We start from the raw sequence: 57,671 nt of genomic DNA on the forward strand, positions 1-57,671 counted from the left end.
AGTGCGCGAGGATCTGCGCGAGGAAGTGTTGCGTACGCGCGTGACGAGGCCGGTCGAACGTCTCCTCCGTCGGCCCCTCCTCGATGATCTGGCCCGCGTCCATGAACACCACCCGGTCGGCCGAGCGCCGCGCGAAGCCCATCTCGTGTGTCACCACCACGATCGTCATGCCCTCGGCGGCCAGCGCCCGCATCACTTCGAGAACCTCCCTGGTGAACTCCGGGTCCAGTGCGCTCGTGGGTTCGTCGAACAACATCACCGCCGGTCGCATCGCCAACGCTCGCGCGATCGCCACCCGCTGCTGCTGGCCACCGGAGAGCTCGAACGGGTAGTGGTCAACCTTCTCGGCCAGGCCGACCTTCACGAGTAGGTCACGCGCCTCGGCCTCGGCCTGTGCGGCGGGGATACCGCGTACCCGTCTGGGTGCGAGCGTGACGTTCTCCAGCGCCGTCATGTGGGGGAAGAGGTTGAACTGCTGGAACACCATGCCGATCTCGCCGCGCAGAGGTTTGGGCTGCTCCCCCGCGGCAGCGAACCGCGTGCCACGGAAGGAGATCTCACCCGTCTGCACCGGCTCCAGGCCGGCGAGACAGCGCAGCATCGTGGACTTCCCCGCACCCGAGGGCCCAAGGATCACCACGGACTCACCCTCGCGGATGCCAAGCGTCACGTCCTTGACCACGGCCGCTCCGTGGTAGCTGCGGGTGATCCCGTCAGCCCGCAGCAGCGTTGGCGAGGTGGTCATCGTCATCAGTTGCCTCCCGTCGTCGCGGGCATCACGGGCGGTGTCAAGGGCCCCTTGCGGCGAGCCGAGGCACGTCTCGTCACATCAAGTCGGCGTTCGACCGCGTTGACAGCAAGGGTGAACAGCGTGGTGAGTACGAGATAGTGGATCGCCGCGGCGACCAACGTGTTGACATAGTCGAAGTTCGCCGCGGCGATCCGCTGGGCCGACAGCAGTAGGTCCTGGACCGCCACCACGGAGGCCAGCGCCGAGGTCTTGAGCATGCCGATGAACTGGTTACCGGTCGGCGGCAGGATCACCCGCGCCGCCTGCGGCAGCACCACCCAGCGCAGGATCTGGCGTTCGGACAAACCCAACATGTGCGCGGCGGTGCGCTGTCCGCGGTCGACCGACAGCAAGCCCGCCCGGATGATCTCCGCCATGTAGGCCGCTTCGTTCATGCTCAACGCGATCACCGCACAGGTGAACGGCGAGAACCGCAGGCCCCAACCCGGTAACACGTTGAAGACGAAGATCAGCTGGAGCAGGACCGGCGTTCCTCGAAACAGCCAGATGTAACCGTTGGCCAGCCATCGTGCCGGCGCGACCGAACTGGTCTTGACCAGTCCGAGCAGCAGGCCGCCGACGATACCCAGAACCATGGAGACCACGGTCAGGGCAAGGGTGATTCCCGCTGACTGGAAGAAGGTCGCGGAGAACACGTAGTCGAGGAACGACACAGAAGACTCCCGTCGTCAGACGCGTGACGTGCTCGGCTCCACTGTGGAGCGGTCAGCCCTTCTTGAAGTAGTTGACCTCGGGCGGCAGGTGATACTTCTCCAGCAACTTGCCGTACTCCCCGCTCGCGACGAACTTGTCGAGCGCCGCCTTGACCGCCTTGGCCGTCTCGGTGTCGCCTTTTCGCACCGCGATGCCGATCTTGGTGCCGAGGTCGAACGTCGCCGCGACCTCAAGCGAACCCTTCTCCTGGGTGATGGTGTACGCCGCTCCCGGCGTCGAGGTGTCGAACGTGTCAGCCCGGCCCGACTTGACCGCCAGCAGCGCGTCCTGGTTCGTCGGCAGCGCCAGGATGTTCATCGCCGGCTTGCCGGCCGCCTTGAGCTGCTTGTTGAACTCGTTCATGTACTGCTCGCCGATGGCGCCGCGGGTCACGGCCACCGTCTTGCCGGACAGGTCATCGGGCACCTTCGCGATCTTCTTCGGGTTGCCCTTGGGAACCAGCAGCGACTCACCGATCACCATGTAGGGAACGAAGTCGACGACCTTCTCCCGCTCGGGCTTGATGTACATCGCCGAGTTGATGACGTCGATGCGCCTACCCTGCAGGGCGGGGATGAGGCCGTCGAAGTCGATGTCGAGCGGCTTGGAGTTCAACCCCATGGACGCACCGAGTTTCTGGATCATCTCGATGTCGAAACCGTCGGGCTGGCCGGAGCTGCCCTTGAACTCGAATGGCGGGAAGGATGCGGCCGTGCCGTAGGTCAGGGTGCCGCTCTCGACCAGCTGCGTGGGTGGCGCGACCTCTGCCTTGGAGGTGGATCCACCAGTTGCCCCGTCCGCACCTCCGCAGGCGGCGAGCGCGCCGATGACGGTGAGCGTTCCGAGCGCCGCGATCGTGCGCCTCAACCTTCGAGTTACAACCATGTTTCCTCGTTTTCGCAGGTCAGAGCGTTCTGGATCCCCGCATCCCGTAATCCAGGAATCATGAAGGGTCAGCTGATCGCGGGTCAAGAGTTGAGCCGAAAGTTCACCGGACGGGAGGTGCCGGATCACAACGAGTCAGAGGCCGGTCGGCGTCACGACCGACCGGCCTCCACACCGCTCACCGCGAGGACTGCCGCATAAGAAGGGGAGCGGGCTTACCGAGTTGGAAAGTGAAAAACGAAGTCCCGCGGCTTCTCAGCCGGCATACACAGAATCCAGGCCGGTGGATCCGTCGGCCAGCTTCCTGGCATCGACCGGGCGGCCGGATCGGATGAGTGCCTGGACGTCGTCCTGGACGTCCCACACGTTGACGTTCATGCCCGCGACAACGCGGCCTTGACGAAGCCAGAACGCCACGAACTCCCGCGCCTTCGCCTCTCCGCGAACCACCACGTCGTCATACCCCGACCCCAGGTCCCCGCCGAACTCCATGCCCAGGTCGTACTGATCGGTGAAGAAGAACGGCACCGCGTCATAGGCACCGCCTCCACCCAGCAGGGAACGCCCGGCGGCCGTACCACCGTCCTGCGCGTTCGCCCAGTGCTCCACCCGGATCTGGCGGCCGTACAGCGGCGACTGCCACCGGGCCACGTCACCGGCGGCGAACACGTCGGGGTTGGAGGTCTGGAGGGAGGAGTCTGTCAAGACGCCGTTGTCAACCGCGAGCCCGGCGGCCTCCGCGAGCTCGGTGTTGGGCTGGATCCCGATCCCGACGACCACGACGTCCGCGGGGAGCTCAGTGCCGTCCTCGGTCACGACGGCGCGCACCGATCCTTCAGCACCACGGAATTCCGCGACGCCCTGGCCGAACCGGAACTCCACGCCGTGGTCACGGTGCAGGTCCGCGAAGACGTTGCCCATCTCCGGCCCGAGCACGGCATGCAGCGGCGTCGGGTGCGGCTCGACCACCACCACGTCGGCGCCGTGCGTGCGGGCAGCGGCCGCCGCCTCCAGGCCGATCCACCCGGCGCCCACCACGACCACCCGGGCGCCCGCCGCAAAAGACTCCTTCAGGCGAAGCGAATCCGCCATCGTCCGCAGATACAGCACACCATCGAGGTCGCCACCAGGAACGCGGAGCCGGCGTACGGACGAACCCGTTGTCAAGAGCAGCTTGTCGTAAGGGAGCACGTCGCCGTCGGCCAGCTCCACCTCGTGCCCGCCCGCATCGAGCCGCTGCGCACGCACACCGAGCCGCAGCTCGACCGCATGCTCGGCGTACCACTCCTGGGGATGGACGTACGCCACGGACGGCTCGTCGTTGCCGAGCAGCACCCCCTTGGACAGCGGCGGACGTTCGTACGGCCGTTCGCTCTCCTCACCGACCAACACGATCCGGCCGTCGAATCCCTCGGCACGCAGGGCTTCGGCGGCTCGGGCCCCGGCAAGACTGGCGCCAACGATCACGAACGTGGGAGCGGTGGGCACTGCACACCTCCAGATGATCGGTTTCTGGGCAACCTACCCCGTGAGCGAACCATGCAACGCGACAGCCGAGGCGTCGGTGAGCGACGCCACCTGGTCGACGATCACACGTAGCCGCGCCGCGTCGTCGCCCGCCACCGCGAAGTCGGCGCGGAATGCCGGATCCAGGCCGCGCGGCGCGCACAGGCGGAGGGTCGCGACCAGCCCCTGGATGATCTCCCGCTGCCGCTCGAGGAGGGCGAGGCGTTCGGTGGACCGCATGACGTACCTCGCCGCGATTCCCTTGAGGACAGCGATCTCCAGCCTGGTCTCCCGCGGGACCACGAGGTCGGCGCGGTAACGGGTCAACCTTCCACCGCCGTACGCGGCGTGCGTCGCCTGCTCCGCCGCCGTACAGAACCGGCCGATGAGCTGGCTCGTCAGGTCCTTCAGCACGGCAAGGGAACGCCGATGGCCGTCGTAGTCAGACTCCGGCCAGTACCCGAAGTTCCGCAACCGGTCATAGGCCGCGTCCAGTTCGGCATCCTCGCTGCCCGGGACATACCAGTCGCGGACGACCTCCCAGACGGTCCGGCGTTCGGCCGCGTCGGCGAGGCGGACCAGCGGGAGGCGGCCCGACACCACGCCGTCCTCGACATCATGGACGGAGTACGCCACGTCGTCGGCGAAGTCCATGACCTGCGCCTCCACGCACCGGCGGTCGGGTGCGACCCCCGCGCGGAGCCAGGCGAACACCTCCTGGTCGTCGTCGTACACGCCGAACTTCTGCCCCGCCTCGGCCGGCCGGTCGGCGCGCCGCCAGGGATACTTCGTCGCCGCGTCCAGAGTGGCGCGGGTCAGGTTGAGACCGGCGCTACGACCAGGCTCGCGGGCACCGAGGTCCGCGGCCGCCGTGGGCACGAAGCTCTTGGCCTCCAGCCGGGTGAGCAGCCGCAGGGTCTGGGCATTCCCCTCGAACCCGCCGATCTGCCTCGACACCTCATCGAGTGCGGCCTCGCCGTTGTGACCGAACGGCGGATGCCCGAGGTCGTGCGCGAGACAGGCCGTGTCGACGACGTCGGGATCACAGCCGAGGGCCTGACCGAGTTCGCGACCGACCTGCGCCACCTCGAGGGTGTGGGTGAGGCGGGTACGGACGAAGTCGTCGGTGCCGGGCCCGATGACCTGCGTCTTCGCCGCGAGCCGCCGCAGTGCCGCTGAATGCAGGACCCGCGCGCGGTCGCGGGCGAACGGCGTGCGACCGGCACTCTTCGGGGGCTCGGCGACCCAGCGCTCGACGTCGGGCGGGGTGTAGCCGGTGTCCTCCCGATGGGTATTTCCACGTACCGTCATCGCCGATGACCTTAGCCGCGCTGGCCCGGCCCGTCACGTACGGCCGTCTCCGCGAGACGGCCGGCGCGCCGCCTCCTCCGGAGTACAGTGAGGCCGGGGTTAGATAGGCAAGCCTAACCAAATGATCTCCCCCTCGCCGGGCCGTCCGGGAGGAGGCGGAGCGCGGTGCTCGCGACGTTCGTCATCGGCCTCCGCGAGGCACTGGAAGCGGCGCTGATCGTCGGGATCGTCGCGGCATTCCTACGCCAGCGCGGGCGCGGCGACGCATTGCGGTACGTCTGGCTCGGCGTGTTCGTCGCCGTACTGGCGTGCACCGCGATCGCCAGCGGCCTCGTGATCCTCTCGGCCGAACTCGACAAGCCGGCCCAGGACGGCCTGGAGGCGATCATCAGCCTGGTCGCCGTCGGCATGGTGACCTACATGGTCATCTGGATGCGCCGGCACGCGCGCGACCTCAGGCGGGATCTGGAGGGAGTGGCGTCCGGAGCGCTGGCCAAGGGCTCCGCCTTCGCCCTGGTCGCGATGGCGGTCCTCGCCGTCCTTCGCGAAGGCGTCGAGACCGTGGTCTTCCTGCTCGCGGTGTTCCGGCAGGCCCAGGACCCCGCGCTGGCGGGCGTGGGTGCGATCCTTGGTCTGCTCGTCGCCCTCGCTCTGGGCTACGGCATCTACCGCGGCGGGGTACACCTCAACCTCTCGAGGTTCTTCCGTGCCACCGGCCTGGTACTGGTGCTGGTGGCAGCCGGACTCCTGATGAGCGCCGCTCATGCCGCCCACGAGGCGGGCTGGCTCGACTTCGGCCAGGCTCGCGTGCTCGACCTCAGCTGGCTCGTACGCCCCGGCTCTGTCCGCGAGTCGCTGCTGACCGGCGTACTCGGCCTGCGGGCCAAGCCCGTGCTCATTGAGGTCGTGGTCTGGCTCCTCTACTTCGTACCGCTCGCGCTCTATGTGGCCTGGCCCGCATCGGGCGGGCGCGCCCGTCCCACCACCTCGGACGTTGCCGCGACCTCGGCTCGGGCAGGGCGGCGCCCCTAACCAAGCAAGAGACGAATCAGCTTATCCACAAGGGCTTCTGGGGCCCTGCGGGGTGATCATTTGAGTGATAGGCTCGCACACATGTTCGATCACGGGGTTGTTGATGTGTCGGCGTTGGCTGAGGCCGCGCCCGGTCCTGAGCTTGCCGCCACGCTGGCGGCGATCGATTTGAACGCTGTGAATGGCTATGCGCGGGTCGTGGTGATGCGGGCGTGGCAGCGTCAGGTGTCGTGGGCGTCATGCCGCATGTATGAGGCGATGTCCTACGTGGCGCGGTCACCGATGGGTGGTGAGGACGCGCCGCCGGAGCTTCTTGATACCTGTAGCGAGTTCGCTTCGGTTGAGGTCGGGGCGGCGTTGACGTTGGCGCCGGGTTCGGCTGATCGTGAGCTGTGTTTGGCGCTTGACCTGACCGCCCGGTTGCCTGGTACGCGGGCGGCGTTGGAGGCGGGTCTGATTGATGTGAACAAGGCGCGGGAGATCGCTTCCGAAACCAGCTGCCTGTCAGGCGAGCTTGCCCGTCAGGCCGAGGAGTGGCTCCTGTCGAAAGCGCCGGGGTTAACTCGTCAGCAGATTGAGCGCCGCCTGAAGGCGAAGGTGGTGGCGCTGGATCCGGTGGGTGCCGAGGAACGCCGGAAGGCAGCCAAACGCGAACGCCGCATCAAGTTCAGCGCCGGCGTGAACGGGGTCGCCAGCATCTTCGGCCACGACCTACCGCTGGAGAAAGTCGCCCAAGCGAAGGCATTCATCAAGGAGATNAGTGAGCATCTCAAGGCCGGCGGGGATGACCGCTACCTCGACGAAATCGAAGTCGACGTCTTCCTCGACCTGCTATGTGGTCGGCATCTGGACACCAATGGCATGGCCGTCAAGGTCGAACTCGTCGCCCCACTCGACACCTGGCTCAAAGCCGCCGCGCAGGCCGGCCAGACGGATGAGGGCACTGCCGGCGGTCAGGCTGACGAGGATGCTGGCGATGCCGGGTACGAGCCCGGTGACCTGAAGGACTTCGGACCCGTCTCACCCGAAGTGATTGCCGACATCATCAAAGCCGCCGAAGCAGGCTTCGAGTACTGCTGGACCGTCACCGCCGACGGGGAGGTCGTCTACCACAACCGCAGCGCCTACCGCCCTACAAAGAAGCAGCGGGAATTTGTGCAGGCGAGGGACCGCACCTGCCGCCACCCCGGCTGCGAGCGCGTGGCGGAGAAGTGCGAGGCGGACCACACGTTCGAGCACCGGAACGGCGGAACCACCTGCGCCTGCAACCTGACGATGCTGTGCAAGCGCCACCACCGCGCCAAACACGAAGGCGGCTGGTGGTGGACCCGCCAAGAGCCAGGAACCATGCGAGCACAAAGCCCACTCGGACACACCTACGACGTGGACCCCGAACCCCTACCAGGCGGCCGAATCCCACAACAAGCAAGCCCCGACCAACAGGGACCCGGTCGCCGCACCGTCGCCGACCACCTCACCAACCGGACGGGCCAATGGAACGCAGGCCTCACGAGAGAAGAAGCCGGCACGCCCTTCTAACGACTCGTGCCGAGCCTGCGCCACCTGGGTGCCACCACATGCTAGGCAGAGCACATGAGACGTTTCGTACTCCTCCTAGCACTCTGCGCAACCACCCTGGCCTTCGCGCCAGCCCCGGCGCGACCGGCCGTCAACCCCGACCTGCTCGGATGGCCCGTCCTCGCCAGCGGCGCGTTCCAACCGGCGGATTCTGGAGCCGACGCGTTGACGTACGACAGCACGCTCGCACCCGTCGGCGCCCGCGCCGCGGTCGTCGCCGTGGTGACACCGCTCGGAACGACCACGATCCTGGCCGTCAAGGGGCTTGCGCCCAACCGCGAGTACGGCGCGCACGTGCACGTGAACGCGTGCGGTGCCGACCCGGCGGCGGCTGGTCCGCACGTGCAGTGGCGCGAAGACCCGGTCCAGCCGTCAACGGACCCGAAGTACGCCAACCCGAGCAACGAAATCTGGCTCGACCTCACCACCGACGGGCAGGGCACGGACGTCGCCGCGAGTTCGGTTCGCTGGCCCATCAGCAAGAAGACCGCGGGCTCGGTGGTCATCCACGAGCACCACACCAGTAGGGAACACGGCGAGGCAGGCACAGCAGGCCCTCGACTGGCCTGCATCAACGTTCCCTTCGACCAGGACGGCCGCCACAAGTAGACGTCCAACTCATCCGGTCGTACGACACAAGATCAACCGCTGGGACGACAAGAACGGCGACATCCTCCCCTAGCCTCGAAACCTGACGGGGAAGCGTGTGCGGGCGGCACCGACCTGGTGCCGCCCGCACTCGTCCCACGCCGGAGTCATTCGGAAGGGAACTTGATGCGACGCAAGGTCATTACCGGTGCGGCGGTCTGCGCCGCCATGCTGCTGATCCCAACAACAGCGGCTGTCGGTGCGGAGCGCACCGACCCGCGGCCCGCCGAGCAGCGCAGAGCCGCCGAACTCGGGCTCCAAACCGCTCCCGCCGCCAAGCCGGGCGAGCAACCGCGGAGCGCGAATCCGTATCTGGCGATGCTGCCTGACCCGTCCAAGGCCGACTACATCGGTTGGCGTCGTATCCTCCAGGCCGAAAGTGGCAAGCGGGCCGACCTCATGGAACGCCAACGCAAGGCCGCCAACGCCCGTCAACCGATCCTTGTCGAGGACGACGAACCCACGGACACCCGTGGCGGCAACGACACCTTGACGACGGCGCAGCAGGTCGACGGGTTCGGGACGGGCCGGCGCGACAACCCGCGTGCCCGGATCCTCGGCACACTCTCGCCGGAACACGTGGAGACCACGAGCATCCCGCCAAGTGCTGAGGATGATGGCGCGATCCCGCTGGCGCGGGTGACCGGGATTTCCGCTGACCTTCCGAGTGTGCGCACCAGCGGCACGATCGGCGACGGCCCACACGGCTCCGCCGGAGACAAGAGCGGCGACTTCGACTTCTACCGCGTAGACGCGGTCGCCGGAAAGACACTCACCATCGACGTTGATCCCTCGGGCAGTGCGCTGCTCCCCGCGGTGGGCCTCTACGACGAACGCGGCACGCTCATCACCGCCGCGCAGGACATGATCGGTACGGGCGGCCCGGCGCATCTGTCGTACCCCGTTGACAAGACCGGGACCTACTACCTCTCCGTGGGCAGCATGACGCCGTGGCCCTACTCGCTCGATCCGTTCGATTCCGGAAGCGGTGTGGGAGTGGGCACCGAAGGCGGTTACGACATCACGATCACGGTTCAGAAGGCCGACCTCGACATCTACGCGGTCGACCTGGCGCCGGGTGACGTCCTCGGCGGCACCGTGACCGGTGCTGCCCGGCAACTCAGCGTCTTCGACCCGGACGGCGTACTGGTCCAGGGTTCGACCCTCGACGTGAGCGCCCTCTTCCCGGCAAGTTCGCCACTTCCCGGCGGCGGCAATGCGACGGTGGACCATGTGGCGGCGGTCGCCGGCACCCACTACGTCGCGGTGGGCGACGGCGCGGGCCGCTACGACGCCACCGTCGAGGTGTATCGGCCCGGTGGCGAACGAACGGCCAGGTCCCAAACCATCTTCCTTGACTTCGACGGCGCACGGTTCAACAACAACATCTTCGCCGGCGCCGCCACCAAGCCCGGCGTCCGCACCCTCAGCCCGCTCCGGGCGTTCCTCGGCAACTGGGGGCTCAGCCGCGCCGACGAACCCGCGGTGATCGACGCGATCACTGAAACCGTACGTAAGAACCTCGTGGACGACATTGCCGAGCGGAGCTCGAACCCGCGGGTCGACGTCCGGATCACCAACTCCAAGGACGACCCTGACACGTTCGGGCAGCCGGGCACCAGCAGGGTCATCGTCGGCGGCACCACCGAAGAAGCGGGAATCATCCCTGTCGTCGGCATCGCGCAGTCCATCGACCCCGGTAACTTCAATCGGGAAGAGACCGCACTCGCTCTCCTCGACAACCTCAGCGCACCGGCCGACAACCCCGTGTCACTCAACGCGTACATGACTGACAAGAGCGACCGGATCGCGTTCATCGGTCAGGCGATCGGCAACATCGTGTCCCACGAGGCCGGGCACTACCTCGGTAACTGGCACACCAGTGACCTGAGCGGCGTCACCAACCTGATGGACACCGGGCATATCTACGACCTGTTCGGCCTTGGACCCGACCGGATCGGCGGCACCGAGGACGACATCGACAACTCCTTCACCCATGACGTCTTCGAACCAACTCAGGGATTCTCCGGCCTGGAGAACACCATCGACCGGACCGGATTCGCATTGACCCGCGGCCGCGGGCTCACCGTTCCCCGGCCCTGACGCCGATCCTCCTGACACCGAATCTGCCCTGATCTGAGGCTGTTCACCACGGCGGCCGGACCCCAGTGGTCCGGCCGCCGCTTTTTCGTCAATTCACACCAGACGACTATTCACCCGGCGTATAGTCCTCGCCATGTCGATCTCCCGTACCTTGCTCGGGTTGCTCGAGAACGAGCCGTCGTACGGCTACACGCTCAAACACCGCTACGACGAACTGTTCGCCCGCACCAAGACGCTGGCCTTCGGCCAGGTCTACGCCACCCTCGGTCGGCTCGAACGCGACGGATACGCGGAGGTGGTCGGCGTCGAGACCGGCGAAGGCCCCGAACGCCGCCGCTACGCGATCACCACCGAGGGCGTGGCAGAACTCGACACCTGGATCCGCACACCGGAGCCGGCCACGGCGTTCGCCCAGAGCACGCTCTTCGTCAAGACCACCTTGGCGTTGCTTTCTGGTCGACCGCCGCGGGAGGTCCTTGACGCCCAGCGCGGCGTGCACCTGGCCCGGATGCGGGAACTCACCAAGGCCCGCACCCGCGCCGACGACATCGACCGCCTCGCCGTCGACTACGAGATCGCTCATCTCGACGCCGACCTGCGCTGGATCGAGGAAGCCAGCGAGCGGCTCGAGCACCGGGATCGCGCCAAGAACAAGGGGAATCGGCCATGACCGAGGATCCGCGCGCGCTGCTGCGCGCCGACGACCTGCGGCTCGCGTTCGGCAGCACTCCCGCGCTCGACGGCGCCTCCGTGGCGGTCGAACGGGGCGAGATCGTTGCCCTGATGGGCCCCTCGGGCTCAGGCAAGTCGACCTTGCTGCACTGCCTTGCCGGCGTTCTCCGGCCCGATCACGGCGAGGTGTGGTGGGAAGGTCGCCGGCTCGACACGTTGCCGGAACGCCGCCGGAGTGCGATCCGGCTGGAGCGATTCGGGTTCGTCTTCCAGTTCGGCGATCTGGTTCCCGAGCTCACGCTGCGCGAGAACATCCTTCTTCCCCTGCGCCTCCTCCGTGCCCCGCGCGCGGACTTCCAGCGCGCCGACGACCTTCTCGACCGGCTGGAGTTGGTCGAGGTCGCCAGCCGGCGCGCAGCGGAGGTTTCGGGCGGTCAGGCGCAGCGCGCCGCCGTCGCCCGCGCGCTCGTCCACCGGCCGGGCGTCGTCTTCGCCGACGAACCCACCGGAGCCCTCGACAGCGTGACCGGCGAGATCGTCCTCACCACTCTCGTCCAACTCGCCCGTGACCACGGCAGCAGCATCATCATCGTCACCCACGACCATCGGGTCGCCGCGCACGCCGACCGCGAGATCGTCATCAGGGATGGCCGCACGACTGCGGAGGTGATCGCGTGACGCCGGCGATCCACCTGGGACTACGACTGGCCGCCGGCACCGGTCGCACCGAACGCCTCCGCGCCGGCCTCACGGTCGGCGCGGCAGCCCTTGGCACTTTGGTGTTCGTGACCGCCCTCGCGGTCGTCCACGCCGAGAGCCGCCGGACCGGCGGCGAACTCGACCGCGACCACCAGATCCTGCTCGCGACTGTGCTGGCGGTCCTGGGGATGCCGGTGCTCACCCTGCTCGCCTCGATCACTCGCCTGTCCGCCTCCGTACGCGACCGCCGGCTGGCCGCGCTCCGGCTCCTCGGCCTGTCCCCCACCAGGACCCGAACGGTGGCGGCCACCGAAGCGAGCGCGCTCGCCCTCGTCGGAGCCGCGCTCGGCTGTGCGCTCTGCTTCGGGCTACGACCGCTGGTTGAGCGGGTGACCATCGCTGACCGGCAGTGGCAGGTGGCCGACTTCCTACCGCCCTGGTGGCAGCTCGGCGCGGTCGTCGTCGGCGTACCTCTGCTCGCCGTTGTCGTCGCCCTCGCACCGACCCGTGCGGTGACCGCCCGCCCGCTGGCGGTCCGTCGGGGTGCGGGCGCCCGGCGGCCCAGCCTGCTGCGGCTCCTGCCCGTCCTCGCGGGTGCGGCCGGGATGGCCTGGATGTTCACGCTTCCGCAGGATCCTGAGGCGTCCCTCGGCTGGTCTGAGTTCTGGCCGTTCCTCGTCGGCGCGATCCTCGCGGGCGTGGGGCTCCCGCTCGCCGTGCCCGTCCTGGTGCGTACTGCCGCCGACCTGCTCGCTCGGGTGGCCCAGCGTCAAGCGGTCCTTGTCGCCGCCCGCCGGCTGCAGGTCGAACCCTCCGCCACCACCCGGATCGTCGCCGGGCTCCTTCTCACCCTCTTTCTCGTCACCGGTGCTCGCTGCGTCATCACCGCGTGGGAGCGCACACCGCAGTACCTTGAGGCTTATCGCGCCGCGTACACCGGTCCACAGGTGATCTCCCTGCACGCGGATCCGAGCAGCCCGCAGGCCGGCACCGACCTGCGCCCGCTGGGCGAGGAGCCCTTCGTCCGCAAGGTCGTTCCTGCGAACATCGTGACCACCCGCTGCGACGGTCCACGGTCTCTGTGCGGCACGGTGTACGTCGGAACCTGCGCCGAGCTCGCGCAACTCCTTCCTGTGAAGGGATGCCGCGACGACAGGGTGGCCTGGATCTCCCACCCGGACGACAGGGACACCAGCCCTAGCCGCATCGCGCCGGGGACGCCGCTGACGATCGCGCGGGAGGTGACCTCTCAGGCGGTGGAGATCCCTGCCCCGTCGGCGCGCATCACGTCGTCGACCGACGTGACGTGGAGCGACGCTCGCGTCCTCGGCCTCTTCGTACCACGCGATTTTCCCGGGGCCGCGGCTCTGGCCGACCCGGCGCATCGTACGTGGGTGGTGTACGCCGAGCCGGGGAAGAAGGCACATGACGCCGTGATCGGCGCGATCGAGCGGCTCGCCCCAACGACGTTCGCCTACGATATGGCCGACTACGCCACGCTCGAACAGGTCGGCGGATACCTGAGCATCCTCTGGGCGGTCACAGCTGTGATCGTGCTGGTGGGTCTCACGTCGTTCGGGATCACCGCGATCGACCGGGCGGTTGAGCGCCGCCGCCAGGTCGCGAGCCTCCACGTGCTGGGCGCTCCCGCGAAACTCGCCCGCCGCAGCCAACTCCTCCAGGCGCTGATCCCACTCGGGCTCGGGATCCCGCTCGCGGGCGGGCTCGGGATGCTCGCCGGAAGCGGCTACCTCGCCTTCGGCTCGCTGCGAGATGACGCACCCTGGCAATCGGTCCTTGCAGTCGTCGCGGCCGCGATGACCGCCGCCCTGCTCGTTGCCGCGGCCAGCGTTCCCGCGATCGGACGGGGCGTCAAGCCGGACTTGCTCCGCCGGGAGTAGCCGCACCAGATCATCCGAAAGATACGCCGGAGGGAGGACACAAGATCAACCCGGGGGCCGAGGTCGCGTACGCAGCATCCCCGTAGCGTCAGATCTCAAGATCGGGGGAAGGAAGATCATCATGATGCGACGCAGGCTGCTCACAGTCGCGACCATGGGGCTCGCGCTGGTTCTCACCCTCAGCGCGGCACCCACCGCCACCGCCACCACCGCTCCCACTACCACCGGAAGCGGGACCGCGCGCGAACCGGTGATCCTCGTCCACGGTTTCCTCGCCACCAGCATCAACATGGCGGTGATGAAGCGGTCGTTCGAGGATGCCGGCTATCCGGCGTACACCCTGGACCTACCCGGAGCCAACAACATCGAGAACGCCCACGCCATCGCCCGGCTCGTCGACCACCTACGTACGACGACCGGGGCCAGCAAGGTCAGCCTCGTCAGTCACAGCATGGGTGGGCTCTCGACGCGTTACTACCTCAAGCGGCTCGGCGGCACCGCCCACGTCCGAAGCTACGTGGCGTTTGGTACGCCGCAGTACGGCTTCGCGCCAGCCTGCCTCCTGCTCCTCGACGATCTGGGGAAGCAGATGTGCCCGAGCAGCGGGTTCCTCGCGGACCTCAACGCCGGGGACGACACCCCGGGCGACGTCGCGTACACCACGATGCGCAGCAGCCTCGACTCCCCCGACACGTATCTCCTCGACGGAGGGGCCTGCTTCCACGAGATTCCCGGTGTCGTCCACGACCTCGAGCCTGCCTCGGGGGCGTTCTTCGAGGCGGCGTTGAGCGCTGTCGAGGGGCGGTGCCCGGGGACGTTCGTCACCTTGCCGCCGCGCTGACGACCCTTATCCAACGAGGTCGGTGATGCGGCGGTGAAGGTCGGCCACCTCCGGGAGGTCGCGGTGCGTCGTGGCATAACGGCGCAGCTCGCGCAGGTCGTCGGCGGCCCGGCGGGAACGCAGGTGCCCGGCGGAGTCAAGCGCCTGGTGTCCGATCGCCGCCGCCTCCCGCGGGTCGTCGGTCGCCATGGTGAGCGAGGCGAGCTTGGTCTGGGAAATGGCCCGTGAGCGAGCGAACGGCGCCGAGTGGCCCTCGACCGCAGCGGCCAACCGCCGGCCGGCCTCCGTGGGGTAGCCCCGCACGCTCAGGTCGAACAACGCGTGCCCGGTGTCACCGGCGTGCTGAGCGCTGTCGTAGTAGGCCATCCACGGTGGATCCTCGGCGGGGTTACTGCGGCTGAAGGCCTCGTCGGCCGCGCCCACCACCCGGAGAGCCTCCTGGGTACGCCCGAGCTTGGCGAGCGCCCTGGCCCGCGCGGTGAGCAACATCGCGTGTTCGGTGGCGGTAATCCGGTCGGTGCGGATCAGGGCCAGTTCGATGAAGGCGAGCCCGATGTCGCACTGCCCACGCCAGATCGCCTGCCGGGCCATGGACGAAAGCACCTTGGCCCGCAAGTGCCAGTTGCCTGCCCCCTCGGCGCAGGCCAGCGCGAACTTGAAGATGCGTTCGGCATCGGCGAAGGCGTACGCGTCAAAGGCCATGAAGGCCGTGACGTTGCCGAGGTGGCCGACCGCCTCGTGGAGTTCGACACGTACGTCTTGGGCGGCATGGGCGTCGAGAAGCTGCGCGGACCACCGCAGCTGCGCGAGGACCGCCTCGCGGACGAACCCACCGCCGTAGGTGTGGTCCCAGCCGCTGAACAACCGTGCGACCGCACGGACATGCGCGATCTCGTGTGTACCTACCCGATCCGGCACTGGTGTCGGCTCGGTGGACGTAAGAAGTTGGAAGGCCGCCGGGGTGACGAGACTCCCCGCCCCGAGAAGGGCGGCCCGTAGAAATTCCTGGCGATTCACGTCGGTCACCGTAGCCGCGACCCGGCGCGGATTGACGAATCCAAGATCGCGATCAGTGGCACACCCGAGGACGGCCCGAAAGGCATCTCGATAGACCCTGTGCGGCCAGCGAATCACTCCCCTTTCGAGCTTTCCGACGTAGTTGGCGTCAAGCCCAAACTCCCGTCTCGTATGTCGGAACAAATAAGCGTTGACCAGGTCGGCGAGCTCCTGCCTGGACACAAAATCGCCCGGCGATTCCCGCGACGCCATTCGTTCGCGGGCGGTCCGTAACCTACTGTTCGGTAGCAATCCGCCACACCCCCGTCTAAAACGGATAGAACCCATAATTCACTAAAGGAGATTCGGACGGAACATCCAGAAAGGGAGAAAAATCTCCCACAGTCATCCCGGCTGGTCTCCCCGGCAGGCTCCCTTCCGCCAAGCCCTGCGGTGCCGAATCCTCGAAGGGTGACGCGCGGCGGTCTGGATGCCCCGACCCCACTCCTGCCAGGCCGCCGCGCCTCACCTGCCGGTCAGGGCGCGCGCACACCGGCCGCTACGCCGTGCGGCCTGCGTTCAGCGGCTCTCGTCCCCCGCGTCGGCGCTGGCGAGGACCGCGGCCCGGCCCGCCTCCACCCGCGCGACCGGTACCCGGAACGGCGAGCAGGAGACGTAGTCGAGTCCAACCTCGTGGAAGAAGTGCACCGACGCCGGGTCGCCGCCATGCTCACCGCACACACCGACCTTGAGGTCTGGTCGGGCTGCCCGGCCCTCCTCGCACGCGATCCGCACCAGGCGGCCGACGCCCTCCGCGTCGAGCGACTCGAACGGCGAAACACCGAAGATGCCCTTCTCGAGGTACGCCGAGAAGAACGCACCCTCCACGTCGTCACGGGAGAAGCCCCAGGCCGTCTGGGTGAGGTCGTTGGTGCCGAACGAGAAGAACTCCGCGGCTCGCGCGATCCGGCCCGCGGTCAACGCGGCGCGCGGAAGCTCGATCATCGTCCCGACCGGGATCGACAGAGCGACCCCGGCGCGTTCCTGTACGTCGTCGATCGCGGCCCGCGCCTCGTCGCGGATGAGCTCCAGCTCCTGCACGGCCCCGACCAGCGGGATCATGACCTCGACCCGGGGATCGCCGCCGGCCTCGATCCGGGCCACCGCCGCCTCCGCGATCGCCCTGACCTGCATGGTGAAGAGTCCGGGTACGAGCAGGCCGAGCCGTACCCCACGCAGGCCCAGCATGGGGTTCTCCTCGTGCAGCCGGCGTACGGCCCGTAGAAGGCGAACGTCGTCGGGGTCCACCTCGCCGCGCTCCCGGGCAACAGCGACCCGCACCGACAGCTCGGTCAGGTCGGGCAGGAACTCGTGCAGCGGCGGGTCGAGCAGCCGTACCGTGACGGGCATCCCGTCCATCGCCGCGAAGATCCCGATGAAGTCGTCCCGCTGCGGCGGCAGCAGGGCGGCGAGTGCCTTCTCCCGCTCCTCGTCGCCCTCGGCGAGGATCAACCGCTCGACGTGGGTACGCCGCTCGCCGAGGAACATGTGCTCGGTACGACACAGGCCGATCCCGTGGGCGCCCATCGACCGGGCCCGGGTCGCGTCGGCGGGGCTGTCGGCGTTCGCCCGGACGTCGAGCCGGCGGCGCGCGTCGGCCAGGCGCATGATCCGGTCAACGGCGCGGACGAGTTCGTCAGCGTCGGCCGCCCGCGGGTCGAGGTCGCCTTCGAAGTACCTCACGACCGGTGAGTCGACGACGGGTACCTCGCCGAGGAACACCTCGCCGGACGTGCCGTCGATGGAGATCACGTCACCCTCGTGGACCTCCACCCCACCAGGTCCGGTGAACCTCCGGCCCACCGTGTCGACGTCCAGCTCCTCCGCGCCGCACACGCAGGTCTTGCCCATGCCGCGCGCGACCACCGCCGCGTGCGAGGTCTTGCCGCCCCGGCTGGTCAGGATCCCGCGCGCGGCGATCATGCCTTCCAGGTCATCAGGGTTGGTCTCCCGGCGGACCAGGATCACCGACTCGCCCGACCGGGCCCACTCCACCGCGGTCGCGTTGTCGAAGACGGCACGCCCCACGGCAGCGCCGGGTGAGGCGTTCATGCCCCGACTGATCCGGCGCCGGCGGCCGCGGTCATCAAAGCGCGGGAACATCAGCTGCGCCAGCTGGTGCCCATCCACCCGGCGCAGCGCCTCGTCCTCGTCGATCAGCCCTTCGTCGACCAGCTGCGTGGCGATCCGGAACGCCGCGGCCGCCGTGCGCTTGCCGACCCGGGTCTGCAGCATCCACAGCTTCCCGCGTTCGATGGTGAACTCGATGTCGCACAGATCGCGGTAGTGGCCTTCCAGCGTGGCCATGATGTCGAGGAGTTGGTGGTAGCTCGTCTGGTCCAGGCGCGCGAGTTCGGTCAACGGCACAGTGTTGCGAATTCCCGCGACCACGTCCTCCCCCTGGGCGTTGGAAAGGTAGTCGCCATAGATTCCTCGTGCGCCGGAGGCCGGATCCCGGGTGAACGCCACGCCGGTACCCGAACCCGCACCCAGGTTTCCGAAAACCATCGCGACCACGTTGACCGCCGTACCAAGATCGCCCGGAATTCGTTCCTGGCGGCGATAGGTGACCGCGCGGGGTGCGTTCCAGCTTTCGAAGACGGCGCGAATCGCGGCGTCGAGTTGCTCGCGGGGATCCTGCGGGAACTCCTTCCCGGTCTCCTCCTGGACAATGCGTTTGTACGCAGCCACGAGATCGCGGAGGTCTTCGGCGTCGAGGTCGACATCGTGTTCGGCGTTCCGGGCCTGTTTGGCGTCCTCCAGCGCGGACTCGAACCGTTCACCGTCAATACCGAGAACGGTTTTCCCGAACATCTGGAGAAGCCGGCGGTAGGAATCCCAGGCGAACCTTTCGTCATTCGCCTGCGCGGCGAGGCCATGCACGGAATCGTCGGTGAGCCCGATGTTGAGCACCGTGTCCATCATCCCCGGCATGGAGAACTTCGCGCCCGACCGGACGGACACCAGCAGCGGATCGGCTGGATCGCCGAGCGTCTTGCCGCGCGCCCGCTCGATCGTGGCCAGGTGGGCCGTGACCTCGTCGGTGAGCCCCGGAGGTTCCTTTCCGGTCTCGAGATAGACCTGGCAGGCTTTCGTGGTGATCGTGAAGCCGGGCGGCACGGGGAGTCCCAGGTTCGTCATCTCGGCGAGGTTGGCACCCTTACCGCCGAGAAGGTCGCGCATGTCCTTGTTGCCTTGGGAAAAGTCATAGCTGAACATCGGCACGGCAACCCCCTTCGCTGCCCGCGCGACAGTGTGGATCCAGCCCCTCACGGGCTTCGCCCGTCCGGGCCCGCCCCCACCGCACTACCCTGCTTCGACAGTAATGCCCAGGCCGGTGGTGGCTGTCGACTTCCCGACCGCCGACGCCGTGACCCGACCGGGACCGACGGATGGGTTGTCAGGCTTGAGCGGGAATCGCCGGACGCGGCAACACCATGGTCGCCTGCCGGAGCGTACGCAGGCTGAGGCTGACGGCAAGGTCTGTGGTCGGAACCGTGAGTACGCCGTACATCCGCCGCGCCCAGCGGGGCAGCGAAGCGAACGCCAGGACGTTGATCGACGGCACGGCCAGGCGAAGCGGGGCCAACCGCACGGGCAGGGGCGGATTGAAGGAATTCAGCAACCCGCGCCGGGCTTCGATGCAGGCGTACAGTTTCGGCCGCATCATCGCGAAATAGTCCGCGAGCTCCGCACAGGTTGCCGGCGCGTCCGCATAATGAATGCCGATTACCTCCGCGGCCCGCCGGCTCTCCGCGACGTACTCATCCGCCTCCTGGGCATTCAGAAGGCCCGAGCGCAAGGAGATGTTGACGTAGGAGTCGATCTCGCCGCAGTGCACCCAGAGAAGGTGTTCGGGTTCGTCGAGCCGGAACACCGTGTCGGTGTCAGGGTCGTAACCGGTGAGAGACGCATGGATCGCGCGTACCCGGCTGGCCGCGCGTTCGACCTCTGCCGTCGTGCCGTAGGTCCGCACGGCCACGAAGTCGGCGGTCCGCAGGAACCTCGCCCAGGCCTTCTTGCGATCGAAGAGCACGGAGTTCTGGAATGTCCCGCGCATGACCCGCGGATGCAGGGACTGCAGATAGAGCGCGCGGATGCCGGCCACCCACATGATGTGCTCGGCGTGCACCCGCCAGGTGACCGAGCCGGGTCCGAACAGCCCGTCGTCGGTGCGAGCGTTTCCATGGCCCACACCAACGACGGTACCGTCCGGCTCGCCCTCGGAGGCGTACAGTCCTCAGGAACGTTCGATCCCTACGGGCGTTCGGTCTCCCACGCCACGGTCTCGGCGATGATCTTCTCCGGGTCGGTCTCGGCCCTGCGCGCCAGTGCCGCCGCCGGCGGTCGGTCGTACACCTGGTTCAGCGCCGGCACCCCGTCCTCGATCACGTACGAACGCCGGGTGAACACCTCCGCGCCGGCCTCCTTGACGTACGGCAGGCAACGGAAGTCGGCCCGCATCTCCCCCGGCGTGATCGTCGTCCGGACGTAGCCCCGCAGGTTGTTGTAGAACTTCAGGTGCGGGTTGATCGTCAGGAACGGATGGGTCGTCGGGTTGGAGTCCGCGCCGTTCCCGCCGGTCGAGATCGAGCTGCAGACAAGCTCGGTCCCGACACTGCGCGAGGTCGGGTCGTCGTAGTCGAGCTTGAGTTCGCTGGCCCAGTGCGCGTGCACGTCGCCGGTGAGCACGACCGGGTTACGCACGCCCGCGTCAACCCAGCCTTGCGTGATCCGCTGGCGCGACGCGACGTACCCGTCCCAGGCGTCCTGGCTGGTGACCTTCGCGGGCCCGGCGTTGTTGTCACGCTGGGCGAAGAACACCTGCTGGCCAATCACATCCCAGCGGGCCTCCGAGCGGTGGAACCCGTCGACCAGCCATTCCTCCTGCGGCCGGCCGGTGATCGACCGCGCCGGGTCGACCGCCGCCGGGCAGTCCCGGTAGCCGTCCCCACAGCCCTGGTCGTCGCGGTACTGCCGGGTGTCGAGCATGTGGAACGTCGCGAGCTGGCCCCACCGGATCCGGCGGTAGAGCTGCATGTCGATGCCCCGCGGGATGGAGGTGCGGCGCAGCGGCATGTTCTCGTAGTAGGCCTGGAACGCCGCGGCCCGGCGAGCGAGGAACGTCGGAGCCTCGGCCGCCTTCTCCGGCATCTCGTCGGCCCAGTTGTTGTCGACCTCGTGGTCGTCCCAGACGACGAGCCATGGAGCGGCGGCGTGCGCGGCCTGCAGGTCGGGGTCAGCTTTGTACTGCGCGTGCCGCTGCCGGTAGTTGGCCAGGGTCACCGTCTCCGGGCCGTCGTGGTGGCGGACGTTGCCGCCGGGTGCGACATAGCCGCCAGCCTTGTATTCGTACTGATAGTCGCCAAGGTGCAGCACCAGGTCCGGCTCGTCCTCGGCAAGTCGCCGGTACGCGGTGAAGAGTCCGTGCTCGAACTGCGAGCAGGACACGAAGGCCATGGCCAGCGAGGACACCAGGCTGGAGTACGCCGGGGCGGTGACGGCGCGGCCGGCCGGGGAGAGGTACTTGCCGACCCGGAAGCGGTACCAGTACTCCCGTCCCGGTGCGAGGCCGGCGAGCTCCACGTGGATGCTGTGCGCGGAGTCCGGTACGGCCGTGACCGAACCGGCCCGGACGACCTCGTCGAAACGTTCGTCCTTCGCGACCTGCCAGTTCACCTGCGCGGACGTGCTGGGCATGCCGCCGAGACCATCCTCGGCGAGCGGGTTGGTGGCCAGCCGGGTCCAGATGACGAAGCCGTCCGGACTCGGGTCACCAGACGCGACCCCGAGCGTGAACGGGTCCGTGCGGAACACGGTCGGGGCCGCCGCGTCTGCCGCGTGCGGCATCGCGAGGAGCGATCCGGCCGCTAGGCCGCCGACGAGGAACGTACGCCGTCCAAGGCCGTCGGGAGAGGAAATCTGGGGCACGTGGGCACCTCCGGATGGTGGGCTCAGGAGAGCCCAGCATCGGGCGGTTTCCCACCGTGGACATGGCGATTCTGTAAGTCATTGGCGACGTGAAGATGACCAATAGACGTCCTCGCCAGAACCTGCCGGCAGAAGATCATCTTCTGCGGCATATGCCCGGATTTTTCGACGCTTCGACAGATGGCCACTCCCGGCCGCCGCAGCGGTCCGCGGCTCGGTTCACACGTGCGGGTGGTGCGCCCGGAGATATCTCACGCACCGGACGACTTGCGGCCAGTTCATGATCATTTCGGGGAAGTGGCCCACGCGTCACGCGAAACGTGGGCCACTTCCCCGAAATGATCTTGGTTGGATTCGAGAGTGGCTGCCGCCACGGACGGCAGAGTCAGCCGCCTGAGACCCCAAGCTCCGCCGCCGCGAGGTCCTGCCCCAGACCGTCACGGTCATCCAGCCAGCCCGCCGGCATCGTCACGTGCCGCGGGCTTCCCTGCCGCCCGCGCGGCTGGCCGAGCTCGCCCACCGGGAACGGCTGGCCGGCGTCCAGCTCGGCAAGGAGCTCGTCGAGCTCAGCGAGGGTCGACACCAGAGCGAGCGCGGCGCGGGTACGGGAACCCACCGCGAACCCCTTGAGATACCACGCGACATGCTTGCGGAACTCCCGGCAGCCGCGGTCCTCCCCGATGTAACCCGCGAGGAGTTCGACGTGCCGCCGCATCATCGCCGCCACCTCGCCGAGTGTGGGCAGGGGCGGCGGGTCCGCGACCTCGCCGAACGCCGCGGCCAGATCCCGGAACAACCACGGCCGGCCAAGACAGCCCCGCCCGACGACGACGCCGGCGCACCCGGTCTCGCGCACCATCCGGACGGCGTCCGCGGCCTCCCAGATGTCGCCGTTGCCGAGGACGGGAATGCCGACGTGGGCAGCGAGTTCGGCGATGGCGGGCCAGTCAGCGACGCCGCTGTAGTGCTGGGCGGCCGTTCGGGCATGGAGCGCGATCGCGGCGCACCCGGCGTCCTCCGCGATCCGCCCGGCCTCGAGGAAGGTCAGATGGTCGTCGTCGATCCCCTTGCGGGTCTTCATGGTGACGGGTACGCCGTAGGGCTCCGCCGCGCTGACCGCCGAACGCAGGATCGCGTCGAGCAGTGCGCGCTTCCACGGCAGGACGGCCCCACCGCCGCGCCGGGTCACCTTCGGGACGGGGCAGCCGAAGTTGAGGTCCACGTGAGCCACGCCGTACTCGCCGCAGAGAATGCGGGTCGCCTCACCGACGTACACCGGATCCACGCCGTACAACTGCACCGAACGCACCGCCTCGCCCGGATCGAAGACGAGCATCCGCTGGGTCGTCTCGTCCTTCTCGACCAGGCCGCGCGAGGTGATCATCTCGCAGACGTACAACCCCGACCCCTGCTTAGGGTCGCGTTCGGCTCCTCGTTCGCTCCCCAGACCGCTCGTACCTCGCGGGCCACTCCGCTCACTCGCTCCCCGAGCCGCTCCCTGCTCATGGTCGCGTTCGGCTCCTCGTTCGCTCCCCAGACCGCTCGTACCTCGCGGGCCACTCCGCTCACTCGCTCCCCGAGCCGCTCCTTGCTCCCGGCACAAGGTCCTAAACGCCGCGTTCGTCACGCCCGCCATCGGCGCCAGGACGACCGGAGGGTCCACGGTCAGGCTGCCGAGCTGGAGGCTCGCGGACGGGCGGGGCAGGGCCACGACAACGGTCATATCAGGATCGGGTACCGGCTCAGGAGTCGGGGCGGAACGCGATCGCGCCGTCGGTCAGGAGCTTGCCGCGGTAGGCCAGGCGTTCGTTGTAGATGTCGGTCACCCAGCAGGTGATCCCGGTCTGCGTGCCGACCTTGACCAGCTCGAGATCCACGAGGTCGCAGGTCGCCCGGGCCGGCTTGAACGCCTGGCGGGTGACTTCGTAGACGGCCTTGCTTTCGGAGACCGGGAGCTCCGCGGCCGACCAGCGCCAGTCGACCTTCGACGTCTTCACCTCGGCGGTGACCTTGAACCGGGTGCGTACGCCCTTGAACTTCACGTCACAGGTGAAGTCGTAGTCGCCGATCCGGACCAGGTCGTTGTTGGACCGCGTGCAACTGGACGAGGTTTTGTCCTCGTTGACCTCGCCCACGGCGCTCCAGACGATCTTCTTGAGGGCGTAGCGGATCCGGACCAGCTCAGGCTCGGAGTCCTTCGGTGGCGCCGGCATCTTGGGCGCCGCGTAGGTCTCGGCCGGCTGCGGCAACGGCGTCAACGTGACCGTCGGCGTGGGAGTTGCCGTCGGCGTCCGAGTCGTCGCCGTCTGGCTGGAGGTGGGATGCGCGACCCGGCGCGGAGAGATATCGCCCTTGTGACGGGAGGCGCTGGGCTGTGGCGTGGGCGGGTGCACCGACGGACCGACGCCCGCGGTCGGATCCAACCGGCCACAGGACGCCGTCACGAGTGCGCACAGCGCGGCCAGACCGGCGCCGAGCAGGCGGAGGGTTTTGCTTCGTCCGAGCATCTTTGATCGTTGCGACATGGCAGGGAGTCCAGGAGATCAGCAGCCGATAAGGCGTTCGGCGAGGTATCCCTCGACCCGGTCAAGGGCAACGCGCTCCTGCGCCATCGTGTCGCGCTCACGCACTGTCACGCAGCCGTCCTCCAGCGTCTCGAAGTCAACCGTCACACAGTATGGTGTGCCAATTTCGTCCTGACGACGGTACCTTCGCCCGATCGCGCCCGCATCGTCGAACTCCACATTCCATGAATTCCGCAGCCGCGCGGCCAGGTCTCGGGCCTTGGGCGACAACTCAGCGTTACGGGACAGCGGCAGAACGGCGGCTTTCACCGGCGCGAGCCGTCGGTCGAGTCGCAGCACAGTGCGCTTCTCGAGCGTGCCCTTGGCGTTGGGCGCCTCATCCTCGGTGTAGGCGTCGAGCAGGAACGCCACCATCGAACGACCCACCCCGGCGGCGGGCTCGATGACGTACGGCATCCAGCGCTCGCCCTTCTCCTGGTCGTAGTAGGAGAGGTCCACGCCGGCGTTCCTGCCGTGCGTCGTCAGGTCGAAGTCGGTGCGGTTGGCGATGCCCTCGAGCTCGTCGAACTCCTTGCCGCCGAACTCGAAGCGGTACTCGATGTCGACGGTGCGCTTGGAGTAGTGGGAGAGCTTCTCTTTCGGGTGTTCGTAGAACCGCAGGTTGGACTCGGTGATCCCGAGATCGAGATACCAGCTCCAGCGCTGCTGGAGCCAGTAGTCGTGCCACTCCTCATCCGTGCCTGGCGCGACGAAGAACTCCATCTCCATCTGCTCGAACTCCCGGGTGCGGAAGATGAAGTTGCCGGGCGTGATCTCGTTGCGGAAGCTCTTGCCCACCTGCGCGATCCCGAACGGCGGCTTGCGGCGGGCAGACGCCATGACGTTGGCGAAGTTGACGAAGATGCCCTGCGCGGTCTCCGGCCGAAGGTAGTGCAGGCCGTCGGCGCTCTCGACCGGACCAAGGTGGGTCTTGAGCAGGCCGTTGAACATCCGCGGCTCAGTGAAAGAACCCTTCGTCCCGCAGTTAGGGCAGGAGAGGTCACCGAGATCGGCCGCCGGCGCGCGACCGTGGCGCGCGACGAACGCCTCCTCCAGGTGGTCGGCACGGAACCGTCGATGGCAGCTCTGGCACTCGGTGAGCGGGTCGACGAACGCCTCCACGTGCCCCGACGCCTCCCACACCGCACGGGGAAGGATGACCGAGGAGTCAAGGCCGACAACGTCCTCGCGGGTCCGCACCATCGCCCGCCACCACTGCCGCTTCAGGTTTTCCTTCAGCTCGACACCGAGCGGGCCGTAGTCCCAGGCAGAGCGGGTGCCGCCGTAGATCTCCCCACAGGGGTAGACGAAACCACGACGTTTGCAGAGGTTGACGAGTCTGTCGATGCGGTCAGCGGGCACGGCTCGCTCCATCCGGCTGGGTGTCGGCGAGAGACGGGAACGAACAGGGTACCGGGATCGGTGTCGACCTGCTCTTACCTACGAAGACGCCGTGGGAGAGGATCAGAGGTGGCTGGGGCGCACGCCCGGCAGGCCACATCATTCTCACCGAGGAGGGCTGTGCCAAACCGTCCGAGGGCAAAGCAGTCCCGCGCCGCCCGCACGCCCGGATCCAGCGCCGCGCAACCGCCGGCCACCGGGTTCCGGCGTTCGGTCGAACGCGTGAGCTACCCGCTGCTGGTACGCCTGCACGCCCTGCCCAGGTGGCTCGTGACCGGAGGGCTGGCGGCGTTCCTTGTCGCGGGCCTGCTGGCTCCGCGGCCATACGGCCCGATCTGCCTTGGTGTGGTCGTCGCGATCATGGCGTGGCTGAGCTACCTCGCCTGGCCACAGGGTGACCGCAGCCGCCGGGTGGTCAGGCTGGTCGCGGTCGGACTCGGCGTCGCCGCCCTGCTTCTTCGGGTCTTTGAGTAGCCGCCTCACCACGTACCGCCATACCACCTGGGCTCCCATTGACAGCCCGTTGCGGCGAAGTTGACAATGATTCTCATGTTCCTGCCCCTTCGCCGCTCCACCCTGCTCGCCGTCACCGGAATCTGCGCGGGAGCGGTGCTCCTGGCCTCCTGTGGTTCCGGCGGCTCCGCCGAGCGTTCGGCCGCCCAGTCCGGCAAGCTCGACGTGGTAGCCGCCTTCTATCCCCTGCGGTTCGCGGCCGAGAAGGTCGCCGGAGACCGCGCGACGGTCACCAACCTCACCAAACCCGGCGGCGAGCCCCACGACCTCGAACTCACCCCCAAGAACGTCGCGGAGGTGGAGCAAGCCAGCCTTGTCATCTATCTCAAGGGCTTCCAACCGGCCGTCGACGACGCCGTCGCGCAGGCCGGCGCTGACCACAGCCTCGAGGTGTCCGGGTCTGCCAACCTCAGCCTGACAGCCGCCGGTCACGGGGACGAGCACGGACACGAGCACCCGGAGTCGCAGACGTCGGGCGAACAGACGAACCCGCACTTCTGGCTCGATCCGCTGCGCCTGGCCAAGGTCGGTGACGCCATCGCCCAACGGCTCGCCAGTATCGATCCCGAGCATGCCGAGACGTACAAAGCGAACGCGACCAAACTGCGTACCCAACTCGAGGGTCTCGACAAGGAGTTCAGGACGGGCCTCGCCACCTGCCAGAACCGCGAACTCGTCACCAACCATGAGGCGTTCGGTTATCTCGCGGCCCGCTACGACTTCCACGAGGTGGGCATCGCCGGCCTCTCCCCCGAGCAGGAACCCTCGCCCGCGCAACTCGGCCGGATCGCGACGTTCGTCCGCGAACACCGGGTCAATACCATCTATTACGAGACGCTGGTGAGCCCGACGATCGCCAACACGCTCGCGAAGGAGACCGGCGTGAAGGTCGCGGTCCTCGACCCGATCGAGGGCCTGTCCGACAAGTCCGCCGGCAGCGACTACCTGAGCATCATGCGAGCCAATCTCGCGACCCTCCAGAAAGGCCAAGCCTGCTCGTGACCTCCGAGCTGTCCACCGCCACCGCACCGCCGGCCGTCCGGATCCGTAACGGCTCGGTCGCCTACGCGGGTCAGCGGGTCCTCGCCGGGGTCGAGCTCGACATCGTGCCCGGCGACGTCGTGGCCCTCCTTGGGCCGAACGGCTCGGGTAAGTCGACCCTGATCCGCGCCATCCTCGGCCTCGTACCCCTCACCGCCGGGTCACTGGAGCTCTTCGGCATCCCGGCGGGACGCTTCCGCGACCGGGCCCGGATCGGGTACGTCCCGCAGCGGCACACCGTCGGTGGTGGGGTACCCGCCACCGTCACCGAGGTGGTCGCGTCCGGCCGGTTGGTACGCCGCCGCGGCGGCCTGCGTCCCTGGTTGGGTGCGGCCGACCGCGCGAGCGTGGCCGAGGCGATCGAGACCGTCGGACTGACCGAGAAGGCCCGCGCACCGATCTCCGCGCTGTCGGGCGGGCAGCAACGCCGCGCCCTGATCGCCCGTGCCCTCGCCGGCGAGCCCGACCTGCTGGTCATGGACGAGCCGTTCGCCGGGGTGGACCTGGCCAACCAGGAGATCCTCACCAAGACGCTCTCCGCGTTGGTGGCCCAGGGCGTCACGCTTCTCCTCGTGACGCACGAGCTCGGCCCGGTCGCCTCGCTGATCCGCCGTACCATCGTCCTCGACCACGGCCGGGTGGCGTACGACGGAACTCCCACGGAGTCGGTGCTCGCCCTCTTCGGCGGGCCTGACCCAGACCCGCACTCCCCGCCGTCTGGCTCCTCCGACGGCACCGGCACTCTCGGAATCATCGGGTGAGGTCATGGAGATCCTGCAGTACGACTTCATGCAGCGGGCCCTCCTGGCCGCGCTCCTGATCGGCCTCGCCGCCCCGGCCGTCGGTGTTTACCTCGTCCAGCGCCGGCTCGCCCTCATCGGGGACGGCATGGGACACGTCGCGCTCACCGGTGTCGGCATCGGCCTCGTCACCGGCACCGCACCCATCTGGACCGCCCTCGCCTGCGCCGTCGCCGGCGCGGTCGCGATCGAACTCATGCGGGCCAAGGGCCGGACCAGCAGTGACGTCGCCCTGGCGGTGTTGTTCTACGGCGGCATCGCGGGCGGGGTCGTGCTGATGGCCAAGTCGTCGGGGAGCACTCCGGCCAACCTGAACGCCTACCTGTTCGGGTCGATCACGTCGACCACACCGACCGACCTCGTGGTGTTCGGTGTCCTCGCGGTGGTCGTACTCCTCACGATGTTCGGCCTCTCCCGGCTGTTCTTCACCGTCGGTGCCGACGAGGAGTACGCCAACGCCGCCGGCCTGCCCGTACTCCCCCTCAACCTCGCCCTCGCGATCATGGTGGCGGTGACCGTCGTCGTGTCGATGCGGGTGGTCGGCCTCCTGCTGGTCAGCGCGCTCATGATCGTGCCGGTCGCGGCGGCGCAACGCCTCAGCCGGAGCTTCACGGGGACGGCCGTGGTGGCGATGGCGGTGGGCGTCGTCGTGAGCGTCGGAGGGGTCCTTACGTCCTACTACGCCGACACGCCGTCGGGCGGGACGATCGTGCTCGCCGCGATCGCGGTCTTCGTGGTCGCCGTCGTCGGCACCGCCCTGCGGGCCGCGTTGCGACAGCCCCACCACGAGGCCGAGGACCATCTCCACGCGCATGGCCCGACCTGCGGCCATCCCGCGATCCGGCACGAGGACCACGTCGACTACGTCCATGACGGGCACCGGCATGCTCCTCATGGCGCCCACTACGACGAGCATGGCGGCTGAGACCCGCCCATCCCCGCGCCGCATGGGGGTGAGGGGCGACCAGCCCCGGACTGCGTCGGTGAGAATGTATCTAGTGTGTCGCGGTGAAGGCCGACATCGACCGAGGAGGTGTCCCACGTGAACACCGGACAGAAGCTGCGGTCGACCCGCCAGCGGACGGCGGTCTCCGACGTTCTCGAAGGTGTCGACGACTTTCGTAGCGCCCAGGACATCCACGCGCTGCTGCGTTCGCGCGGCGAGGCCGTCGGTCTCACCACGGTCTACCGCACGCTCGCATCCCTGGCTGACGCCGGCGAGGTCGACGCGATCCGCACCGACGAAGGCGAGACCGTCTACCGCCGCTGCGCGAGCTCGCGGCACCACCACCACATCGTCTGTCGTTCCTGCGGACACACCGTCGAGGTGCAGGGACCCGCGGTCGAACGGTGGGCGGAGCGGGTCGCCAGCGAGGCCGGCTTCGTCGACGTCACGCACACCGTCGAGGTGTTCGGCACCTGCGCCGACTGCGCCAGCCGCTGACGAAGCGAAACCAACCGCCACCGGGGCTCACGGGCGGATCCCCCAGGTCAGAGCCAGCCGTCGCCGGGCGACGCGGACCACCTCCATCCGGTTGCGGGTACCCGTCTTGCTGATGGCGCCCGACAGGTAGTTGCGTACCGTGCTCTCCGACAGATGGAGCCGTGCGGAGATGTCGGCCACCGTCGAGCCGTCGCCGGCCGCGGTGAGTACATCCCGCTCGCGGGTGGTGAGCGGATTCGGTCCCGCACTCAAGGCGGCCGCTGCCAGCGCCGGGTCAACCACCGTCTCACCGGCCAGGACCCGCCGGATCGCTTTGGCGAGTTCCTCGACCGGCCCGTCCTTGACCAGGAACCCTCGCGCCCCCGCCTCCAGAGCGCGGCGGAGATATCCCGGCCGGCCGAAGGTCGTCACCATCACCACCGCGCACTCAGGTAGGGCCGCGCGCAGCCTCGACCATCACCTTCTCGCGGCGGTCGGCGCACCGATACCGCGCCGATCAGTATCGCGCCCACCACGAGGTGCATGCCCGCGAGCGCGACCTTCGCACCGGCCGTGGCGCCGCCCAACGGCCCGGTCAGGGAGACCGTGAGTACGACCAGCGCGAGCACAACCCAGAGCCTCCGCCCACGGCGTACGAAACGTTCCGGCAGGGCCAGCAGGCCGAGCCCGAGCACGCTTACCAGCAGGCTTGTCCCAGCCACCACCGCGGGGCCGACGTGCTGCATGGCCGCGCCCGTCCGCACCTCCAGGTTCACTCCCGCCAGCGGATCGGCCACCACCCAGACCACGAGCGCGGCCACCATCGCACCCAGCGCGGTGACGGCGGCGGTGCGCCAGCGCGTCCCAGCCACCCGAACCGGTTTCACAGTCGTCGACATCAGCGTTTCCCTTCCGGCTGTGACGGCGTTCTCGGATCGGCCGTCTGAAGGTCGACGCTATGAGCGCGGGGAGGCCGGCCGGCAGAGCCGGCTGTCGCCTCCTCGGTAGGACAAATCAACCAGTGCCTCGCGTCTGAAGGTACGCCGCGCAGCCCGCGACATCCCTAGCCGCGCGACCTCTCAGCCCACGTCGTTCGGCTTGGCGCCGCCGAACCTCCGGTCCCGCTTGGCGTAGATCTCGATCGCCTGCCACAGGTGGCGCCGGTCGAAGTCGGGGAACAGCGTGTCCATGAAGACCAGCTCCGCGTACGCCGACTGCCAGAGGAGGAAGTTCGAGATGCGCTGCTCTCCTGAGGGCCGGACGAAGAGGTCGACGTCGGGCAGGTCCGGCTCGTACAGATAGCGCCGGAGCATCCGCTCGTCCACCTTGTCGGGGCGCACCTTGCCCGCGGCGACATCCTGGGCGAGCGCCCGGGCGGCATCGGCGATCTCGGACCGCCCGCCGTAGTTGACGCAGAACTGCAGGGTGATCACGTCGTTGTTGACCGTACGACGCTCCGCCTCCTCAAGCTCGGCGATCACGCTCCTCCACAGGCGCGGCCGGCGGCCCGCCCAGCGCATCCGCACGCCCATGGCGTCGAGCTCGTCCCGCCGGCGATGGATGACCTCGCGGTTGAAACCCATGAGGAAGCGGACCTCATCGGGCGAGCGGGACCAGTTCTCCGTCGAGAACGCGTACGTCGACAAGGTCTTCACGCCGATCTCGATCGCGCCCTTGATGACGTCGAGCAGCGCGCCCTCCCCCGCCTCGTGCCCCTTCGTACGCGGAAGGCCGCGGGCCTTCGCCCACCTGCCGTTCCCGTCCATGACGAGGGCCACGTGCCGCGGCACCAGCTCCGGCGGAATGTCTGGTGGCCGGGCGCCGGAGGGGTGCGGATCGGGCGGGCGGACCTCCCGTGACCGGCTGGCTTCAGGCGTACTCCGGCGTCGCATCCGGGGACTCATACCCGCACCACTCTCATAGCAGTTCCGCTCTCATAGCCGCAGCATCTCCATTGCCGCTCCGATCCGTCGTGCCCGGACTGAATGACCACGTATACGTGATCATTCGTTCGCTCCATCCTCGTTCGCTCCGCGGACGGCTCGTTCCTCACCAGCCACTCCACTCACTCGCCCGCCGGCCCGCTCCACNNNNGGGNGNGNACGCAGGCCGCNTTNGAGGTGCCACTGGAGGTACGCCGAGACCAGGCCGCTCGCCTCCCGCCGGTGACGGGCCCCGCTCACGTCGGCGACCGCCCACTCCCCCGTCAGCAGGGCACCGAGCAGCGTCACCGTCTCAGGCGCCGGCATCGCGACACCGGCCGGGCGGCAGTCGGCGCAGATCATGCCACCGGCCGCCGGCGCGAAGGCGCGGTGCGGCCCAGACGTACCGCACCGGGCGCAGGCGTCGAACGACGGCGCGTAGCCACCGACCGCGAGCGACCTCAGCAGGTAGGAGTCGAGAATGAGGCCCGGATCATGGGCTCCCTCGGCGAGGGAGCGCAGCGCCCCGACGAGCAGCAGGAACTGCTGGGTCGCGGGTTCCCGCTCCTCGGCCGTGAGGCGTTCGGCCGTCTCGAGCATGGCCGCCGCGGTGGTGTACCGGCTGTAGTCGGAATACATCGCCTCGGCGTACGGTCGCCGCGTCACCGCCTGCGTGATGACGTCCAGCGAACGCCCGACCGCCAGCTGGACCTCGACGTAGGAGCAGGGTTCGAGGCGGGCGCCGAACCGCGAGGTGGTCCGGCGCACACCCTTGGCGACGGCGCGCACCCGACCGTGGTGCCGGGTCAGCAACGTGATGATCCGGTCGGCCTCACCGAGCTTGTGGGTGCGCAGGACGATGGCCTCGTCGACGTACAGGGGCACGCGGCCATTCTCGCCTACGCCCCGGTCTCAGAGCAGGCTGAGCAGGCCGATGACCGCGATCGCGTTGACGACCAGGTGGGTGATGATCGCCGGGCCGAGCCGATCGGTCACCATCCGGACGAAACCCGCCGCGAGGCCGGCCGCGAACAGCAGCGCCGCGCGGGTGGGTTCGAGGTGCGCGACGGAGAACAGGATCGCGGTCACGAACAGGGTCGGCCAGGGGCCAAGACCCTTGCGGCGTAGGGCGGACCACCACATGCCGCGAAAGTGGAGTTCCTCGACGAACGGCGCGGCCAGGGCGATGACGGCCAGCGCGATCACCTGCCAGTGCGCGTGCGCGGTCGCGGCCGCCGCGCCGAGTGCGGACGTCGGCTCCCGCCCGGTGACCTGGACGTAGATGAGGACGAACACCACCGATGCGGCCAGGACGATGACGCCCCCGACCACGCCGATGGCGAGGTCGATCGCACGCAGAACCAGCGCCAGATCCGCGCGTGGGCCGTTGCCCCGCCGCTTGGACACGAGCAGCGGCCATCCACCCAGGGCCAGCCAGCCGACGGGCGTGGCAATGATGCCGGCTGTGACCGGCTCCACGCCCAGCGCGACGAGGAGGATGGACACGCCGAAGGACAAGACGACAAAGCCGAGAAGTGACCCAATTGCGTCAGGAATTCCCCATCGCGGGGGTAACTGAGCCGACTCCGGCGATGACGGCTGATCGTTTGTCGTCACTGTTCCATCATGACGCGCCCGGGGGTTTGACTGCTCAGGGATAAGGGGCAAGGGTGGATTGATCGGCAGCCAAGTGCATCAGGGAGTGATTCACAACCTGCCAGCCGGCTCGGGCCCACCGGTCGCGCGTGGACGCGCACCGTATCTCTCGTGGGTCGCCCGCCATGACAATCCCACAAACCTGAGGAGCCAATCTTGCTTGCGCTCACGAACAACGCTGCCCTCGTCATCCAATCCCTGACGAACAGCCCAGACCTTCCCGGAAGTGCTGGTCTGCGCATCACCGCGCAACCTGAGGACCAGCAGAGCCTCAGCCTGGCCGTGGCCCCCGAGCCCACCGCGGGCGACGAGGTGGTCGAGGAGCAGGGTGCGCGGGTCTTCCTTGAGCCCAGTGCGTCCAGCATGCTCGACGAGATGGTCCTCGACGCCGAGGTGGACGCCCAGGGAAGCGTGCAGTTCTTCCTCGGTACGCAGTCGGGCAGCGGATCGCCCACCGCCTGAGGGCGGGGCCCACGACGGCCCTCGTGGAGATGTGTGCCGTCGCGGCACCAAAGCGGCTGGACGCTTGTCCTGACCGGCAACGAAGATACGGCTGTGACAGACCTGGACGTCGCGACGCTCGCTCGTCTCGAGCGCTATTACGACCATGTTCCCCGCGCGAACGCGAAGGTGGAAGACATCGGACCGTTCACGCTGTTCGTGTCCACAGGCGCCTGGCCCTATTACGCGCGGCCGCGGCAGGGACATGCGGGTACCTCCACAGCGACGGATGTCATGGCCGTCCGGGTGCGTCAAGAAGAGCTTGACGTACCCGTCTCGTTCGAGTGGATAGACGAGGTTTCACCTGGGCTCGCCGGTGCCGCGACGGATGCCGGCCTGGTCGTGGAGAAGCGGCCGCTACTCGTCCTTGACAGCCTGGTCCGGTGTGATCCGCCGCAGGGCCGTGTCGATCCGGTTCCTGGAGCACGACGACCCGGAGTTCGCGGGGGCGCTCGCCGCAGTCGACCTTGGTTTCGCTACGCCTGGAGGCGAGGCGGGTCCGGCGGGTCCAGCGCAGCGGGACGATCTCGTGGCCAGCATGCGCCCGGGTCGGCTCGCCTTCATCCGCGAGCGGACTCAGCGGGGTCTCACCCGGTGGGCAACCGCCGAGGACACCAGCGGGTCGGTGGGCGGCGGTAACGCCGCTGACCAGAACAACGCGGCCCGACCCCGATCAAGCAGATCTCCTTCCGCGTCGGGGCACCCTTGTGCGGTCCTTCCGACCAAGGGTGTCCCGACACGACGAAGCTACGAAGCTACGAGGAGTGGCTTTCGGGGTCGTTCCAGTACCACGCCTCAGGGTCATACGCGGCTGGCATCGGGTGGTGCCAGTCGTTGACGAGCCCACCGAGCGCGGTCTCGTCGCGGGTGGGTACGTTGCGCAACCCGTCCTTGACAAGCTCGATCCGCGGGAAGTTGGCCACCGCTCCCATGAAGAACGGCCCTTCCTCGACGTGGATCTTCACCATGTCCCAGTACATCCGGTCGCGGGCGAGCGCATCGGTCTCGACCCGCGCCCGGTCCGCGAGCTTCCACAGGCGATCAATCGGGCCATCCGGCTCGGGTTCCATCCGGGGCGGCGTCCGCTTGTACGGATCGACGTCCTTCTGCTTCTTCTCCTCGGGCGTACCCCGCAACGAGTAGTACTGCCCCTGCAGTGGCGCCCAACGCGACGGCTCCATGGGCATCAACCACAGCATGTCGGCACCGAACGTCAGCGTGCTGCACTCCCATGCCGTGTTGCTCATGAGCCTGCCCTGTGCCCACTGGGCGGATGAGGAGGTCGGCGCGACCGGGTTGAGTTCGGTCTTGATACCGATGGCGTCCCAGTTCTTCTTCAGCAGGTTGTTCTTCTGCATGTGTTCGCCGCTCGGGTTGACGTCGGCGGGATAGTCGAGCCGGATGACGAGTGGACTGCCGTCAGGCAGCTCGCGCCAACCGTCGCCGTTCTTGTCGCTCACGTCGATCTCGTCGAGCATCGACTTCGCCTTCTCCGGGTCGTAGGCGACCCAGGAGTCACGCCACCGCTTGTAGGTCTGGGGCCCGTCGCCGCGGTGGAACTCCCGCGTCTTGGGCCCATACGCCCCCGTGGTCAGCTCGCCGGAGTCGAAATAGATCGACTTTCGTACGTCGGCGCGGTTGTAGGCCAGGGAGAGCGCCTGCCGGAACTTCGGCATGCGGATGAGCCGCCGCAGCTTGGGTTCGTCGTAGTCCTGGTTGAAGAAGAAGATCGAACCCGTACCCGAACCGCTGTCCCAGAGAATCACCTGCATCCGGTGCTTCGACTCGGTGCTCTTGATGCCCGACACGTCCCCGAGGTTCAGCCCGGCGAACGCGCCGTGCACAAAGTCGAACTGGCCGTTCTGGATCTGCAGCTTCCGGGTCTCGATGTTGTCGACCGCACGGAACGTCAACGAGTCGACGTAGGGCAATTGGTTGCCCTTGGGATCGACGACCCAGTAGTAGGGGTTGCGCTCGAAGGTGCTGGAACTCCCCTCCTTGTACGTCGTGAGTCGCCATCCGGCCATCGTCGGCGAATCGGGGTTGAGGATCGCGTTGCGCTTCTGGTCGAACGTCGCGGTCCAGTCCTTCGGAACGCTCTTATTGTATTTCGGATGGAACTTCCGCAGGTAGTGCTTGGGCTCCATCCAGGTCGCCGCGATTCCGCGGTTGACCCAGTTGGCGATCATTTCCGGCACCATCGGCGCGGGTGCGTCGAACGTCATGACGAGCGTCGTGTCGTCGGGTGCGGAAAACTCAGCGATCGTGCCCGTGCCCGAGCGGGCCTCGTCGGGGATACCTTCGGAGAACTCCTCGTTGAGGACCATGTCCTCCCACCAGAACATAACGTCCTGCGTGGTCCAGGGTTCACCGTCTGACCACTTCAGTCCCTTCCGGAAATGGAAGGTCCATTCCGAGGCGTCAGAGTTACTCTCCCAACTCTCCGCGAGCCCGGGGCCGAGCGTGAGCCCGTCGTTGAGCCAGCGCAGCACGGAATGGCCGTACATGTATTCCTTGATCGCACCATCGTCGGTCCCACTCGCGACCAACCGGAACGAGCCGCCGTACTTTCCGGTGCTGAGCCAGTTGTGGGGAACGACGTACGGATTCGCTGGGAGTCGCTCCCCCACGGGCGGGAGTTTGCCCTCCTTGACCAATGCCGCGAGTGCTGGCGCCTCCTTGAACTCCGCGGGAGGAGCCAGCGGCTTGGTCGCCGAGCCCTTCTTGGCTGGACCTTTCTTCGTACTCGAATTCGCCTTGGGTCGCGTGCCCTGGTCTTCGGTGGACGTGCACGCGCTGAGCGCCACACCGCCGGCCACCAGGGCCGCGCCATAGAGGAGCCGACGCCGGCTGAATACGTCGGGAGCTGCCATCTTGCGACCCTCCACTCAGGATGTGCCTAGACAGCTTGGGATCGTCGATTCGATTCGACATCCGAAACGTGGCCGAAACAGTAATCGTTCAGCGCGAGAACCTGTCAAGGCGAAGATCCCTCCTTGGCAGTCTCGATGTCCGTGACTGGCCGGCGGCCCCAGTGGGCGTCGGGCGTGGACGGTCGCGCCGTGCGGGTTCGTGCGCAACCCGCCCGAGGCCATCCTTGACAGGCTCACTCCCGCCGCCTAGCGTCCCGTCGCGTCGATGTGAACCGACAATCCCAGAAGGGACAGCTGGGTGGCCACCATCGCTGACGTGGCCCGGCGCGCGGGTGTGGCTCCGAGCACGGTGTCGTACGTCCTCACCAACCGCCGAAGCATCTCTCCGGCCACCCGGGAGGCAGTCGAGAAGGCGATCCGGGACCTCGACTACCGGCCGCACGCGGGCGCGCGATCACTCCGGGGTGCGCGGACCCGCGTGCTCGCGCTCTCCGAACCCCGGGACGCGGGCAGGTACCAATCGATCGGGTGGCGGTTCGTCCACCACCTGAGCAGCGCCGCGCGGGCGCACGACTACGACCTGCTTCTCCTCACCGGCGAGGACAACGTCGTCGACAACCTGCGCCGGGTGGCCGGTAGCCGGCTCGCCGACGGCGCGATGGTGATGTCGCTGCATACGGACGACCCCCGCGTGCCCGCCCTGCGTGAGCTGCGGTTTCCGGCGGCACTCATCGGCAAACCCCGCAACGCGATGGGGCTGCCGTGGTGCGACTTTGACTTCGCCGGTGCCGCGGCCCTCGCCGTGCGGGAGCTGGCCCGCGCGGGACACCGGCAGATCGCGTTCGTCGGATCATCCGACGGGGAGTTCCAGCTCGGCCTCAACTACGCGCCCAGGGCCGTGGCTGGTGCGCGGGTGGAGGCGAAGGCGGCCGGGGTTCACCTCCACGTGATCCGGTCCTCGCGTTCCCATCGCACCATGGTCCGGCGTACCCGCGCCCTGCTCGCCAGCGATCCGGCGCCCACGGCGGTCATCATCCACTACGACGTTCCCGCGCTGCCCAGCATCCTGCGCGGGGAGGGGTACTCCATCCCCGAGGACCTGTCCGTCGTCGTCATCGCGGCGACCCCGGACCTTTCGAGCGAGCTCCCCCTGGCCCGGTCCGAGCTTCCCGTGGAGGAGATGACACGGAACGCCGTCGAGCTGGCGTTGGCCGCCATCGAAGGCGATCCCTCCGATGAGCACCGGTTGATTCCGGCTCGCTTGACAAAAGGTCAGAGCATCGCGCCACCGCGGAGACGGAGCTAGCCCCGGACGGCTCGCCTGTCCAGCTCCGGCCGCCGGCCCACGACCTTATGGACACTCGCCCGCACGCATCGTTACGGTCATGTGTCGTCGAAACGGTTCGACACCTCAGGCCGAGGCGTTTCGACGATCCTCGGAGCACGGCCATGGAGCCTGTCAACCCGGCCTTGACGGAGGTGGCATGCCGACGATCACTGACGTCGCCCACCGCGCCGGAGTTTCCGTCAGCACCGTCTCCCTCTTCCCCGTGAGCTCACCGAGGCCGCGCTGGTCGACGGCGCCGGTGTCACCGGTGGTGCCGTCAAAGACTAGAAAGGACCCGTCATGCCCTCGCACCCGATCCGGGTCACGGTATGGAACGAAAACGTCCACGAGCAACGCGAAGAAGCCGTCCGCGCGCGGTATCCCGACGGGATCCACGGGGCGATCGCCCAAGGAATCAAGGAGTTCCGGGGCGACCAGGTCCAGGTCCGTACCGCCACGCTCGACGAACCCGAGCACGGTCTCACCGAGGAGGTTCTCGCCAAGACCGACGTCCTCACCTGGTGGGGCCACGCGGCCCACGAGAGGGTCTCGGACGAGGTCGTCTCTCGGGTCCAACAGCATGTGCTCGGCGGGATGGGCCTCGTCGTCCTGCACTCCGGCCACTTCTCCAAGATCTTCCGCACGCTGCTCGGCACCACCTGCTCCCTGCGCTGGCGGGGCGCCGACGACCGGGAGCTGGTATGGACGCTGAAGCCCCGCCATCCAGTCGCCGAGGGCGTACCGAACCCCATCGTCATTCCCGAGCAGGAGATGTACGGCGAGGTGTTCGACATCCCCGACCCCGACGAACTGGTGTTCGTCAGCTCGTTCAGCGGCGGCGAGGTCTTCCGCAGCGGGTGTGTCTTCCATCGAGGCAATGGCCGGATCTTCTACTTCAGTCCAGGCGACCAGGGCTACCCCGTCTACCATCACCCTGACGTCCGGCGGGTGATCGCCAACGCGGTCGTCTGGACCGCGCCGGCGCAGGCCGCCCGCGACGTTCCAGCGCTGCGTCAGAGTCCGCTGGGCTGGTTTGAGGAGTCCGCGAAGGAGAGTCCGTGACCGAGTCAGAACCCGTCAACCGTCCCTTGCGGGCGCTGCAGGTCGGCGCCGGCGGCATGGGGCGCGGTTGGCTGCGTACGATCCAGGCCTACGACGAGGTCGAGTTGGTCGGCGTCGCCGACCTCAACGTCGCGACCGCGAAAGCCGCCCTTGACGACGCCGGCCTGTCCACCGTCCCGGTCGCCGAAACCCTGGAGCAGCTAGCCGACGAGGTGGCCGCCGACTTCGTGGTCGACGTGACGATCCCCGAGGCACACCACGCCGTGACGCTGGAAGCCTTGCGGCGTGGGCTTCCGGTGATCGGTGAGAAGCCGCTGGCGGCGACGCTGGCCGAGGCGCTGGAGCTGGTGGCGGCCTCCCAGGCGTACGACCGGCTCTTCATGGTCAGCCAGAGCCGTCGGTACAACTCCCAGCAGTTCGAGTTCCGCCGGCAGATCCAGCGGCTCGGCCGGCTCGGCATCCTCGCCGCGGAGTTCTTCAAGGCACCGCACTTCGGCGGTTTCCGGGACGCGATGGACCACCCGCTCGTGCTCGACATGGCGATCCACGCGTTCGACAGCGCGCGGTTCCTCGTGGACGCCGAGCCGGTGGCGGTCTACTGCGAGGAGTACAACCCCGCCTGGAGTTGGTACGCCGGTGATGCTGCCACCACGGCGATCTTCGAGATGAGCGACGGGGTGCGGTACGTCTACACCGGAAGCTGGTGCAGCGAAGGGCTCGAAACGTCGTGGAACGCCACCTGGCGGGCCAGCGGCGAGCACGGCACGGCGCTCTGGGACGGCGACAGCCTCCCGACCTTCGAGGTCGTCGAAGGTCGGGAGACCGGGCCAGAAGGCGATCACAACCTGGTGTCTGAGTGGTTCCGGCCCCACACGGGCTCCGCCCGTCTGGGCCCACCCCCACCTCCGCACCAAGGGATCGCCGGCTCGTTGCGGGAGTTCGTCCACTCCCTGCGCACCGGCAGCACGCCGATGGGTGCGGCCAGCGACAACGTCATGAGCCTCGCGATGGTGCACGCCGCCATCGAGTCGTCGCGGAGCCGGCAGCGGGTGCTGGTGGCCGACGTCATGGAGAAGGCGTACGCGCAGGCGCGCGAGCGGGCTACCGGCCCGGTCGCGGACGCCCTCGCGCGGTGGACCAGCCTCACCCCGCCCGGCTGACGGGCGCGCCGCCGCCGAACTCGTTGTGGGTCGGGGAACCCTTTGTACGGCTCTCTTGCACAAGGGTGCCCCCGACCCACAGGACCCGGCGCCGCCCCGTCCCTACCTGCGCGCGCGGTTGACGGCGGAGACGACGGCCTTGAGCGAGGCACTGACGATGTTGGAGTCGATGCCGACACCCCAGTAGACCTTGGAGCCGATCTCGCACTCGACGTACGCGGCCGCGGTCGCGTCACCTCCGGCGCTGAGCGCGTGCTCGGCGTAGTCGCGTACACGGACGTCAATACCGACGTGCCGGATCGCGTCGACGAACGCCGCGATCGGGCCGTTGCCGTTGCCCGACAGGGTGTGCCGCTCCCCCATGACGTGCACCGTGACCGTGAGGGCGTCCCGCTGTCCCTCGGTCGTCGAGGTGTGCACGGCGTCGAGCGCGAGAGCGTCCCCGCCTGAGAGGTACTCCGCCTCGAAGATCCCCCAGATCTCACTCGACGGCACCTCGCCGCCCTCTTCGTCGGTGTGGCTCTGCACGAGCCGGCTGAACTCGATCTGCAGGCGGCGCGGGAGGTCCAGGTGGTGCTCGGCCTTCATGACGTACGCCACGCCGCCCTTGCCCGACTGGGAGTTGACCCGGATCACTGCTTCGTACGAACGCCCGACATCCTTCGGGTCGATCGCGAGGTACGGCGCCTCCCACGCGATCTCCTCGACCGGCACGCCCGCCTCGGCGGCGGCGCGGTCCAGCGCCTCCAGGCCCTTCTTGATCGCGTCCTGATGCGAGCCGGAGAACGCGGTGTAAACCAGATCACCGGCGTACGGGTGCCGCGGATGGACCGGCAGCTGGTTGCAGTACTCCACCGTCCGGCGGATCTCGTCGATGTCGGAGAAGTCGATCTGCGGGTCGATGCCCTGGGAGAAGAGGTTCAGCCCCAGCGTCACCAGGCAGACGTTGCCGGTGCGCTCGCCGTTGCCGAAGAGGCAGCCCTCGATCCGGTCGGCGCCCGCCATCACCGCCAGCTCGGCGTCCGCCACCGCGGTGCCCCGGTCGTTGTGGGTGTGCACCGACAGGCAGACGTGCTCTCGACGCGACAGGTGGCGGCTCATCCACTCGATCTGGTCGGCATAGACGTTCGGCGTCGACCGCTCCACCGTGCAGGGGTAGTTGAGGATGATCTCGCGGCCTGGCTCGGGCTGCCAGACGTTCATGACCGCCTCGGAGACCTCCAGGGCGAACTCGAGTTCGGTGTCGACGAAGATCTCGGGGCTGTACTCGTAGCCGAACTCCGTGTCCCCGAGCAGTTGTCCGGCGTACTTCATCACCCACTCGGTGCCGCGGACGCCAATCGCCTTGCATTCCTCGCGGTCGACGCCGAAGACGACCTTGCGAAACAGCGGCGCCGTCGCGTTGTACATGTGGATGCTGGCCCGCTTCGCACCGACCAGCGACTGCGCGGTCCGCTCGATCAGATCCTCACGCGCCTGCGTCAGCACGGAGATCGTCACGTCGTCGGGGATGAGGTCCTCTTCGATGATCTGGCGGACGAAATCGAAGTCGGTCTGGCTCGCCGACGGGAAGCCAACCTCGATCTCCTTGTAGCCCATGCGGAGCAGCAGGTCGAACATCCGGTGCTTGCGGGTCGGGCTCATCGGATCGATCAGCGCCTGGTTGCCGTCCCGCAGGTCGGTGGAGAGCCAGCGCGGGGCCTGGGTGATCCGGGCGTCCGGCCAGGTGCGGTCGGGCAACTCGACCGGAGGGAACGCGGTGTAGCGGTGAAAGGGCATGCGGCTTGGACACTGATGATTCGGCATCGGAGAGGGGTTCCTCGATCTTCGCGTGGGGTTGGATGCGGCTCGGCCCGGCCGGGGCATCGACAACCTCCGCGGCGAGGAGCCCGGCCTCTTAGAGGGCCCCGCCGCGGCAGCGAAGGAGGAGAAGCTCGCACCGCATAACGCCGGCCAGCTTAACCCGACTCCTACCATGGTTCGCAAGCGGGGCGGGCGGTGCGGTTCGTGCCGGCTTGTCCCCAAAGATCACCAGCGCGGATGAAGGCTCCGCTGAAATCCCGTTGCCCGGCATCGGCCACGGGCACCACGCTTGGGTTTCATGAACCTCGAGCGCCTCGACGCCTTCAACGAATCCGCCGTCCGCGACGCCATGGCGTTGGACGAAGCCGCCCGCGCGGTCGACGAGCCGCACGACCCGCCAATGAGCCTTCCGTCGTACACCGGCTCGCTGCGCCACGGCTGGGACGGCGAACCCGGCGAGCGCTGGCTGCTCCGGGACGGCGGGCAGGTGATCGGCGCTCTCGGCGTGCACTTTCCCCAGCGGGACAACACTCACAAGGCCAGCCTCGGCGTCGTGGTCCATCCCGACCATCGCCGCCAGGGGCTTGGCCGGGCACTCTTCGAGGACGGCCTCGCCCGGGTCCGAGCCGCCGGCCGGCGGCTCGTCACCAGCGGTTCCCTCGACGCCCCCGCACCGTCCGCGTTCGCCGAGGCGATGGGCTACACGAAGGCCAGCGTGGAGGTCCAGCGCCGGCAGGACCTCGCCGGTATCGACCACGACCGGGTGGCGAAGCTGCTGGCGGAGGCTCGCGAGGCCGCTCGTGACTACACCCTGCTGCGCTTTGTCGGGGCAATCCCTGACGAGCTCGTGGACGAGGTGGCCACCCTGACGGGGGCGATCAACGACGCTCCGACCGACGACCTCGACGTCGAGGACGAGATCTTCGACCGCGCGCGGATCCGGGGCTTTGAGGCCGCCCAGGCCGCCTCGGCCCGCCAGCTCTACCGCCTCGTCGTCCGCCAGGGCACCGATGGTCCGCTGGCCGGTCACACCATCGTCGGCGCTGCCACCGACATCCCCGCCTGGGCCTGGCAGTACGACACCGCCGTCCTCCGTGAGCACCGCGGGCACCGGCTCGGGCTGCTCCTCAAGGCGGAGATGATGGCCTGGCTCGCCGAGGCGGAGCCGAGCGTGCGTTGGCTCGACACCTGGAACGCCGAGTCGAACGCCCACATGATCGGTATCAACGAAGCGCTCGGCTACCAGATCGCCGCCCGCCACCTTGGATGGCAGCGCCCGGTCTGAGGCCAGGACGGCCGCGAGCCGCGAAGGCCAGAAGTCGCGAAGGCCAGAAGTCGCGAAGGCCAGAAGTCGCGAAGGACTGTCAGAACCCCAGCCGGCGCAGCTGCTTGGGGTCGCGCTGCCAGTCCTTCGCGACCTTGACGTGCAGGTCGAGGTAGACCGGCGTACCCAACAGCGCCTCGATCTGCTTGCGCGCCGCCGTGCCGACCTCGACCAGCCGGCGTCCCTTGGCGCCGATGACGATCGCCTTCTGGCTCGGGCGTTCGATGTAGAGGTTGGCGTAGATGTCCAGCAGCGGCCGGTCTTCGGGCCGCCCCTCGCGTAGGCCCATCTCCTCGACCACGACCGCGATGGAGTGCGGAAGCTCGTCGCGTACGCCCTCGAGCGCGGCCTCGCGGATCAGTTCGGCGACGAGCACCTCCTCCGGCTCGTCGGTCAGCTCACCCTCGGGATAGAGGGGCGGACCTTCGGGCAGCTTCGCCACCAGCAGGTCGGTCAGCAGGTCGATCTGGGTGCCTCCGGTCGCCGACACGGGGACGATCTCGTCCCAGGTGACGCCGGTCTCCTCGCCCAGCTTCTGGACGGCCAGGAGTTGCTCCGCCATCCGCGCGGGGTCGACCAGGTCGGCCTTCGTCACGATCGCGAACGTCGGCCGGCGGCGTACCTTCGCGATCTGGTTGACCAGGTAGCGGTCACCGGGTCCGACGCGTTCGTTGGCCGGTAGGCATACGCCCACCGCGTCGACCTCACCGAGGGTGGTGAGCACGAGATCGTTGAGGCGTTCGCCGAGGAGGGTCCGGGGTTTGTGCAGCCCCGGGGTGTCGACCAGGACCAGCTGCGCATCGGGCCGGTGGACGATTCCCCGCACCGTGTGCCGGGTCGTTTGGGGACGGGACGAGGCGATCGCGACTTTCCGCCCAACCAGTGCGTTCGTCAACGTCGACTTGCCCGTGTTGGGACGTCCGACCAGCGAGGCGAAGCCGCTCCGGAACTCCCCCGGCGCGTTCTCGCGCGTAGGCTCACTCACCCGGCCGATTCTCCCCTACGCCCCACCGTCGGCGTTGATCTGGTGCGCGCGTGGTGCTGGCGGCGTTCCTCAGCCGGCCGTGACGACGGCCCGCACCTCGCCGTCGGCGCCGGCCACGAACACCGGAATCGCACCCCCCGCGACGTCGACCACGGCAGCCCGGTCACCGTCCGCCACCTCCTCGGCATCCGTCACGACGGCGGCCGCCTCTAGACCCTCGGCGCCGCTGGACACCGCCATCGCGACGGCCAGTTGGAGCGCGGACAGCTGGAGTGACGGCAGGGTGACCGTCGCGGCGGTGTAGGTGCGTCCGGTGGTGTCACGGACGGCCGCGCCCTCGGCGGTACCCGCGCGGGCTCGGGTGGCCCGCGCCAACGTCACGATCTTGGCGTCTTCGGGATCAAGCTCCTGGCTGGTCACGCGGCGATCCTATGAGCTCGCACCTTTGGCCTCGCCACGTACCGCATCAGAGGAGACCATTGACACATTTCTGATACCTGACCATGCTTGCTGGCAATCGATTTCTGGCCTCGACCGTAAGCGGTCAGTACCCAGCCTGAAGGAGTTCTGGAGCGACCCTTGGCGGGGCCCACAGGTAAGCATCGGGAAGGGCAAAGCATGGATTCTCAGCAGAGCCTTTCGAGAAGGGCAGTACTCCGGGCGGCGATTGGGGCAGCCGCTTCAATGCCCGCAGCTGGTGCACTGACGGCGTGCGGCGGCACCAGCACTCGCGGCGGCGGCACCGAGAAGGGTGTCTTGAAGTTCGTCTACATGGGAGATGCCGAGCAGCAGGCACAGTTCAAGCAGCTGTTCGCGGAATTCAACAAGAAGCACCCAAACATCAAGCTCGAGCCGCAGGGCATCCCTTCCAACAACTGGGCAACCTTCGCGAACACAGTCTCGACTCGAATCGCCGGCGGCCAGGTGCCGGACATCATCCAGATCGCCACCGAAGGCCAGCGCATCTTCGCGTCCAAGAACCTGCTCGAGCCGCTGGAAAGCTACCTCGAGAAGGACCAGGATCTCGTCGACGACTACTTCAACGACATTGACCCCAACCTGGTGAAATGGAACACCGAGTACGCCTCACACGACGGAAAGACGTACTACATCCCAGGTGGCTTCAACACGGTTTGTCTCTACGTCAGCAAGGAGATATTCGATCGGGCGGGCGTGGAGATCCCCGCAGATGGCGCCTGGACCTGGGACCAGTTCCGCGCCGCGGGCGAGCAGATCAAGGCGAAGACCGGCGCGTTCCTGATACCTGCCGGCTCGGGGTATTTCACCGACGTCATGCCATGGTTGACGACGAACGGTGCCTCAACACTCAACGAGGGTTGGACGCAGGCAGCCTTCGCCAGCCCCGAGGCGATCGAGGCGGCAACCTTTGTCAAGGGCCTGATCGATGACGGTCTGGCACCCAAGCCGGGCGGTCAGTTCGACGCGCCAACTCAGATGAGCAAAGGCAAGCTCGCCACCCTGGCTGGTGGGCGCTGGCCGGTCATAGACCTCCGGCGACTGAAGTTGGTCGATAAGACGGTCGTCGTTCCGTGGCCGACCAACAAGGGCAACGGCTCGCCGATCGGATGGGACGCGTGGCCCATCACGAAGGTGTCGAAGAACAAGGCTGCGGCCTGGACATTCATCACGTTCCTCATGTCCAAGGATGCCGCGACCTACTTCGCCAGGATCGGTGGCACCATCGTGCCGGCTCGCAGGTCAGTGGCCGACAGTCCGGACTTCCTCGACAACGCGCCGGAGCACAGTGAGCGGTTGTCGGATGCGGCAAGCTACGCCACACCCATTCCCGCCCCGGACCGCGGTTCCGAAACGCAAAAGGTGATCGAGGAGGCGTGGCTCAAGGTGCTGTCGGGCAACGGAGACCCGACTCAGACGCTCCAGGAGGCGAACGCCAAGCTGGGCACACTGCTGTGACCGCGGCTTCGGCACCTCAGGTGCTCGCGGCAGGCGAGCAGCAACCAGCCAAGCCCACATCGGTGCACCATAAGCGCCAGGCGCTGTATGGGTACGCGTTCATCAGCCCAGCCGTAGTGTTGTTCGTCGCCTTCATCGCCGGGCCGATGGTGTTCGCCATCGGACTCAGCTTCGTCGCATGGGATCTGCTTACCCCTTCACAGTTCGTCGGTCTCGACAACTTCGCCCGCCTCGTCAACGATCCGTTGTTCGGCAAGGCCTTCGGGACGACGTTCGTCTTCGCATTCGCCTCTGTCGTCACCCACATTGTGGGTGGACTGCTGCTCGCGCTGGCAGCGAATCGGGTGATGACTCGTGCACTGTCGTACTTCCTGCGAACAGCGGTGTTCTTCCCGTTCCTGATTTCCTGGGCCGCGGTCGCCCTGCTCTGGAAGTACATCCTTGACCCGACGTTCGGTCTGGTGGCGTACTACCTGAGCAAGATCGGGATAACGGCTCCGTCGTGGTTCTCGGACCCGTCGTGGTCGCTGCCGGCCATCGTCGGGATCGACTTCTGGCACACGATCGGCTTCACTTTCGTCATCCTGCTGGCCGGCCTACAGACCGTTCCGTCCACACTGGTAGAGGCGGCCAGGACTGACGGCGCCAACACCTGGCAAGTGTTCTGGCACGTGACGTTGCCGATGATGTCACCTACGGTGTTCTTTGCCACTGTGATCACGTTCATCGGGGCGTTTCAGATCTTCGAACCGATGCAGATCATCACTGGTGGCGGGCCGGACAACTCCACCATGAGCATCGTCATGTATCTCTACCAGAACGGTTTCCAGTCATTCCAGGTCGGCTACGCGTCGGCGATCGCGATCGTCGTCTTCGCCGTCATCATGGGTGTGACGATCTTGCAGTTCTGTTTCTCCCGGCGATGGGTACATGAGCAATGAAAATGAAGAGGCGTCTCAGCACCGGATCGCTGCTGCTCGACCTTGTTCTCCTGATAGTCGCGATCATTATGGTCGCGCCACTGGTCTGGCTGATCTCATCCAGCCTGAGCGATCCGGCGGACGCCTTCTCGCTGCCCCCGACCTGGATCCCGAATCCCCTCTCATTGCAGAACTTCAAGGACGTCCCCGGCCTGATCCCCTTCGGCCAGATGGCGCTGAACTCCCTGGTCGTCGCCACAGTCAGCACGGTGGGTTCGCTGTTCGTGAGCGTGTTGGCCGCCTACGCGTTCTCGCGACTGTCGTTCCGCGGTAACCGGGTGATCTTCGTGGGCATGCTCAGCGCACTCATGGTGCCGGTGCAGCTGACGATCATTCCAGTGTTCGTGTTGTTCCGGAACCTTGACGTGGTCGATACCCTAACCGCGCTCTGGCTGCCAGCGTTGATCAACGTCTTCGCGATCTTCTTCCTACGTCAGTACTTCAACTCGATCCCGCGGGAGCTTGACGACGCAGCAACGATCGACGGTGCCGGCCATCTGTGGATCTTGTTCCGCATACTGGTGCCACTATCCGGTCCGGCGCTCTCGGCCCTGGCGATCCTGACCTTCGAGGCTTCATGGAACAACTACTTCGGGCCATTGATCTTCATCTCGAGCCCGGAGAACATGACGCTGCCGCTGGGTCTGGTAACCCTGCAAGGCGGTCAGGGCGGCAGCCCGGCAGTGGTTGTGTTCGCCGCGATCACGCTCGTCGTACTACCTGTGTTGATCTTGTTTCTGCTCTTCCAGCGTGCGTTCGTGGAAAGCATCGCTACAGCCGGGATTCGTGGATGAGCACGGAAGGCATCGATCTACGGCACTACTTCCGTTCGGCGTGGGGTGGCCTGCCTGCCCTGCTTGCCGGCAGTGTGCTGTCGTGTGTCGCGACCGCGTTGGTGATGGTGCTGAGCCCAGGGATCAACCCGGTGAGTGTGTTGTTGGCGGCCGTGTTGGTGGGCCCGACGTTCGCCGCTCTCGCCGACATCGCCAACCAGCTGTGGGATGGGGCCGACGTCGGGATACACGACGCGGTTGTGGCGCTCAGAGGGCAGTGGCGCCGAGGAGTCGCCGCTGGACTGGTGCTGGCGGTTCCGCTCGCGTTGTTCCTCGTCGCGCTCGAGATGTTTCGCCAGACGGGCTCGCCTTGGGCGCTGGTGCCGATGAGCCTGAGCGGTGCGGTAACAGTGGTCGCTGCGCTGACGGCGGTGGTGGCATTGCCCCGGAGCCTCGGCACGAGTGCCAGTGGCTGGCCGCTGTGGATTGCATCCGCCCACGTCGTGGCCCGGAATCCGGCGCCGGCTCTCGCAGTGCACGTGCTGGCCGGCTTGGGTGTGTGGGCTTGCGTGATGTTAACTGCGTCCATCTATCTGGTCGTTCCTGGAGCCGTCGCCCTTGCGATGGTGGCCGCCGCGCGGACGTCGATGTTCCTGACGGCTTCCGCGCGACGCCAGGACACTGATCCCTAGTGCGTGATCTGGCTGAACTCCCGGGTCCGCGCGGTCAGCGCCTCCTCCACCGGCAGGCGTTCCATCGAGGACGCGCCGTAGAAGCCGTGGACGTCGCGGGCGTGGGTGAGGATGTACGCCGCGTCGGCGGGCTCGGCGATCGGGCCACCGTGGCAGAGCACGATCACGTCTTCGCGCACGGCACGAGCGGCCGCCGCCCACTCGTCGATCAACGTGACGCAGTCGTCGAGGGTGCGGGCGGTCTCCGCGCCGATGCTTCCGCCGGTCGTCAAACCCAGATGGCAGACCACCAGGTCGGCACCGGCCTCGGTCATCGCGGCGGCGTCGTCGGCGGAGAACACGTAGGGCGAGGTGAAGAGCCCCACCTCGCGGGCCTTGCGGATCATGTCGACCTCGAGGGCGAAACTCATGCCGGTCTCTTCGAGATTCGCGCGGAAGACACCGTCGATCAGCCCTACGGTGGGGAAGTTCTGAACGCCGGAGAAGCCGATCCTGACCAACTCGGGCAGGAACACGTCCGGGGAGTAGAACGGGTCGGTGCCGTTGACCCCGGCGAACACCGGCGTGTGCTGGACGACCGTCAGCACCTCCTTCGCCATGTCCACGACAATCTCGTTGGCATTGCCGTACGCCAACAACCCGGCGAGCGAGCCCCGCCCCGCCATGCGGTAACGGCCCGAGTTGTAGATCACGAGCAGATCGACACCACCGGCCTCCTGGCACTTCGCGGAAAGCCCGGTGCCGGCACCTCCCCCGATGATGGGTTCGCGGCGGGACACCTTCGCCCGTAGGCGTTCCAGCAACTCAGTCCGCGTGAAGCGTGGCATCGCGTTCCCTCTCGTTGATCAGATCGTGCAGCCGTCGGGCGGCGGCCCTGGCGAACTCCGGGTCATTGATATCGGTGTCCAGCTCGACGAGTTCGACCTGGCCTGCTTTGCCGCCGTCGCCCAGCCCGGCACGGATCGCCTCGAACAACGCGGCGTCCGCGGCAGGGTCGTAGAAGGGCCCGCCTTCGGTCGCGATCGCCGAGACTCCACGTAGGGGAAGGAACACCGCGGTCGGCGCCGTGCCGAGCGACACCCGCTGTGCGAGCCGGGCGCCCAGCTCTCGACACTCTTCCGGTGTGGTCCGCATCAACGTGACGGTGGGGTTGTGGACGTACAGGTTCCGATCGCGAAACCGCTCCGGCACGGTGTCCTTCGGGCCGAAGTTGACCATGTCCAAGGCGCCGACCGACACGACGCGGGGTACGCCGGGGAGGCCGGCCGACACCAAACGGTCAGGCCCAGCGGAGAAGACCCCACCCACGAGTTCGTCCGCCAGCTCCGTCGTCGTCATGTCGAAGATCCCCGCAAGGAGACCTTGCGCCGCCAGCGACTCGAGGGTGCGCCCGCCGACACCGGTCATGTGGAAGACGAGGGGTTCGTACCCCAACTCCTCCAGGGTCGCCCGACCGGCCGTCACGCACGGCGTGGTCACCCCGAACATGCTCGCCGCGACGAGCGGGCGTTCCGCCATCTGGGGAAGGGCCGGTGCGGTCACCATGCCCGCCACCGCGGCCGCCGCGTTGGCAAGGATCGGCGCGGAGATGCGATTGACACCGGCGATGTCCACCACGCTCGGCACCAGCACCAGGTCGGTCTCCCCCACGTAGGGGTAGGTGTCCCCCGACGCCGCCGTCGACACGATGACCTTCGGAATGCCCAATGGCAGCTGGCGGAACGCGGCCGCCGCGATCGACGTACCACCCGTCCCGCCGAAGGCGAGGGCGGCGTCCAGCCGGCCCCGTGCCCGCAACTCGCCAACCACCGCGATTGCTCCTTCGGCCATCGCGGCGACGGCTCGCCCCCGATCCGCTGCGTCCACCAACGATTGGTGGTCCACCCCAGCGGCCGTGGCCACCTCGGCCCGGCTCACGTCGGGAGGGAACGCCGGCTCGCCGAGGACGCCGACATCGACCACGACGACCTCAACATCGGCCGTACGCAGGCGGTCCCGGACGAAGGCGTACTCCTGACCCTTTGTGTCGAGGGTTCCCAACAGGACGACGGTCGGCATGGCGGTCCCCCTTCTCCGCGGTCACCTCACCTGAGAATCCCGGCTGCGTTTGCCAGGAAACTCCAGCATTCTCACAGCGAACCCCGCGATCTCGGTGCATACGCGACCGCATTCAGCCAGCACACCTCGATAACTCTGGTGCTGGAGTGGGAACTGTGGTCATTATCAGGAAACTCCAGGTGGACCGCGCGAAGAGGAGCTCACTCCGATGGCCAGAGCGTATGCGAGTGCCGTGATACCGGTCGAGGTCGAGAAGGTTTGGACGTTCGCCCGGGATTTCGACAACCTTCCCGCCTGGCACCCGGCGATCGTTTCCAGCCACATCGAGGATGGCAGTGTCGCCGACGCCGTGGGATGCGTACGCTCGTTGACCATGACCGATGGGGGCGTCGTACGCGAACGCCTCCTGCGCCTTGATGACCCGGCCCGGTGCTACACCTATTGCTTTGTTGAGAGCCCGTTCGCTGTGCGGCGGTACGAATCCACCATTCGCTTCACCCCAATCACCGAAACCGGGCATACCTTCGCCGAATGGTGGGCAGACTTTGACGCCGACGCCGCGGTGGAGCCAGAACTCCTGACCACATTCGGACAGGATGTCTTCGCCACCGGCCTCAAGGCGCTTCGTTCCACACTGGACACCTTGGCCGCGTGACGGTGTCCGATAACGGTCCTGACCGCGTTCATAACAGTTTTGACCGAACCGAACGGATTCCTTGGAGTTCACGATGGCAGGACGGGTAACCGGCAAGGTCGCGCTGATCACCGGTGGCGGAGGGGGTATCGGCCAGGCAAGCGCCGAACTCCTCTGGGCCGAAGGCGCGAGCGTCGTACTGGTCGATGTTGACGCGGGCGAAGCCGAACGCGCCGCCGCCGAGATCGACCCCAGTGGCGAGCGGGCCCTCGCGATTGGAGCTCATCTCGACGACGAGACGCAGGCGCAACGTGCGGTTGACGAGACGGTACGAAAGTTCGGGCGCCTGGACATCTTGGCCAACGTCGCCGGCGTGCGGGTGTGGGGACCGGTGACCGAAGCCGATCCAGCGTCGTGGGACTACGTGATCCGCGGCAACCTGCTCCAGGTCGGCTACTGCTCGAAGTTCGCCGTACCCGCGATGAGCGAAACCGGCGGTGGAAGCATCATCAACGTTTCCTCCGCGAACGCCCTCGCCGGCCGCCCGGGTATGGCGCAGTACGACGCGACCAAGGCGGCCCTGCTCGCGCTCACCCGGTCGATGGCGCATGACCATGCGGGGCTTGGGATTCGGGTCAACGCCGTCTGCCCGGGCCCGACTCTCACGACGTTCCATGTACGCCGCCGGGCCGCTTCGACCGGCGAAACGCTGGAGGAAGCGCGAGAGGCCCTCAGCACCGGAACGCCCACGCTGCTGCGCCGCCAGGCCGATCCGAAGGAGATCGGCTACGCCATCCTCTTCCTTGGCAGCGACGAAGCGTCCTACGTCACGGGCGCGACCCTGATGGTGGACGGCGGCCTGTCAGCCTGAGCCGCCACCCGTTGCCTCGACGCCGCGAAGAGATCAAACCGCCCAACCACCACGACTCCGGCTTGCGTCGGCTGTACTCGACGGGGGCCGGACAGCGATTGCGTGACCGTGGAATCCCACAGCACCCGTTTCGACGGTGGCCGTGATGCCGGTGCGACTGCCCTCACGCTCACCGGCATCGACCTCGCTCTGACGCAGCAATGGTTCACCCACTCCTACCATTCACAACCGACACTCAGCCACGGAGCTCCTTGTAAACAAGGGTTCTTGCGGTCGCCACTGATTGCGGGAGCGATCTTGGCAATGTAAGATCGAACACATGAGCGACGGCGATGGTGTGCGGATCTCACCCCTCCCGCCCGGGTTTGGCGACATGCTTCCCGGCCCGAAGTTGGTGGCCGCGCTCGCTGGCGTCGATCGGTCTGCCTGTAACGGGTTCGAGGTGGGGGAGCTGGTCCGCGCGGGGCGCAAGGTTGCCCGCTGGGCTGAGGCGTTAAGCCTTGGCGACACACAGATCCTGGCGCACTGCCCACCCTGCTTCAAAGACGATGAGGCGGAACGCTCGTCTGTGCCGGAGCCGCGTGCGGCTGAACTGTTGTCGCCGATGTTGGGGTGGACCAACTACCGCGCCGATCAGTTCATGCTGATCGCTCTCGCCCTGTCTGACCTGCCGAACACCCGGCAGGCGTTGGAACGCGGGGAACTCGAATACTCCGAGGTGCGGACGATCGTCGACCGGCTCACCCTCCTAACCCCAGCTGACCGCACCTTGGTGGATGAGGCGATCTTCCCCGAGGTGCTGAAACTGCGCGGCGGGCTGCTACGGCTTTACATCGAAGCCGAAATCATCAAGATCAACCCCGAGGCGGCGAAAGAGCGTCACAAGAAGGCCCGCGAAGACCGCGGTGTGGCCGTCTACCCCGACGTGGACAACGTCTCCACCCTCCGCCTCCACGGCATCCCCCACGACAAGGCAGCCCAAGCCTGGGCATATCTGGATGCGATCGCCCGCACCATGAAAACCGGCGGAGACGAACGCACCCTCCCCCAACTACGCGCCGACATCGCCATCTCCATCCTCTCCGGCGAAGCCGACGTCATCATCTGCGACAGCGCGCCTGAATGTGGCGAAGAGGATGCCTGCTCCGGCGACGCCTGTCAGGACGATGTTGACGCCGCCGCTGCGGATGAGGGTGAAGCGAACGCCAGTGCCGAGGATGATGACGAGGCGCGCGGCTACTCAGCTGCCGACCAGGATGGGTGCCGGCACACCGGGTGCGACCACGACCACCACCTTGCGGGCTGCCCGTGTGAGGACTGCAAACCCGCCACCTACACCCACCCGCTTGACAGGCCCAGGCCGCAGCCCCGCGACGACCGTGCGGCCGGCAAAGCTGCTGGTGAAAGCGGTCCTGATCGGAAACCAATCCCCGAGCAGGAGATACCGGCCGCGTTCCGGTCCTGGAGAGCGGCGATCAAGGCGAAACTTCAGCTGAACGTGCCGATCACGACCCTGTTCGAGCTGGCGGAGCGGCCAGCGGAGCTTGGCGGGTTCGGGCCCGTGCTCACCGAAGTAGCGCGGCGGTTGATCGCGAACCATCTCGATAATCCCGATGCGATGTTGGCCATCGGTATCACCCATCCGGTGACGGGGCAGTTGTTGAGTTTGCATCCGCTGTCGAAACGCTTCCTACGCGGTCTCCCGGCGGAGTTCGTTCAGTCGTTGAACCAGCGCTGCACCTGGATGCTATGCCGACGCCCAGCCATTTCTTGCGACCTCGACCATACAAAGCCGTACTCCGAGGGTGGCGAAACGTCGGTGAACAACGTGGCGCCACTGTGCCGCCACCACCACCGAGTCAAAACTGAAGGCGACTGGAAGGTCGAGCAGACCAGTCCGGGCCACCTTCGATATACCGATCCGCACGGACGGGAGTACAAGGTCACCCCACCACGCCTCACCGACCCGGTAGAACCAGACGATCCCGATCCCCCACCGTTCTAACCGACGCGGGGAAGCGGAACAAGCAAACAAGACAGCAGGCTCGACAACCCTTGAAAGGAAAGGTTTTCGAGCCTGCCGGCATGCGTATGGAGCACAGGTCGAGCCGGCCCGGCCGAGCCAGCCCCAGGACCAGCCAGGCTCACACCGAGCGGCCGGGACCGCAGCAGGGCAGCTCAGCGATCACCGCACCTGGAGCACCGCGATCGCCCAGCGGTCCGAGCCGCCCTCAGGCGTGGTCGTCTGAGCGGGCCAGAAGCTGACCAATCTTCTCAGCGGAGCGGCGGATCGTACGAAGGTCCCGTGCCGGCAGCCCCTCCAGGAGATCGGCGACAGCACGCACCCGCGCGGCCCGCCCGCGTTCGAGCACCTTCCGGCCGGCCCGGGTGGCGCTGACCAGGACCACCCGGCGATCGTGCGTGGCGATGGCGCGTTCGACCATCCCCTGCTCTTCCAGAGAGTTCACAAGCTTCGTAATGGCGGGTGCGGAGACCTGTTCGATCGCGGCGAGTTGGCTCACCGACCGAGGACCGCCAAAAACGAGGACCGCCAACAAAGATGCCCGCGGACCATCAAGGTCCATCGTGCCGTCGACCGTGCGGGCGCGACGGAGCAGGCGGAGCGACGCCGAGTGCAGAACATTGGCGGTCTGGTGAAGCTCATCATCAGGAACTCCGGGCAGTCGCCCCGGCAAGTCACCCTGGCGAAGGTGGTTAACCATGGTTATCCTTTCACCCTGTTCAAGTATAGGAGGTGCCATGGCACTAGGCCCGCTCGCGCAGGTTCACATCAGTGTCACTGACATCGACCGCGCGGTGGCGTTCTATCGGGACGTGCTGGAGATTCCGTTCCTTTTCCAGGTGCCCAACCAACCCATGGCGTTCTTTCAGACCGGGGAGGTCCGCCTCTATCTGGGGACTCCCGAGTCGCCAGAATTCACGACCAGGGTGATGCTCTACTTCTCGGTCGATGACCTCGATGCGGAGTACGCTCGGCTCGCCGGGCGCGGAGTCAGCTTCCTCGACGAGCCGCACGTCGTTCACCGTAACGACGAGGGCGAGCTGTGGATGGCGTTCTTTCGCGACCCGGACGGCAACAACCTCGCCCTGACAGCCCTTCGCCCCACCGGCTCACCCGCGCCCTGACGACCTCTCGGCCACTCAGACCCGATCGGCCACTCAGACCCGATCGCCCAGCCAGACCCGATGATCGCTCAGGAGACCCGATCGTCAACGTCGCGATCCGCGACTTCCTCGGGCTCGCCGATACGGTTGACGAGGATGGTCGGGATCCGGTTACGCCGGCCGACAGGACCTTCGGCCAGCAGGCGTAGCCCGTCGATGGTGACCTCGGCACCCGGGATCGGCACCTTGTCGAGGTGCTTCGCCATCAGGCCACCCACGCTGTCGACATCCTCGTCGTCGAGCTCCAGATCAAAGAGCTCACCCAACTCGTGGATCGGGAGTCGGGAACTCACCCGGACCGCTCCGCTGCCAAGCCGCTCCACCGCCTGCGGCGCGACGTCGTACTCGTCGGTGATCTCGCCGACGATCTCCTCCAGGATGTCCTCGATCGTCACCAGGCCGGCGGTCCCGCCATACTCGTCGAGCACGATCGCGAGGTGGGTGCGTTGCAGCTGCATCTCGCGGAGCAGCGAGTCGATCGGCTTGGAGTCGGGAACGAACGCCGGCGGACGCATCACCTGCTCGACCCGCTCCGTGGTCTCGGCCTCGCGGTTGTCGTAAACCCGCTGCGTGACGTCCTTGAGGTAGGCGACGCCCACGATGTCGTCGAGGTTCTCACCGATCACCGGGATGCGGGAGAAGCCGCTCCGCAGCGCCAACGACATGAGCTGGCGCAGGGTCTTGTGGCGTTCGATGACCACAATGTCGGTACGCGGCACCATGACCTCGCGGACGATCGTGTCGCCCAGCTCGAAGACCGAGTGGATCATCTCGCGTTCGCCAGACTCGATCACCCGGCTGGCTTCGGCGATGTCGACCAGCTCGCGCAGCTCCGCCTCGGTCGCGAACGGACCTTCCCGAAAGCCCTTGCCAGGTGTCAGGGCGTTACCGAGCAGGATCAGCAGCTTCGGCAGCGGACCGAGCACCCGGGTCAGACCGATCACGAGGCCCGACGTCATCAACGCGACCCGGTTGGGGTGTTGCCGGCCAACCGTGCGGGGCGCGACGCCGACCACGACGTACGACACGACGATCATCACGCCCGCGGTGGTGAGGACGGCCGCCCACGTCGGGCCGATCACCCCGAAGAGCACCTCTGCCACGAGCACCGTCGCGGTCAGCTCACACGCCAGCCGCAGGAACAACGCCGTGTTGAGGTAGGGAGCACGGTCCTCCACCAGCATCCGGACGCGTTCGGCTCCGCGCCGACCGGCCGCCACCAGGGCGTCAGCCCGCGCCTTGGAGAACGCCGAGAACGCCGCCTCGGCGGAGGCGAGGATTCCGGCGATGAACACCAGGATCGCCGCGAGGATGAGGAGCGCCGTATCACCGCCCATCAACGACCACCCTCACGCTGCGGCTGCCACTCACCGAGCAGCCGCGCCTGCAACCCGAACATCTCCTGGTGCTCCTCGGGCTCGGCGTGGTCGTAACCCAGGAGGTGGAGGATCCCGTGAACAGCCAGGAGGTGCAGCTCGTCCTCGGCGCCGTGCCCGGCCTCCTTGGCCTGGCGTTCGGCGACCTGGGGGCAGAGCACGACGTCGCCGAGGAGACCGGTGGGAGGCTCCTCGCCATCGCGGCCGGGGCGGAGTTCGTCCATCGGGAACGCCAACACGTCGGTCGGGCCGGGCTCGTCCATCCACCGCAGGTGGTGCTCGGCCATCGTGTCCTCGTCAACCAGGACCATGGACAGCTCCGCCTGTGGATGCACCCGCATCCGGTCGAGGACGAAGCGAGCCAGCCGTACCAGCTCGCGCTCGTCCACCTCCATGCCGGACTCGTTGGCGATATCGATGCTCATGAGCGAATTCTGTCGGGCCCGATCGGCGATGTCTGCACTCAGGGTCTCCCCAACCCCACGATCAAACAAGGGGAAGGTGTGATCACGACATCCTCCGGCATCAGGGGCGGCGGGGTCCGGGAGGGCGACGCCGAGCCTCAGCCGGGCGGGGACCCGCGTCGGACTGCCGGGCTTCGTACTCGTCGTACGCCGAGACAATGCGTCCCACCAGCTTGTGCCGCACCACGTCCTGGGCGGTGAGCGAAGAGAAGTGGACGTCATCGAGCCCGGTGAGGATCTCCCTGACGATCTTGAGGCCGGAGTGGGTGCCGTTGGGCAGGTCGATCTGGGTGATGTCGCCCGTGACGACCATCTTGGACCCGAATCCGAGCCGGGTGAGGAACATCTTCATCTGCTCCGGCGAGGTGTTCTGGGCCTCGTCAAGGATGATGAACGCGTCGTTGAGGGTGCGGCCACGCATGTAGGCCAACGGCGCCACCTCGATCGTGCCGGCCGTGAGCAGCCGCGGGATCGAGTCGGGGTCGATCATGTCGTGCAGGGCGTCGTAGAGGGGCCGGAGGTACGGATCGATCTTTTCCGACAGAGTGCCCGGGAGGAACCCAAGACGCTCGCCGGCCTCGACGGCGGGACGGGTGAGGATGATCCGGTTGACCCGCTTGGCCTGCAGCGCCTGCACGGCCTTCGCCATGGCGAGGTAGGTCTTACCTGTGCCCGCGGGG

53 protein-coding genes (2 of these 53 cut by a window edge) are annotated in these 57,671 nt (G+C 67.6%); 26 read left to right on the top strand and 27 right to left on the bottom strand.

Annotated features, from left to right (window positions below; all coding sequences use genetic code 11):
• The 5 genes from B141_RS0107405 to B141_RS0107430 form a co-directional block, all read right to left on the bottom strand.
• Positions 1-751 carry the 5' portion of an amino acid ABC transporter ATP-binding protein gene (locus tag B141_RS0107405; RefSeq protein WP_020574519.1) on the bottom strand. 2 nt of this gene lie to the left of the window's left edge, so the window shows 751 of its 753 coding nt (coding positions 1-751); it begins with the start codon at positions 749-751; its stop codon straddles the left edge of the window (only 1 of its three bases is visible, at position 1).
• A complete protein-coding gene (locus tag B141_RS0107410; protein WP_020574520.1) occupies positions 751-1,464 on the bottom strand; it encodes an amino acid ABC transporter permease in 714 nt (237 codons plus the stop codon). The genes B141_RS0107405 and B141_RS0107410 overlap by 1 nt, the downstream gene beginning before the upstream one ends.
• Before the next feature lie 52 nt (positions 1,465-1,516).
• Positions 1,517-2,389: an ABC transporter substrate-binding protein gene (locus B141_RS0107415; RefSeq protein WP_157180863.1), complete on the bottom strand. Its 873-nt coding sequence runs from the start codon at positions 2,387-2,389 to the stop codon at positions 1,517-1,519.
• Between the two features lie 255 nt (positions 2,390-2,644).
• The gene (locus B141_RS0107425; protein ID WP_020574523.1) at positions 2,645-3,877 is read right to left on the bottom strand and encodes an NAD(P)/FAD-dependent oxidoreductase; all 1,233 of its coding nucleotides are present in this window, start codon (positions 3,875-3,877) and stop codon (positions 2,645-2,647) included.
• Positions 3,878-3,910: 33 nt separating this feature from the next.
• Positions 3,911-5,206, bottom strand: a complete 1,296-nt coding sequence (locus B141_RS0107430) for a deoxyguanosinetriphosphate triphosphohydrolase (protein ID WP_020574524.1) — start codon at positions 5,204-5,206, stop codon at positions 3,911-3,913.
• 165 nt (positions 5,207-5,371) lie between these two features.
• Between B141_RS0107430 and efeU the strand changes: the two genes are divergently transcribed.
• The 8 genes from efeU to B141_RS39415 all read left to right on the top strand — a co-directional run bounded on the left by efeU (position 5,372) and on the right by B141_RS39415 (position 14,680).
• Positions 5,372-6,238, top strand: a complete 867-nt coding sequence (gene efeU, locus B141_RS0107435) for an iron uptake transporter permease EfeU (protein WP_020574525.1) — start codon at positions 5,372-5,374, stop codon at positions 6,236-6,238.
• A 282-nt stretch (positions 6,239-6,520) separates the two neighbouring features.
• Positions 6,521-7,777, top strand: a complete 1,257-nt coding sequence (locus tag B141_RS0107440; RefSeq protein ID WP_474774982.1) for an HNH endonuclease signature motif containing protein — start codon at positions 6,521-6,523, stop codon at positions 7,775-7,777.
• Between the two features lie 54 nt (positions 7,778-7,831).
• On the top strand, positions 7,832-8,425 hold the full coding sequence (locus tag B141_RS0107445) for a superoxide dismutase family protein (protein ID WP_020574527.1): 594 nt from the start codon (positions 7,832-7,834) through the stop codon (positions 8,423-8,425).
• A 165-nt stretch (positions 8,426-8,590) separates the two neighbouring features.
• On the top strand, positions 8,591-10,567 hold the full coding sequence (locus B141_RS0107450) for a PPC domain-containing protein (RefSeq protein WP_020574528.1): 1,977 nt from the start codon (positions 8,591-8,593) through the stop codon (positions 10,565-10,567).
• 133 nt (positions 10,568-10,700) lie between these two features.
• On the top strand, positions 10,701-11,237 hold the full coding sequence (locus B141_RS0107455; protein ID WP_020574529.1) for a PadR family transcriptional regulator: 537 nt from the start codon (positions 10,701-10,703) through the stop codon (positions 11,235-11,237).
• Positions 11,234-11,917, top strand: a complete 684-nt coding sequence (locus B141_RS0107460; RefSeq protein ID WP_020574530.1) for an ABC transporter ATP-binding protein — start codon at positions 11,234-11,236, stop codon at positions 11,915-11,917. Before B141_RS0107455 ends, B141_RS0107460 begins: the two co-directional genes overlap by 4 nt.
• A complete protein-coding gene (locus tag B141_RS0107465) occupies positions 11,914-13,839 on the top strand; it encodes an FtsX-like permease family protein (protein WP_020574531.1) in 1,926 nt (641 codons plus the stop codon). The genes B141_RS0107460 and B141_RS0107465 overlap by 4 nt, the downstream gene beginning before the upstream one ends.
• Before the next feature lie 121 nt (positions 13,840-13,960).
• Positions 13,961-14,680 carry an esterase/lipase family protein gene (locus tag B141_RS39415; RefSeq protein ID WP_020574532.1) on the top strand — a complete coding sequence of 240 codons (720 nt, stop codon included), beginning with the start codon at positions 13,961-13,963 and terminating at the stop codon, positions 14,678-14,680.
• 6 nt (positions 14,681-14,686) lie between these two features.
• On the opposite strand, the gene B141_RS0107475 is transcribed toward B141_RS39415, so the two are convergent.
• The 7 genes from B141_RS0107475 to B141_RS0107505 form a co-directional block, all read right to left on the bottom strand.
• Positions 14,687-15,697, bottom strand: coding sequence for an NsdA family TPR-like regulatory protein (locus B141_RS0107475; protein ID WP_237742642.1), 1,011 nt, complete (start codon positions 15,695-15,697; stop codon positions 14,687-14,689).
• 558 nt (positions 15,698-16,255) lie between these two features.
• Positions 16,256-18,955: a pyruvate, phosphate dikinase gene (ppdK, locus tag B141_RS0107480; protein ID WP_084678160.1), complete on the bottom strand. Its 2,700-nt coding sequence runs from the start codon at positions 18,953-18,955 to the stop codon at positions 16,256-16,258.
• Between the two features lie 181 nt (positions 18,956-19,136).
• Positions 19,137-19,931 carry an oxygenase MpaB family protein gene (locus tag B141_RS0107485; RefSeq protein ID WP_020574535.1) on the bottom strand — a complete coding sequence of 265 codons (795 nt, stop codon included), beginning with the start codon at positions 19,929-19,931 and terminating at the stop codon, positions 19,137-19,139.
• Positions 19,932-19,993: 62 nt separating this feature from the next.
• Positions 19,994-21,667: an alkaline phosphatase D family protein gene (locus tag B141_RS0107490; protein WP_020574536.1), complete on the bottom strand. Its 1,674-nt coding sequence runs from the start codon at positions 21,665-21,667 to the stop codon at positions 19,994-19,996.
• 385 nt (positions 21,668-22,052) lie between these two features.
• Positions 22,053-23,390, bottom strand: a complete 1,338-nt coding sequence (dusB, locus tag B141_RS39420) for a tRNA dihydrouridine synthase DusB (protein WP_063828574.1) — start codon at positions 23,388-23,390, stop codon at positions 22,053-22,055.
• A 19-nt stretch (positions 23,391-23,409) separates the two neighbouring features.
• Positions 23,410-24,174 (bottom strand): hypothetical protein, encoded by a 765-nt coding sequence (locus B141_RS0107500; protein WP_026256998.1) that lies wholly within the window; start codon positions 24,172-24,174, stop codon positions 23,410-23,412.
• A gap of 36 nt (positions 24,175-24,210) precedes the next feature.
• Positions 24,211-25,605, bottom strand: a complete 1,395-nt coding sequence (locus B141_RS0107505; protein WP_202805695.1) for a glycine--tRNA ligase — start codon at positions 25,603-25,605, stop codon at positions 24,211-24,213.
• 147 nt (positions 25,606-25,752) lie between these two features.
• Here B141_RS0107505 and B141_RS39425 point away from each other — a divergent pair, with 147 nt between their 5' ends.
• The 5 genes from B141_RS39425 to B141_RS0107530 all read left to right on the top strand — a co-directional run bounded on the left by B141_RS39425 (position 25,753) and on the right by B141_RS0107530 (position 29,430).
• Complete coding sequence (locus B141_RS39425) at positions 25,753-26,106, top strand: DUF6703 family protein (RefSeq protein ID WP_020574539.1); 354 nt, start codon at positions 25,753-25,755, stop codon at positions 26,104-26,106.
• A 75-nt stretch (positions 26,107-26,181) separates the two neighbouring features.
• Positions 26,182-27,147: a metal ABC transporter substrate-binding protein gene (locus B141_RS0107515; protein WP_020574540.1), complete on the top strand. Its 966-nt coding sequence runs from the start codon at positions 26,182-26,184 to the stop codon at positions 27,145-27,147.
• Entirely contained in the window at positions 27,144-27,947 is an 804-nt protein-coding gene (locus B141_RS0107520; RefSeq protein ID WP_020574541.1) for a metal ABC transporter ATP-binding protein, read from the top strand. The genes B141_RS0107515 and B141_RS0107520 overlap by 4 nt, the downstream gene beginning before the upstream one ends.
• A gap of 4 nt (positions 27,948-27,951) precedes the next feature.
• Positions 27,952-28,911 carry a metal ABC transporter permease gene (locus tag B141_RS0107525; protein ID WP_020574542.1) on the top strand — a complete coding sequence of 320 codons (960 nt, stop codon included), beginning with the start codon at positions 27,952-27,954 and terminating at the stop codon, positions 28,909-28,911.
• A gap of 117 nt (positions 28,912-29,028) precedes the next feature.
• Complete coding sequence (locus B141_RS0107530) at positions 29,029-29,430, top strand: Fur family transcriptional regulator (RefSeq protein WP_020574543.1); 402 nt, start codon at positions 29,029-29,031, stop codon at positions 29,428-29,430.
• 27 nt (positions 29,431-29,457) lie between these two features.
• Here the strand turns inward: B141_RS0107530 and B141_RS39430 are convergent, their stop codons facing one another.
• The 5 genes from B141_RS39430 to B141_RS39440 all read right to left on the bottom strand — a co-directional run bounded on the left by B141_RS39430 (position 29,458) and on the right by B141_RS39440 (position 32,837).
• Positions 29,458-29,844 (bottom strand): response regulator transcription factor, encoded by a 387-nt coding sequence (locus B141_RS39430; RefSeq protein WP_202805696.1) that lies wholly within the window; start codon positions 29,842-29,844, stop codon positions 29,458-29,460.
• Positions 29,844-30,308, bottom strand: coding sequence for a DUF6069 family protein (locus B141_RS50560; protein ID WP_020574545.1), 465 nt, complete (start codon positions 30,306-30,308; stop codon positions 29,844-29,846). Before B141_RS50560 ends, B141_RS39430 begins: the two co-directional genes overlap by 1 nt.
• Before the next feature lie 180 nt (positions 30,309-30,488).
• On the bottom strand, positions 30,489-31,313 hold the full coding sequence (locus B141_RS0107545; RefSeq protein ID WP_051113995.1) for an isoprenyl transferase: 825 nt from the start codon (positions 31,311-31,313) through the stop codon (positions 30,489-30,491).
• 99 nt (positions 31,314-31,412) lie between these two features.
• Entirely contained in the window at positions 31,413-32,216 is an 804-nt protein-coding gene (recO, locus tag B141_RS0107550; protein ID WP_020574547.1) for a DNA repair protein RecO, read from the bottom strand.
• A gap of 27 nt (positions 32,217-32,243) precedes the next feature.
• The gene (locus tag B141_RS39440) at positions 32,244-32,837 is read right to left on the bottom strand and encodes a CPBP family intramembrane glutamic endopeptidase (protein WP_020574548.1); all 594 of its coding nucleotides are present in this window, start codon (positions 32,835-32,837) and stop codon (positions 32,244-32,246) included.
• Between the two features lie 306 nt (positions 32,838-33,143).
• Between B141_RS39440 and B141_RS0107560 the strand changes: the two genes are divergently transcribed.
• Complete coding sequence (locus B141_RS0107560) at positions 33,144-33,449, top strand: hypothetical protein (RefSeq protein WP_020574549.1); 306 nt, start codon at positions 33,144-33,146, stop codon at positions 33,447-33,449.
• A 794-nt stretch (positions 33,450-34,243) separates the two neighbouring features.
• On the opposite strand, the gene B141_RS0107565 is transcribed toward B141_RS0107560, so the two are convergent.
• Positions 34,244-36,361: an ABC transporter substrate-binding protein gene (locus B141_RS0107565; RefSeq protein ID WP_020574550.1), complete on the bottom strand. Its 2,118-nt coding sequence runs from the start codon at positions 36,359-36,361 to the stop codon at positions 34,244-34,246.
• A 298-nt stretch (positions 36,362-36,659) separates the two neighbouring features.
• Between B141_RS0107565 and B141_RS0107570 the strand changes: the two genes are divergently transcribed.
• From B141_RS0107570 to B141_RS0107580, 3 genes are all read left to right on the top strand, one after another.
• Positions 36,660-37,667, top strand: coding sequence for a LacI family DNA-binding transcriptional regulator (locus B141_RS0107570; RefSeq protein ID WP_020574551.1), 1,008 nt, complete (start codon positions 36,660-36,662; stop codon positions 37,665-37,667).
• 321 nt (positions 37,668-37,988) lie between these two features.
• Positions 37,989-38,750, top strand: coding sequence for a ThuA domain-containing protein (locus tag B141_RS0107575; RefSeq protein ID WP_020574552.1), 762 nt, complete (start codon positions 37,989-37,991; stop codon positions 38,748-38,750).
• Positions 38,747-39,910, top strand: a complete 1,164-nt coding sequence (locus B141_RS0107580) for a Gfo/Idh/MocA family protein (protein WP_020574553.1) — start codon at positions 38,747-38,749, stop codon at positions 39,908-39,910. The genes B141_RS0107575 and B141_RS0107580 overlap by 4 nt, the downstream gene beginning before the upstream one ends.
• 102 nt (positions 39,911-40,012) lie before the next feature.
• Here the strand turns inward: B141_RS0107580 and leuA are convergent, their stop codons facing one another.
• The gene (gene leuA / locus B141_RS0107585; RefSeq protein WP_020574554.1) at positions 40,013-41,689 is read right to left on the bottom strand and encodes a 2-isopropylmalate synthase; all 1,677 of its coding nucleotides are present in this window, start codon (positions 41,687-41,689) and stop codon (positions 40,013-40,015) included.
• 322 nt (positions 41,690-42,011) lie between these two features.
• On the opposite strand from leuA, the gene B141_RS39445 reads away from it, so the two are divergent.
• Positions 42,012-42,998, top strand: coding sequence for a GNAT family N-acetyltransferase (locus tag B141_RS39445; protein WP_020574555.1), 987 nt, complete (start codon positions 42,012-42,014; stop codon positions 42,996-42,998).
• 79 nt (positions 42,999-43,077) lie between these two features.
• Here the strand turns inward: B141_RS39445 and era are convergent, their stop codons facing one another.
• Together era and B141_RS0107600 are read right to left on the bottom strand one after the other, a co-directional pair.
• Entirely contained in the window at positions 43,078-44,022 is a 945-nt protein-coding gene (gene era / locus B141_RS0107595) for a GTPase Era (protein ID WP_020574556.1), read from the bottom strand.
• Positions 44,023-44,091: 69 nt separating this feature from the next.
• The gene (locus B141_RS0107600) at positions 44,092-44,442 is read right to left on the bottom strand and encodes a cytidine/deoxycytidylate deaminase family protein (RefSeq protein WP_020574557.1); all 351 of its coding nucleotides are present in this window, start codon (positions 44,440-44,442) and stop codon (positions 44,092-44,094) included.
• 264 nt (positions 44,443-44,706) lie between these two features.
• On the opposite strand from B141_RS0107600, the gene B141_RS39450 reads away from it, so the two are divergent.
• From B141_RS39450 to B141_RS39455, 4 genes are read left to right on the top strand one after another with little or no spacing between them, the layout of a single operon-like run.
• A complete protein-coding gene (locus B141_RS39450) occupies positions 44,707-45,957 on the top strand; it encodes an ABC transporter substrate-binding protein (RefSeq protein ID WP_020574558.1) in 1,251 nt (416 codons plus the stop codon).
• Entirely contained in the window at positions 45,954-46,898 is a 945-nt protein-coding gene (locus B141_RS0107610; protein ID WP_020574559.1) for a carbohydrate ABC transporter permease, read from the top strand. Before B141_RS39450 ends, B141_RS0107610 begins: the two co-directional genes overlap by 4 nt.
• 2 nt (positions 46,899-46,900) lie before the next feature.
• Positions 46,901-47,731 carry a carbohydrate ABC transporter permease gene (locus B141_RS0107615; RefSeq protein ID WP_020574560.1) on the top strand — a complete coding sequence of 277 codons (831 nt, stop codon included), beginning with the start codon at positions 46,901-46,903 and terminating at the stop codon, positions 47,729-47,731.
• Positions 47,728-48,402 carry a hypothetical protein gene (locus B141_RS39455; RefSeq protein ID WP_020574561.1) on the top strand — a complete coding sequence of 225 codons (675 nt, stop codon included), beginning with the start codon at positions 47,728-47,730 and terminating at the stop codon, positions 48,400-48,402. Before B141_RS0107615 ends, B141_RS39455 begins: the two co-directional genes overlap by 4 nt.
• Here B141_RS39455 and B141_RS0107625 read toward each other — a convergent pair.
• Positions 48,399-49,229: a phosphoenolpyruvate hydrolase family protein gene (locus tag B141_RS0107625; RefSeq protein ID WP_020574562.1), complete on the bottom strand. Its 831-nt coding sequence runs from the start codon at positions 49,227-49,229 to the stop codon at positions 48,399-48,401. The two genes, B141_RS39455 and B141_RS0107625, sit on opposite strands and share 4 nt — an antisense overlap.
• Entirely contained in the window at positions 49,207-50,460 is a 1,254-nt protein-coding gene (locus B141_RS0107630; RefSeq protein ID WP_020574563.1) for a Tm-1-like ATP-binding domain-containing protein, read from the bottom strand. The genes B141_RS0107625 and B141_RS0107630 overlap by 23 nt, the downstream gene beginning before the upstream one ends.
• A 208-nt stretch (positions 50,461-50,668) precedes the next feature.
• Here B141_RS0107630 and B141_RS0107635 point away from each other — a divergent pair, with 208 nt between their 5' ends.
• The 3 genes from B141_RS0107635 (at position 50,669) to B141_RS0107645 (ending at position 53,970) form a co-directional block, all read left to right on the top strand.
• Positions 50,669-51,115, top strand: a complete 447-nt coding sequence (locus B141_RS0107635; protein ID WP_020574564.1) for an SRPBCC family protein — start codon at positions 50,669-50,671, stop codon at positions 51,113-51,115.
• Between the two features lie 73 nt (positions 51,116-51,188).
• Positions 51,189-51,965 (top strand): SDR family NAD(P)-dependent oxidoreductase, encoded by a 777-nt coding sequence (locus tag B141_RS0107640; protein WP_020574565.1) that lies wholly within the window; start codon positions 51,189-51,191, stop codon positions 51,963-51,965.
• A 604-nt stretch (positions 51,966-52,569) separates the two neighbouring features.
• Positions 52,570-53,970 (top strand): HNH endonuclease, encoded by a 1,401-nt coding sequence (locus B141_RS0107645; protein ID WP_420313579.1) that lies wholly within the window; start codon positions 52,570-52,572, stop codon positions 53,968-53,970.
• A gap of 226 nt (positions 53,971-54,196) precedes the next feature.
• On the opposite strand, the gene B141_RS39460 is transcribed toward B141_RS0107645, so the two are convergent.
• Positions 54,197-54,688, bottom strand: coding sequence for a MarR family winged helix-turn-helix transcriptional regulator (locus B141_RS39460; protein ID WP_020574567.1), 492 nt, complete (start codon positions 54,686-54,688; stop codon positions 54,197-54,199).
• A gap of 37 nt (positions 54,689-54,725) precedes the next feature.
• On the opposite strand from B141_RS39460, the gene B141_RS0107655 reads away from it, so the two are divergent.
• Positions 54,726-55,112 (top strand): VOC family protein, encoded by a 387-nt coding sequence (locus B141_RS0107655; protein WP_020574568.1) that lies wholly within the window; start codon positions 54,726-54,728, stop codon positions 55,110-55,112.
• Positions 55,113-55,180: 68 nt separating this feature from the next.
• On the opposite strand, the gene B141_RS0107660 is transcribed toward B141_RS0107655, so the two are convergent.
• The 3 genes from B141_RS0107660 to B141_RS0107670 form a co-directional block, all read right to left on the bottom strand.
• Positions 55,181-56,488, bottom strand: coding sequence for a hemolysin family protein (locus B141_RS0107660; RefSeq protein WP_020574569.1), 1,308 nt, complete (start codon positions 56,486-56,488; stop codon positions 55,181-55,183).
• Positions 56,488-56,952 carry an rRNA maturation RNase YbeY gene (gene ybeY / locus B141_RS0107665; RefSeq protein WP_020574570.1) on the bottom strand — a complete coding sequence of 155 codons (465 nt, stop codon included), beginning with the start codon at positions 56,950-56,952 and terminating at the stop codon, positions 56,488-56,490. Before ybeY ends, B141_RS0107660 begins: the two co-directional genes overlap by 1 nt.
• A gap of 100 nt (positions 56,953-57,052) precedes the next feature.
• Positions 57,053-57,671: the 3' portion of a PhoH family protein gene (locus B141_RS0107670; protein ID WP_020574571.1), read on the bottom strand. Its footprint extends 410 nt past the window's final position; only the last 619 of its 1,029 coding nucleotides appear in the window; its start codon lies beyond the right edge, outside the window — the gene reads right to left on this strand; the stop codon is at positions 57,053-57,055.

Source organism: Actinopolymorpha alba DSM 45243 (assembly GCF_000373925.1).
GTDB classification, from domain to species: Bacteria; Actinomycetota; Actinomycetes; order Propionibacteriales; family Actinopolymorphaceae; genus Actinopolymorpha; species Actinopolymorpha alba.

Bases quoted from the DNA above. Each gene is read 5' to 3' on its own strand.
- B141_RS0107415 (WP_157180863.1), bottom strand. From the start codon at position 2,389: ATGGTTGTAACTCGAAGGTTGAGGCGCACGATCGCGGCGCTCGGAACG.
- B141_RS0107430 (WP_020574524.1), bottom strand. From the start codon at position 5,206: ATGACGGTACGTGGAAATACCCATCGGGAGGACACCGGCTACACCCCG.
- B141_RS0107445 (WP_020574527.1), top strand. From the start codon at position 7,832: ATGAGACGTTTCGTACTCCTCCTAGCACTCTGCGCAACCACCCTGGCC.
- B141_RS0107450 (WP_020574528.1), top strand. From the start codon at position 8,591: ATGCGACGCAAGGTCATTACCGGTGCGGCGGTCTGCGCCGCCATGCTG.
- B141_RS0107455 (WP_020574529.1), top strand. From the start codon at position 10,701: ATGTCGATCTCCCGTACCTTGCTCGGGTTGCTCGAGAACGAGCCGTCG.
- B141_RS0107460 (WP_020574530.1), top strand. From the start codon at position 11,234: ATGACCGAGGATCCGCGCGCGCTGCTGCGCGCCGACGACCTGCGGCTC.
- B141_RS39415 (WP_020574532.1), top strand. From the start codon at position 13,961: ATGATGCGACGCAGGCTGCTCACAGTCGCGACCATGGGGCTCGCGCTG.
- ppdK (WP_084678160.1), bottom strand. From the start codon at position 18,955: ATGTTCAGCTATGACTTTTCCCAAGGCAACAAGGACATGCGCGACCTT.
- dusB (WP_063828574.1), bottom strand. From the start codon at position 23,390: ATGACCGTTGTCGTGGCCCTGCCCCGCCCGTCCGCGAGCCTCCAGCTC.
- B141_RS0107500 (WP_026256998.1), bottom strand. From the start codon at position 24,174: ATGCTCGGACGAAGCAAAACCCTCCGCCTGCTCGGCGCCGGTCTGGCC.
- B141_RS0107505 (WP_202805695.1), bottom strand. From the start codon at position 25,605: ATGGAGCGAGCCGTGCCCGCTGACCGCATCGACAGACTCGTCAACCTC.
- B141_RS0107515 (WP_020574540.1), top strand. From the start codon at position 26,182: ATGTTCCTGCCCCTTCGCCGCTCCACCCTGCTCGCCGTCACCGGAATC.
- B141_RS0107525 (WP_020574542.1), top strand. From the start codon at position 27,952: ATGGAGATCCTGCAGTACGACTTCATGCAGCGGGCCCTCCTGGCCGCG.
- B141_RS39430 (WP_202805696.1), bottom strand. From the start codon at position 29,844: ATGGTGACGACCTTCGGCCGGCCGGGATATCTCCGCCGCGCTCTGGAG.
- B141_RS50560 (WP_020574545.1), bottom strand. From the start codon at position 30,308: ATGTCGACGACTGTGAAACCGGTTCGGGTGGCTGGGACGCGCTGGCGC.
- B141_RS0107545 (WP_051113995.1), bottom strand. From the start codon at position 31,313: ATGAGTCCCCGGATGCGACGCCGGAGTACGCCTGAAGCCAGCCGGTCA.
- B141_RS0107565 (WP_020574550.1), bottom strand. From the start codon at position 36,361: ATGGCAGCTCCCGACGTATTCAGCCGGCGTCGGCTCCTCTATGGCGCG.
- B141_RS0107575 (WP_020574552.1), top strand. From the start codon at position 37,989: ATGCCCTCGCACCCGATCCGGGTCACGGTATGGAACGAAAACGTCCAC.
- leuA (WP_020574554.1), bottom strand. From the start codon at position 41,689: ATGCCCTTTCACCGCTACACCGCGTTCCCTCCGGTCGAGTTGCCCGAC.
- B141_RS39445 (WP_020574555.1), top strand. From the start codon at position 42,012: ATGAACCTCGAGCGCCTCGACGCCTTCAACGAATCCGCCGTCCGCGAC.
- B141_RS39450 (WP_020574558.1), top strand. From the start codon at position 44,707: ATGCCCGCAGCTGGTGCACTGACGGCGTGCGGCGGCACCAGCACTCGC.
- B141_RS0107615 (WP_020574560.1), top strand. From the start codon at position 46,901: ATGAAGAGGCGTCTCAGCACCGGATCGCTGCTGCTCGACCTTGTTCTC.
- B141_RS39455 (WP_020574561.1), top strand. From the start codon at position 47,728: ATGAGCACGGAAGGCATCGATCTACGGCACTACTTCCGTTCGGCGTGG.
- B141_RS0107625 (WP_020574562.1), bottom strand. From the start codon at position 49,229: ATGCCACGCTTCACGCGGACTGAGTTGCTGGAACGCCTACGGGCGAAG.
- B141_RS0107630 (WP_020574563.1), bottom strand. From the start codon at position 50,460: ATGCCGACCGTCGTCCTGTTGGGAACCCTCGACACAAAGGGTCAGGAG.
- B141_RS0107635 (WP_020574564.1), top strand. From the start codon at position 50,669: ATGGCCAGAGCGTATGCGAGTGCCGTGATACCGGTCGAGGTCGAGAAG.
- B141_RS0107640 (WP_020574565.1), top strand. From the start codon at position 51,189: ATGGCAGGACGGGTAACCGGCAAGGTCGCGCTGATCACCGGTGGCGGA.
- B141_RS0107645 (WP_420313579.1), top strand. From the start codon at position 52,570: ATGTTGGGGTGGACCAACTACCGCGCCGATCAGTTCATGCTGATCGCT.
- B141_RS39460 (WP_020574567.1), bottom strand. From the start codon at position 54,688: ATGGTTAACCACCTTCGCCAGGGTGACTTGCCGGGGCGACTGCCCGGA.
- B141_RS0107655 (WP_020574568.1), top strand. From the start codon at position 54,726: ATGGCACTAGGCCCGCTCGCGCAGGTTCACATCAGTGTCACTGACATC.
- B141_RS0107660 (WP_020574569.1), bottom strand. From the start codon at position 56,488: ATGGGCGGTGATACGGCGCTCCTCATCCTCGCGGCGATCCTGGTGTTC.
- ybeY (WP_020574570.1), bottom strand. From the start codon at position 56,952: ATGAGCATCGATATCGCCAACGAGTCCGGCATGGAGGTGGACGAGCGC.